We start from the raw sequence: 57671 nt of genomic DNA on the forward strand, positions 1-57671 counted from the left end.
GATCCTACTGAGGCAATACCAGCCTTCTTAATTTTAGCATTCATCCCTTTAACATATAGTATTATTGACGGAATTGCATTTGGTTTTATTGCTTATCCATTAGTTAAAATGGCAGCAGGTAAGAAAACTGAAATCACACCATATATGGTGGCAATTTCAGCATTATTCTTTGTGCGTTTTGCATTAAACTTTATTTCATAAAAAAAAGCGCTGATTCTTCTACTGAGAACCAGCGCTTTTTTTCTTGTTTTTTGAAACTTAGATTAAAAAAACATTAATCAAAAAATTTATTTAATCGTTTATAGAAGAAATAGCCAACAACGGTACCAATTATTAATCCAATCACGTAAATAATCGTGTTATTTCCATTTGCAATGGTAGATGTTAATAAAGCGATTAATGTCGCTGCAAGGTATACAAATAAGACATTTACGAATATACCAAATTTTTTATATACGAATAATTTGCCATTATTGACATTCGCAAACCTGTTATAACATAATAAACCGATTATTAAAAATGCAACGATATAAAGGATAATAATCGTTAAATTTCCGTAGTCTAAAGTTGGATATTGAACGATTTTTTCATTAAAATCTTTTGAAATTGATAGGGGGCCTGTTAGGTATGGAATAGACCAACTAGTTATTGTTTTTTCGAAGCTATTGACAGGCAATTTATAGTTAAAGATGCCATTTAAATTTGAATAGATACTAAAATAGATAATACTAGGTGAGAAAATCGTAAAAATAGTGAAAAGTGTTTGAGAAAAATAATGACCTGTAATTGTTCCAATCGATAGACCAATTGTAAAAAAAGCAACCGTAAATAGGAATATGACAGAAAAAATTGTTACAAATGATGAAGCATCAATATACTTGTGAAGATTAGTATTGTAATGGATTAGTAGAGTTAAAATAATTAATCCAACAGTCGCCATAAAAATATGAGCAATTCCAAACATCCATTTTGATAGATAAAGTTGTCTTGGTGAGTATGGAAGCGAAAATTGAAAATCAATTCCTCCTGTATTTCGTCCAATTCCTATTAATAAGATACTTAATATTAATACAATGATCGGTGAAATAAATGCTAGCATACTAAAGTCAGATATATAAAGGTAAGGATTACTCGGGTTTGTTAGTAATGCTCGATTTAATTCATCAGTATTATTGTAATAGCTAAATGGAAGAATAATCAGATAGACAAGATATAATAAAATAAGTGCAAGCCTAGATTGTTTAGAATTTATTAGCCACAATGCTTTACTAAACATATAAGTCCCCTCCATCGTTTATGAAAAATAAATCCTCTAATGTCAATGGAAGTTCTTCTAAAAGAAGCGGATTTTCATTTTCCATTCGTTTTATATATTCGTTCTTATTTCCATTAATAATGATGATGGCTACTTTGCCGGTTTTTGAGAAAACAGAAATAGACGGGTCATCTTCAAATATTTTAGGTAAGCCATTTTCAAATGCTACTTGTAATTTATAAAATTGACTCGTACTTTCTTCCATTGTAGAGATTGAATTAATTCTTCCATCCTTAATAAATAAATATTGATCAATTATTTTTTCGAGCTCAGCAAGATGATGTGATGAGATAATAACTCCGACTGAGTTTGTGCTTGCATATTCAATTATTAATTGCAAAACAGTCCGTTTAACGACTGGATCTAAACCGTTAGTTGGTTCGTCTAAAATGACATATTTTGCATTTGTGGAAAAGGTTAATAATAAATAGATAAGTGTTTTCATCCCTTTTGAGTATTTACGTAGAGATGTATTAGGTAATTTATATTTATTTAATGCTTTTAGAAATTTGTGTTTATTGAAGTTTGGATATGAATTTTCATAGATCGTTATTAGTTCTTTCACACTATATTGATTAATGAAATTTGTAGAATCACTCATATATGCAATTTGTCTTCTAGTAATAGGTGATTCGTTTATCTCTTCATCGTCAATTCGTATTGAGCCTTCGTCTGGAGATAGAATGCCAACAATCGTTCTTAAAAGAGTCGTTTTACCAGCTCCATTTCTACCGATTAAGCCTGTGATTTTACCTCTTTCTATTTGAAAGTTTAGATTTTTTAACACTTCATGTTCATCGAGTTTTTTACTTAAATGATGGATTTTCAACAAACTATTCAGCCCCTTTATTAGAATAAAACTCTTTTACCCAATTAATTATTTCTTCCTCTTTGACGCCATCTGTTAAACAATCAATTAATAAATTAGAAAGTTTATTTTTATATTTTAAAAGGGTATCTGCTGAAACAGTCTCTTTTGTTAAACCAATTACAAATGTTCCTTTACCCCTTATCGTTTCGATGACTCCAGTGCGCTCTAGTTCTTGATAGGCTCTACTTACAGTATTTGGATTGATCACCAATGTAGTTGCTAATTCACGTACGGAAGGAAGTTTATCTCCATTTACCAAAATCTTTCTTAGCATTTGTTCTTTTGTTTGTAGAACAATTTGCTCCCAAAGGGGTAAATGGCTTCTTGGGTCTAAAATAATAATCAAGAGATCACCACCTCAAATGTTTTCTTAAGTGTATGGAGTGTGTTAAGTGTATGAGTATAATTAATACACTTTACTTATATCATATGTTCTCATGTATGTAAATAGTTCCATTCTTTCTAATATTTTCTTCTGTGCTTGATTAAACTACTTATATTTGGAAAAAATATGTATGAAAAGAATGGAGGGTTATAGATGAAAAGGGTATTACTAACTCTTTTAAGTAGTGTTATGATCTTTTCTTTATCACTACCTAAAGTAAATGCAAGAGAGACACAAAATAATGATGTAAGTTTGGCAAAGAATGCATTATCTTCCGTAATTATTGAACAAGATACTGGGAAAATCTTATATGAAAAAGATGCTAGAAAAGAGCTTCCACCAGCAAGTATGACTAAGATCATGACAATGCTTATTATTATGGAAGAAATCAATAAAGGAAAACTCAGGTTAGATGATAAAGTAATGACAAGTGAACATGCTGCGTCAATGGGCGGATCACAAATCTTTTTAGAACCTGGCGAAGAGATGACAGTAAAAGAAATGCTAAAAGGGATTGCAATCGCATCAGGAAATGATGCATCCGTCGCAATGGCAGAGAAAATTGCAGGTACAGAAGAAGCATTTGTCGCTTTAATGAATAAAAAAGTAAAACAGTTAGGATTAAAAAATACACATTTTGAAAATCCAACTGGGCTACCTGCACCTGGTCATTATTCATCGGCGTATGATATGGCAATCATGGGAAGAGAGCTTTTAAAATATCCATTAATCACAAAGTTTACTGGTACTTATGAAGATTACTTGAGAAAAGATACTGAAAAACAATTTTGGTTAGTTAATACGAATAAACTAGTTCGTTTTTATCCAGGAGCGGATGGATTGAAAACTGGATTTACTGCAGAAGCAAAATATTGTTTAACAGCTACTGCTAAGAAGAACAACATGCGAGTAGTTAGCGTGATTATGGGTGCACCAACTTCTAAAGAAAGAAATGCACAAATGACAAATTTACTTGATTATGCATTTAATCAATATCAAGTAAAGCAATTAATTAAACAAGGTGAGAATATCGAAAGGCTTAGTATTAGCAAAGGTAAGTCTAAAGGTGTAAATGTTATCACAAAAAGCCCAGTTTCAGTTGTATTGAAGAAGGGTGAAGCGATGAATAAAATTACGAAAGATATTAAGCTGAACAAAAATATTCAAGCACCAATTAAAAAAGGGCAAGTTGTCGGAGTTTTAGTATTAAAACAAGGTAGTAAAGTTTTATCTAAAACAGACTTGGTTGCTAATAAATCGGTAAGTAAAGCTAATTGGTACGATCTATTTAAGCGTACTGTTGGAGGATTCAACTGATTTTTTCCGACTAATTTCGAGTATTACTAAAAGATTTGGCGTTTTACCACTAGTTTTGTCATGCATGAAGGAATTCGGTTTAGTTTTAACGAAACTCTCAATAACCGTCAAATAAGGAGGTTATTGTAGTGAGTCTTAATATTGAACTTGAAGTGAAAAATGCAATCCTTTGTGTAAGACTTGCAGGGGAACTAGATCATCACACTGCTGAGGATTTACGTTTACAAGTAAATGAGGTATTAGAGTCACGGACTATCAAACATATTTTATTAAATCTTGAGCATTTAACATTTATGGATAGTTCTGGTTTAGGTGTCATTTTAGGTAGATATAAAGTTATTCGAAATAAAGGTGGAGAAATGGTTGTATGTTCAATTTCTCCATCAATTAAACGGTTATTTGATATGTCTGGTTTATTTAAGATTGTTCATTTAGCTGATGATGAGTCAAATGGACTTAATGTATTGGGGGTGGCATAATGCGAAATGAAATGAACCTTCAATTTTCCGCATTAAGTCAAAATGAATCATTTGCTCGTGTAACGGTAGCTGCATTTATTACCCAACTAGATCCTACATTAGATGAATTAACTGAAATTAAAACTGTAGTATCTGAGGCTGTTACAAATGCGATTATTCATGGTTATGAAAATAATCCTGAAGGTATCGTATTCATTTCAGTTCTACTTGAAGATCAGACAGTAACTTTAACAATTCGAGATGAAGGGATTGGTATTGCTGATTTAGATGAAGCAATGCAACCTTTATATACTTCAAAACCAGATTTAGAAAGATCCGGCATGGGATTTACGATAATGGAGAATTTCATGGATCAATGTGAAGTTGTGTCCACTATCAATGTTGGTACAACGATTACGGTTAAAAAGTACTTATCAAATAGCAATGTTTTAAGTAATTAAGGAGAATCGCCTATGGACGTAGAAGTCAAGCAAGATCAACCCCGTGCGCAGTTAAAGGATCATGAATTAAAAGAGTTAATTAAGCGTAGTCAGGCTGGAGATCAATTGGCTAGAGACAGCATCGTCGGGCACAACATGAGACTGGTATGGTCAGTTGTTCAGCGCTTTATTAACCGTGGATATGAACCAGATGATTTATTTCAGATTGGTTGTATCGGATTATTGAAATCGGTAGATAAATTTGATCTATCTTATGATGTGCGATTTTCTACATATGCTGTTCCGATGATTATCGGAGAAATCCAACGATTTATTCGAGACGACGGAACAGTTAAAGTGAGTCGTTCATTAAAGGAAACGAATAATAAGATTCGAAAAGCAAAAGAAGAATTAAGTAAAACGCTTGGAAGAATGCCTACAATTAACGAGATTGCTGCTCATATGGAAATTACACCAGAGGATGTTGTACTTGCACAAGAAGCTAGTAGAGCACCTTCATCAATTCATGAAACGGTGTATGAAAATGATGGTGATCCTATTACATTGTTAGATCAAATTGCTGATAACCATGAAACAAATTGGTTTGAGAAATTTGCATTAAAAGAAGCGATAAAACAACTAGATGATCGAGAGCGATTAATTGTCTATTTAAGATATTATAAAGATCAAACTCAATCAGAAGTTGCTGAACGATTAGGAATTTCTCAAGTGCAAGTTTCAAGACTAGAGAAAAAAATTCTCCAACAAATGAAAGACAAAATTAAATAAAATCCCTAAACTATTTAAGCTGAAGAATCGTAGTTAATACAATACGATTTTTCAGCTTTTTTATTTTGTCTTTATTTTTGAATTTTTACTGTAAGCTCCGGTTTCAAATAGAAGAAACATCTTCAAGTTCCACTATCAGATGCTTTATTTCGAAGGGGCTGATGCCTAACTTTTCCTATTTTTACATACTGAACTACTCAGATTAATCTTCATGGACTTATATTTTTGGGAAGTTTTCACATACTAGTTGTAATTGAATTCATAAAGCTTTGAAACTGAGGGGAAATTATGAATAAGGTGTTATATATTAAATTACTTAATCGAATCGTTGTACAAGTAGGTAAACGTGTACATCTAGGAGAGATTGCACGATTACAAGGGATTAATGTTGATTTAACCCAAATGAAAAATATCATTGTACATGAATCTAAAAAGGAGGATGGTACACATACAGTTATTGATATTCTAGATCTTTTACCATTAATTCAAGAAATTGAACCTGATATTTCGTTTGAACTCGTTGGAGTGACAATGTGCATTATAGAACTTAAAAATGAAGTTTCAAAGGATCGTTTTTTTCTTTTTTGTTTCGTTTGGATCTTGTTATTTACAGGTTCTTCATTAGCAATAATTTATTTCCATGAAGATGTTAGCATGCAGCAGGTTCAACAACGAATTTACTATATGATTACAGGAGAACATAATCATAAACCATTATTGTTTCAAGTACCATATTCTTTTGGACTAGGAATTGGGATGATTTTATTTTTTAATCAATGGTTTAAGACTAGATTAAACGAAGAACCGAGTCCTCTTGAAGTAGAAATGTTTCAGTATCAACGCTCAATGGATGAATACGTGTTAGTAAATGAAAATAAGAAGCCAAACAAAAGTGTAAATACTGATGATTAGACAATTGTTTATAGTGTTTGTAGGTTTTTCAGGAGGTATTGCTGTTGGTACTGGTTTTGTAGCATTTTTATCGGTTATTGGGATTATTCCGAGACTAACACAGTTAACAAAAACGATTAAAAAAATTCGCGCTTATGAGTTTGCAGTTATTTTAGGAGCAATTTTTGGTTGCTGGATTAGTTTGCGAAATACCGTATTTAATTTGCCGAATATATTTTCAGTTTTTATTGGGCTATTAGCAGGTATTTTTATTGGAATGTTAGCTGCAGCCTTAACCGAAGTTTTAAACGTTTTTCCAATCTTAGCAAAACGAATTGGCATTCAAAAGAAAATTGTGTACTTATTAATGGCAATCGCACTAGGAAAAGTTTTTGGGTCGTTATTTCATTGGATTTATTTTATAGAGTAAAGGATGGATGAAATGAGTGGGAAATTAAAAGCTAATTATAAAGAGAATATAAAACCATACCAACCGAAAAAGCCGGTATTAAAAAATTGTATTAAAGCGTTTTTAGTTGGGGGATTTATTTGCTTTTTAGGTGAGTGTATTACGAAAATCTATATTAACTATTTTAACTTTACTGAAAAAAATGTGGGTGATCCAACAGTAGCTACACTTGTTTTAATTTCTAGCTTACTTACAGGGTTAGGTATATATGACAAAATTGGACAATTTGCAGGTGCAGGATCTGCTGTTCCTGTAACAGGCTTTGCCAACTCTATGACGAGTGCTGCTATGGAACATAGAAGTGAAGGTCTAGTTCTAGGGGTTGCAACAAATATGTTTAAACTAGCGGGTTGTGTAATTGTTTACGGAGTTGTTTCGGCATATATCGTTGGAATGATTCGATACGCATTTAAAGTATTCTTTTAGGAGGTGAGTACATATGGCTTTAGTCGGTAAACAAACTTGGGAGTTTCAAAATGGTGTTTATGTCCAAGCATCTGGAACCGCTGTAGGACCAAGAGAAAACTTGGGACTGTTAGCTGGCAAATTTGATTATGCTTATGAAGATCTTCATTGTAATGAAGATAATTGGGAATTAGCAGAAAGAGCATTAATGAGAAATGCAATTTCGGTTGCACTTAAAAAAGCAAACAAAACCGTTGAAGATATCGATGTATTTTTAGCAGGTGATTTATTAAATCAAAATGTTACTGCGAACTTTATGGCAAGGGAATTGCAACTTCCTTTTTTATGTATGTTTGGAGCGTGCTCAACTTCAATGGAAACGGCTGCTCTTGGTGCACAGTTAATCGATAGTGGTTACGCAAAAATGGCGTTGGCAGCAACAAGTAGCCATAATGCTACTGCTGAAAGACAATATAGATATCCTACAGAATACGGTGGACAAAAACCAGATTCTGCAACTTTTACAGTAACTGGAGCAGGAAGTGTTCTCCTTTCAAATAAAAAAAGCAGAATAAAAGTAAAATGCGCCACAATTGGTACAGTTCAGGATTTAGGTTTGACAGATCCATTCGACATGGGTTCTGCGATGGCACCTGCAGCAGCCTATACAATCGTACAACACTTTAAGGACACAAATACAACACCTAATGATTATGATTTTATCGTAACTGGAGATCTTTCAGCTGTAGGCGCACCAATTTGTGAACAACTTGTTAGAGAAGAAGGATATGATATGGCAGGAAAATATAATGATTGTGGATTGCTAATCTATGATCGAGATAATCAAGAAGTTTTTGCTGGTGGAAGTGGATGTGCTTGTTCAGCGGTCGTAACATATGGTCATTTATTTCAAGAGTTAAATAAAGGTACTTATAAACGAATTTTAGTAGCGGCAACCGGCGCTCTTTTAAGCCCAACAATGATTCAACAGAAAGAGTCAATTCCAACTATTTCACATGCTGTCGTTTTCGAAAGCTGTTAGGAGGTGTTCAGATGGATTTTGTTAATGCTTTTATAGTAGGAGGTCTAATTTGTGTAGTTGGCCAGTTATTGTTTGATTTCACAAAATTAACACCAGGTCATGTGATGTGCATATTTGTAGTAATTGGGTCAATTTTAGATGGGTTTGGCATTTACGATAAGCTAATAAAATTTGCAGGTGCAGGTGCAACCGTTCCAATTACTAGTTTTGGCCATTCTTTATTACACGGGGCGATGGCAGAAGCAAATGACCACGGCTTCATTGGTATTGGAATGGGGATCTTTTCCCTAACTTCATCTGGAATTTCGGCAGCAATATTATTCTCATTTATAATTGCTCTTATTTTTAAGCCAAAAGGTTAACTTATGAAAAAGAAAAGGATCATTATCGTAACCGACGGAGATGTTTATGCACATCGGAGTATTGAGTATTTGGCAAAACAATTTGGCGGATGCACAATATCACAATCGCAAGGTAATCCCACTAAGTTCTCTGGAAAGAGAATGGTTGAAATCATAATGCAAGCACAAAAAGAACCAGTATTTGTATTGTTTGATGACAGTGGCTTTATGGGAGAAGGTCCTGGAGAAAAGGCTTTAAAATATGTAGCAAGTGATAAACATATAGAAGTTATTGCTGCACTAGCAGTAGCATCAAATACACATCATCAAGAATGGACAAAAGTCGATGTAAGTATTGATAACGAAGGAAATTTAACTGAATACGGTGTCGATAAGTATGGAGTACCTGATATTGAAATAGGAAGAATAAATGGAGACACTGTTTATAATTTGGATCAACTAAACATCCCTTTCATTTTAGGAATTGGAGATATTGGAAAAATGGGTGGAAGAGATGATATTGAAATCGGTTCACCCATTACAAGAAAAGCAATTGAATATATCCTCGAGAGGAGTGAACTCCACTGACTACGAAAAAAGAGCCGACAAAACTTACAAATAAACTAGTTACAAATGCACATACAATAAGTGATCGAATCGGTTATGGAGTAAGTTTTGATGTTGGAAAACGTGTGATTTTTGTAAATAAAGTTGAAGTTAATCTATATTATGTTAACGGATTAACGGATACAAGTTTTATTCAAAGGTTCTTAGATGACTTAATTGGGCTTGAAAAAGTCGAGAAAAATAAATCAATGTTTAAAAATATTGAGGATACGATTGTCCATCAATCAGTAGAGATTGTATTAACATTTGAAGATGTTATAAAGAAAGTATTATCTGGTTTAATTGTAGTATTAGTTGATGGAGAAGATAAAGGACTTGCAGTCGATGTAAGGAGTTATCCTGGGCGTGGTCCAACAGAACCAGACACCGAGCGAGTAGTACGTGGATCACGAGATGGTTTTACTGAGAATATTATTAATAATACAGGCCTAATTAGAAGACGTATTCGTGATGAAAATTTAAGAAATGAAATTCTTCAGGTAGGTGAAAGTTCTAAGACAGACGTTTGTTTGTCCTATATAGAAGGTTTAGCACACGCGGAACTTGTTAAAGAAGTTCGGGATCGAATTACAGGTATTCACGTTGATGGTCTTACAATGACAGATAAGAAATTAGAGGAATTTATATTAAAACAAGGATATAATCCATTTCCTTTAGTTAGATATTCGGAAAGACCTGACGTTGTGGCAAACCACATTCTTGAAGGACATGTATGTATTATAGTGGATACATCTCCGAGCGTAATCATTACGCCTGCAACGTATTATCACCATATGCAACATGCAGAAGAATTCAGACAAACTCCTTCAGTCGGAACATTCCTTCGATGGGTTCGTTATATGGGAATTTTTATGTCAGTCTTTTTATTACCATTTTGGTTACTATTATGTAATTATCCAGAGGTATTACCAAAATCATTAAGTTATATTGGTCCAAAAGAAACAAGTAATATTCCGATTTATTTACAACTAATTATTGCTGATATGGGGATTGAATTCCTGAGAATGGCAAGTATACATACACCAAATGCAGTTTCCACTTCGATGGGGATTATTGCAGCAGTATTGATTGGACAAGTCGCAATTGATGTAGGCCTTTTCCAACCGGAAGTAGTATTATATACGGCTGTGTCAATGATTGGATCCTATGCTACGCCTAGTTATGAGCTAGCACTTGCAAATAAATTAGCCAAATTTTTTATATTAATTTTAACTGCAATATTAGGTGTTAAAGGCTTTATGATTGGCTCGACATTATTTATACTGTTTTTAGCAAGCCTCAATACTTTAAATACACCTTATTTTTGGCCATTTATCCCATTTGATGGCAGAGCCTTCTGGCATTTAATTATCCGTACAAAAGCTAGTGAAAGTCAACATAAAAAAGGTGGAAAAACAATCGGTGATGCTACCATTTAATCTGGTAGGTTAAGGAAAGATTCGTAATGCTGATGAAATAAAAGAGGGGGGCTGTCTTAGGAGTCAAATTAACTGACAAATAGACGCCCTAAAAAAATGTACTAGCGCTGGGGAGGTATCTCAACAGCGCTTTTCATTTGTAGTAGATAAAATCGAACTTTATTATAGAAATTAGCCAAATTTTGATCAATTTTTTTTGGAAATAGAAAAGAATTAAGCTATCCATTTAAAAGGAGCTGATATTGTACAATTTTTAACTTGTACTACCTGTACTGGTATGGGTAAGCTTTTTTTTATATGCTATATTTCATCGTTTATTTGCACAGACGGACCCCATATTTGAAGCTTTTGCTTATGCGAGGCTTAGCTCGTTTTTTTCTTAGTTGACAACTCTCTTTTTAAAAGAAACAAACCCGGTTACTTTTTTTAGTAACCGGGTTTGTTTCTTTCTTATTTAAAGAATGAAAGAATCGCATCAAATAATGCGGAGAAGAAATCTTTAAGTTTTTGAATAAAAGATTGACCTTCTTCAGAATTTAAGTATTCTGAGATTTTATTTTTAGCTTTTGTTAATTGGTTTCCTACTTGATCCCAATTAATATTTAAATCTTTCATTTTTTCAAATAAAGACATCAAACTAGCCTTTTGATCAGCAGTTAATGTAATACCAAGATCCTTTGCTAATCGATCAATTAAAGATTTTAATTCATCGGTTGACATGTTTGGATTTTTAGCAAGCTCTTCCTTCACTTTAGTGACAAGTTGTACAGCTTTTTCATTACCTACAGAATCACCAAGTTCGGCCGTTTTAACCATTTCTTCATTTGCTACTTTTTTAACATCATCAGGTATAACTTCACCTGAACTTAGCTCATATGCCTTCATAATCCCAGTTAAAGCAGCAGTACCGGATACTTCAAATGGTGCAGTAATTACAATATTTGCATCCTTTAATCCAGCAGTGATTAAAGCATTTGTATACATTGAGTTAGTAACCCATGAAATATTATTTGATTGAACGACGATGCCTGTATTTTTTTCACCGATTGTAATCATAGCAGATGAAAGAGCTCGAGTACCGATTTGAGCACTAGGTACAGTACCATCTAAATATTTATGCTCCTCTTGATTCGAAACAGTCACAATTCTAGCATCAGATGGTGCACCCATTTCAGCTAATAATGCTTTCTTTTGCGTTTCAGATAAATTTTGTCCAAGAGTAACAATCGTTTCACCAGGAACAGAATCAGCAAATACCGATAAAGGCATAGCTATTAATCCCATTGAGATGGTGAACGCTAATAACTTTCGTTTCAACAAAGAGACACTCCCTTTACACTAATCCAAATTTTACATCTTACAACACTATTATAGTACTTTTAGAAAACTTGTCATTACTTTTTGTTTTTTGTATGATAATATCAGCGTTACTAGTTTATTCAGTAATGAAAAATATAGGACAATTAAGTCTTATGAAATTGTACATACATAAGGAGGATTTTTATTATGAAAAAAGCAAGTATAACGTTTGAAAATGGTGAACAAATCTTAATCGAATTATTCCCAGAGCATGCACCAGGTACAGTTGAAAACTTTGAAAAATTAATCCGTGAAGGTTTCTACAATGGATTAACATTCCACCGTGTAATTCCTGGATTTGTATCTCAAGGTGGAGATCCAAACGGTAATGGAACAGGTGGCCCAGGATACAAAATTAAATGTGAAACTGTTGGTAATCCATTAAAACATAAAGCTGGAGCTTTATCAATGGCACATGCTGGAAAAGATACTGGTGGTAGCCAATTCTTTATCGTTCACGAGCCACAACCACATTTAGATGGAGTTCATACAGTTTTCGGTCAAGTAATCGAAGGTATGGATACAGTTTTAAGAATGCGTAATGGCGATGTTATGCAAGAAGTTAAGGTTTGGGACGAAGAATAGTCAAACCAAGACGAGGTTATTCTAAAACGACTTCAACTGAATAAAACCACAAGGAAAGAAATTTTCCTTGTGGTTTTTTATCATGTTCTTTGTTGATTAAACGATGAAATTATTTGATAACAGTCGGACTATATATTGAAGGTTAAATTTAGAAGATTTAATTTTGGTTTTTTTTATTGAAATATGTTTAGTTTTAATTGTTTCACATTCTATTTCATGTAATTTCTTCTATATTCTTGTTTCTTATAATCTATTTCCACATGATTCATATTCTTAATTGCAGTTTTCTTAGTTTTTATTGCAGATATGACTTTTTTAATTGCAGATTTGTCAAATTTAATTGTAGTATTAGCTTTTTTTACTGCAATTGCCCAGATTTAATTGCACTTTTTGCTAAATTTAATTGCACTTACTGGTCTCACCTTGATCTTACAATTAAAAACGCTGTTGATAATAATTCTGATTGTAATAGGAATTTTGATAATAATTTTGATTCTGCTGATTTGCAAATTCATGCTGGTTTTGAACTTGTCGATTACAGTTTTTTGGTGGTCCTATAAATATAGAAGGTTGTAAATTTGCTGTTGCATTTTTCCATTGGTTTTCATCAAGACAGTAAGTATGTGAGACGATATTTGAAGGTGTAAATTTCATTAAATCAGAGAATAAAATTACGTCAGGGGAAGGTGCATTAAATATTGCTAATAAACGAGTGTTGTCAACAGTTGCAATTTCATAATGCCACCAGCCTTGTGGTACGTTTGCAACTTGACCAGGAGTAATTGGGAAATTTAATAGTTGCTTTGTATAAGGATTCAAAATCGATACAACTGCAGCGCCAGAAATACAATATACTAATTCTGATGAATTTTGGTGATAATGTGGCTCTACAACATTATTCACACTTAAATATATATCCAATAATGACAAATTATCCAAAGTATTCAAATCATTAACACTTAATTGATTGATAAAGTTTTGACTATCCTTCACAAATGCATGATTTTTATTTAAATCATAAGTAAATTGAATACTTGGCGATGTATAATCTAAATCCAGCCTCATAATGATCACCCTTTTATATAACTCTAATTAAAGTTTACTGTAATCAAATTTATCTAATTGGTGACAAAAGCCTATGAGGTTGGATGGGCAGGAAGAATACATGACTAGTACGCTAAATTATTTTAAATTCTCTCCTATACCATATATCCCGTTTTTCCTTCTATCTGGTTTTCTGACTTGACAGAAAAATGTGAGAATTATATATTTGAAATATTGATATATTTGGAACGAATTTTTATATTTATCGTACTATAGAGGGATAATCAATCATATATTATGTATTGGTTTAGAAGCTAATTAGAGTTTTAATAATTTTTAAGAGGGGTTAACATGTTAATTAGGTATAAGAAAACATATGAGAAAATTGCAATGGGCCTGCTTTCGTTTATGCCGAATGAAAAGAATGTGAAGAGCTTAGTAAATACGATTAAAGATTATGAAACTAAAGATGATAATCATTTGTTCCTTTGGAAATTAGACGATATTGTTGGGATTATTGGAATACAACTACTACCAGATAAGGTTATTATGATTAAACATTTAAGTGTAAACCCTTCATTTCGAAATCAAGGTATTGCAACTTCACTTTACGATGCTATTAGATCTCAGTATACAGACTATACAATCGTAACAACGCAAGAAGTAGCTTCATTTATTGAACATTGTCATGTTAGTTTGAAAGTATTATAGAAAAAGGTGCTCAATTTTTTTGAGCACTTTTTTTGCGCTGTTGAAAAAAGTGCTTAATCATGGACCAGTCATGAGTAAGTACGAACCAACAAATTGCTATTTTTCTTAATTTCGAAACACTGAAAAAGGTGCCCAATTTTTTGCCACCTTTTCCTTTAACTCTAAATTTTTCTTCGTAATTCTAATTGCTTTAATCTTTCCGAAATGACATCTGTTCGATCTCTTGTAGAATGTTTATTAATTAAATCTTCCGTGAAAGACGAGTAATATTCTTTTTGATTTTGATATCTTTTAATCAATTCTTGGTCATTTATTGGGAGATCGAAAGGGTGAAATTCCGTTTCGTTTTGAAGATTTAGCTGTAAATCTGATATGATTTGTTGAAAGCGAAATTGATCAATTCCAGCCATTTCCAATAAATTAGAATCATTTGAAAAGGTAATGACGTGTCGAAATAATTTTTTAGCACCAGTAAAGTTTCTTCTTCTATAATGATATAACACTACCGATAATCTTATTAAACCTAACCAGACTTTTTTATATTGATGATTTAATTCAAGTTTCCATTGTTCCTCAAGAATTTCATGACATTCAAAAAAATCTTGATCAAAATGGAAATGGCATAAATACTTTATGTATCGCTCGTTTTTATTGTAATGGACCAAGTTTTTCACCTCTTTATTACTAAAATTTTATCAGAAATGGAGTTATTTAAAAAGAAGAAAGCCTAGAGCAATGTCTAGACTTTCACGTTTTGTTTATTCACGGGGTTAAATTAACAGACGAAAGCACATCCAACGATGATTAATAAAATAAATAATACTACGATTAAAGCAAAGCCTCTGCCGTGGCCGAAACCGCCGAACTCTGGAGAAACAGCACCTCTACTCATGAAATAACCTCCTTACCAAAAAATAATTCTTCTTGCACTGATATCTTATGAAAAATTTTAGAAAATGGTATAGGCGTAAAACTAAAAATTTAGGAACAAAGTAACTTCATCGATTAAAAAACCTTTTCTGTTATATAGTTTTATGAAATAATACTTTATACTGTTATTGAGTATATTTTTATTTTAAAGTAAGTTGGTGAGTAGTTTGTGAAGCAATATGAAGTTAAAATTGATGCATTTGAAGGGCCATTAGATTTATTACTTCATTTAATTCAACGATTTGAAATTGATATTTATGATATACCTGTATCTGAAATAACAGATCAATATGTTTCATATATTCATACAATGAAAGAATTAGAATTGGATATAGCAAGTGAATATTTAGTGATGGCAGCTGAATTACTTGCGATGAAAAGTAAAAGTATTTTACCTAATCATGAAGAACAAGCTGATTGGGATGCAATACTTGAAGAAGACCCTAGAGAAGAATTAATGAATCGATTAATTATATATAAGCAATTTAAAGAAGCGGCGATTTTATTTCAGGAAAAAGAATCTGAACGTGCGATGATTTTTACCCGAAATCCAGTTGATTTGTCCGAATATGGACCTAGACCAGAAGATATTGTCATGCCGACTGATGTTACGATTTACGATATGTTTGGTGCACTTCAAAAGCTATTTAAACGTAAAAAGCTACAAGAACCACTTCAAACTAAAATAGTTCGTGAAGAAATATCGATCGAAAAAAGAATGGATGAAATAATTACCTTCTTAAAAAGTATAAAAAAGAGAACTAATTTCATCAGTTTATTTCCATATAATGATAAAGAAAGTATTGTAGTTACTTTTTTAGCGATTTTGGAGTTAATGAAAACAAAAGACATTGTAGTAGAACAGGAACAAAACTTTTCAGAAATTTTTCTTACATCACGGGAGGTTTTTGAAGATAAGCAAGCTGAGGTGTACTTGTAATGGAACAGGAAAAAAATTTAGTAGGAGTTCTAGAAGGACTTTTATTTGTAGCTGGCGATGAAGGAATATCGATTGTCGAGCTATCTGAGACTTTAGAATTAAGTCAAACCGATGTTCTAGAATTAATTGAGAGTCTAAAAAAAGAATATGAAAATCCTAATAGAGGATTACAAATTAGAATTTTAGCTAACAGATATAAACTTACTTCAAAAAGGGAACATGGTGAGTTTTTCAAAAAATTAGTTGAAAGTCCATCGAACTCTTCGTTGTCACAAGCAGCTTTAGAAACTTTAGCGATTGTTGCATATCAACAACCAATTACGAGGACAGAAATTGAAGATATTCGTGGAGTTAAGACTGAAAAACCAATTCAAACTCTTGTCTCGAAATATTTAATTAAAGAAGTTGGACGGGCTGAAGGTACTGGACGTGCAATTTTATACGGTACTACTTCTGAGTTTTTAGATTATTTTGGTCTAAAAAACATTAAAGAATTACCTCCACTACCACAAGATTTAAAAATGGAAGAGGTTGAAGAAGAAGCAGATTTATTTTTTAGCAAATTTGAAAAACAAGATTAGTTAAAAAATTCTGCAAATCTGTTGTCATCCTATGTTAAACTAATACTATGGAAATCTTGGAGGGTGAAAGAATTGTTAATTTATAATTGTCATGGGTATGAATTAGTAAAGGCTCAACCAAATACTTCGGAAGATTTTTTTAATCGATCTGAAGTTGAATATGAATATAATGGTCAAAAAATTGTAACTTCTGTCTTGTATGTTCGCTTTTTTGAAGAACAACTATCTGAAGTAAGTGATTTAAAAACAACTAGATTATATGAAAATGGCGATCAATCAGTAGATTTTCGTGATATAGTAGCACTTGCGCTAATTATTAAAAATCCTGATTATCGAGGAAGAAAGCGAATATATATTAATGAATTAGATCAATTTGTAAAAGAGCTACAAGGTGTTGATTTTGATAAATTGGTAGGATATGCGAGAAGTATTAAACAAAATTCAAATAAAATAGAAATATCGATTTAAATTAACGGAGGGAAAAAAATGTCGAATAAGATGGTAGAGCATCAATTAAAAATTGTTGGTAATCAATTAGGGATTGTTGGTCTAGAGTGTAATTTGTTTTTAAATAAGAATTCTTTACCGTCATTTCAACATGAAAACCAAGCAGTGGATCCTAACTACTTAGAAAAAATACTTTCTTCATTACGTAGAATTACAGTATATTGTGAGGATGCTAAAGAAGTTTGTGAGAAAATTTTAAGTGGACAGTTCCATAAAGCAACAGCTGAAGATACTTTACATAAAATTTATCACAGATGTATCGCAGAATTCTTCTCTCCTAAAAACGATGCATGGTATGAAAATAGTCGTGCAGCATACACTGGTAATCAAGCGATTACATTCTATAAAGCTGTGCCAGGAACTGTCCAAGACCTATTTTCATCATTAGAAAAAGTTTTTCAACAAATGCGAGAAGAACTTGAGTATTATGAAACAGATTATTCAACAAAACTTATGCAACAATACAAACAGTAATTAGAAAAATTGTTAAATGTAAATAGTAATGTTAAGAGAAAAAGACTAGAAATTTTCTAGTCTTTTCATTTTGTACAAAACTCAAAAAAATTGGATATATATAGTAATTTTTATATAAGATACGTTACAATACAATAGAAATTTCTTTGTAAGAGAAGAGGACCTGAAATGAAACAAATGTATTCAATTGGACAAAGGACAATCAAAACAGCAATCGGAAGTGGTATATCCTTATTAATAGCAGAAGCTCTACATTTACAAAATTACAGTACTGCTGCCGTCGTTACACTTTTAAGTATTCAAAATACAAAACGCAGATCATTTATAGTAGCAATTCAAAGATTTGTTGCATCAGTTATTGCCATGTTAATTGGATGGATGATGTTTGAATTTTTAAGCTATACGCCATTAACAGTTGTCATTTATTTTCTTTTAACGATACCCTTATTAGTCACATTGAAGTTACAAGAGGGAATCATTCCAAGCTCAGTGATTGTTTTGCAAATCTATGTGAGTAACAATAAATCAATATCTTTCTTATTTAATCAAGTTGAAATTTTAGCAGTTGGGATCTTAATTGCTTTAATAATGAATACATATATGCCGAGTATTGAGAAGAAGATGGTCGAATCTCAAAAGAAAATCGAGCAAAATTTTAAAATGTTACTTCTTGGTATTGCTTTAAAAATGAAGGGTAAGGACGAAGATTCACAAAATGATTTAATTTATGAAACAAAAATACTTTTACAAACGGCGAAAACATTAGCTTATAGGCAAGTTGAAAATAGTTTTATAAAATCAAACTTATATTATATTAATTATTTTGAAATGAGAGAACGTCAATTTGAAATCATATCGAATCAAATCATCCCTTTATTAAAGAAGGTTGCATTAAATTATCCACATTCAAAAATTATTGCAGAATTTTTTGAGGACACAGGTGTTTACTTAAAAGAAAAATCTACGGGGATTGAATTATTAGGGGAATTCAGTCATATGATGAATGACTTTAGAAAGATGCCATTACCTGAATCAAGAGATGAGTTTGAGACTAGGGCTAGTTTAATGATGATTGTTTATGAATTGGAAAAAGTGATTTCATTAAAAATGGAGTTTTACTCAGAAAATCAGACCGTTTTAGAGAAGCTAAACTAATCATTTTATATAAGAACATGCGGAATTAACATCTTAATTTACGTGATTTCCATTAATCGTGTGAAACACGTGAATACCGGTAATAGCTATAAATTTAATATCATACAATGGAAAGTAGAAGAGAAATTTATTTTCTCTGATGGAGGTGTATGATGTTAAATCAATCTGAACTCGTCACTTACTTTCAGGAGGTAGAAATCTGGTGTGCGAATGTATTACAGTTGCTGTCTGAAAGATTTGACCATATTCAAGAAAAAGAATTATTAGAATATAAAGTAAAACTATTGTTAAACAGAATGGGAACAAAAGGTCATTATGTAGATCAAAATTCCTTTTTAGATGAAATTAGTATGGATGTGGATGATATACAGGAACGATTAATTTCAATTTTAAATGAAGAGGAATATGATGATAGTTATGCGTATCGGGTAATAGAAGTCGAAGAGAGAGTAGGGATTGGTAAACATGAGCTTCCACCTTTACCATATCCATATAATGCACTCGAGCCATATATATCAAAAGAAATCATGATGCTGCATCATGATAAGCACCATAAAAGTTATGTAGATGGCTTAAATAAAGCTGAGATTGAATTAGAAAAGGCAAGAAAAAATAAGGAATACGATTTATTAAAGCATTGGGAAAGAGAGCTTGCATTTCATGGGTCGGGTCATTACTTGCATACTATATTTTGGAATAATTTAAGTAAATCAGGTGGAGGGCAACCTCATGGAGTTCTTTTAAAACAAATTGAAGATGACTTCGGAAGTTATGAAGACTTTAAAGAGCATTTTACACAAGCTGCTAAAAAAGTGGAAGGTGTCGGTTGGGCGATTTTAGTTTGGGTTCCAAGATCGAATCGGTTGGAAATTCTTCAAACTGAAAAACATCAATTCTTTACTCAATGGGATACAATTCCATTGCTAGTTTTGGATGTTTGGGAGCACGCTTATTATTTACAGTATAAATTTGATAAAGACTCATACATTACAAACTTTTGGAACATAGTTAATTGGCCGGATGTAGATTATCGATATGGTTATGCTAGTCAATTAAAATGGCAACCCTTTTATTAATTGGCGAAAAATAGTAAGTGCTGGAATTGCTCAGGTTGTATATCTGAACAAGTTCAGCACTTTTTTTCTTAAAAAAAGTCATTTTTTTATAATGTAATTCGTAAACTTGTACTAATTAGGACTAACTGTGGAGTTGATGCGAAAGATGAAAAAATGGCTAGTAGTAGGAATCATTGGCTTATTTTTAATCGGAATTATTATTCCGACGAATAATGTTGAAGCATTTGGAGGAGTTAGTGCTAGAAATGCAGTTTTGATGGATCAAAAAACTGGACGAATCTTATATGGTAAAGCAATGCATGACTCTGAAAGAATCGCCAGCATTACAAAAATAATGACTGCAATTCTTGCTGTAGAGTCCGGTAAAATGCAAAACACGATAACAATTAGTTCAAGAGCAGTACAAACAGAAGGTTCATCCATTTATTTAAAACCTGGACAAAAAATTAAGCTGGAAGATTTAGTTTATGGTTTAATGCTTAGGTCAGGGAATGATGCAGCTAATGCAATCGCCGAGGCTGTAGGGGGTAGCATCGAAGGTTTTGTTTATATGATGAACGAGAAAGCAAAAGAAATCGGTATGAGTAATACATATTTTAGCAATCCATCAGGACTTGATCAGCAAGGAAAAGAGCATTACTCATCTGCTTATGATATGGCGCTATTAACAAGATACGCTATGGAAAATCCTAAATATGCAAAAATTGCAGGTACAAAAGTACACCGTGCCCCAAATACGGCAGAATCTTGGGATTATGTTTGGAAGAATAAAAACAAGTTGCTTACTTTTATGTACAAGTATAGTACTGGAGGAAAAACTGGATTTACTAAAAAAGCAAGAAGAACACTTGTTTCAACTGCTTCAAAAAATGGAATGGATTTAATTGTTGTAACACTAAATGATGGGCAAGATTGGCAAGATCATATGTCACTATTCGAATATGGTTTCAGTAACTATCCTTTAACGAAAGTATTAAGTAAAGGTGGAATTAAGGAGGTCACAAATAAAAAATATAAAGGACATGTTTATATGAAAAATGACTTCTCTTATCCATTAGATAAAAAAGAGCGAGATCAAGTAAGAATCACAATTGAAATGCAAAAGCCGACCAAGAAAAAAATCGCTAATGATGCAATTGTTGGTAAAGCGATTATTGAACTAGAAGGTGAACAAATTGGATTTAGAAATATTTTTTATAGTGATAGCAAGGTCAAAGTATTTACGAAAGAAATAATCCAAAATGGAAAACAGGTTCTCTTAAACTTAATGGGAGAGCACTCCGATGGTTAATATTATTTGGGTTGCTCTTACAATAATTGGTTTTATTTTTGCGATGATTAATGGCACCATGGATGAAGTGAATAAAGCAGTATTTGACGGAGGAAAGCAAGCAATTACCATTATTATTGGACTAGTTAGTGTTCTTGTTTTTTGGTTAGGATTAATGCGAATAGCAGAAGAATCAGGGTTATTAAAAATTCTTTCGAAATTATTTCAACCATTTCTATCATTCTTGTTTCCGAGAATTCCTAAAGACCATCCAGCACTTGGTTATATTATGTCAAATATGGTGGCCAATTTATTCGGTTTAGGAAATGCTGCAACTCCATTAGGTATAAAGGCGATGGAACAACTAAAAGTATTAAATAGAAATAGTATTGAAGCAAGTGATGACATGATTACATTTTTAACTTTAAATACAAGTGCAATCACTTTAATTCCTACAACTGTCATAGGAGTTAGAATGTCTTATCATTCTTCAAATCCTACTGAAATAGTAGGTGTTACAATACTTGCACAGGTCGTTTCATTTATTGGGGGACTCGCAGTAAATAGTTTTTTTGCAAGTAGGCGAAATCGAAGGGGGAGAAAATAAATGGGATATATGAATACGATATCACTTTATATCATTCCATTTATTATCGCTGTCATATTAATACATGGAACTTGGAAAAAGGTGCCGACGTATGAATCTTTTGTAGAAGGTGGAAAAGAGGGTGTAACAATTGCAGTGCAATTAATTCCATTTTTAGTAGGTATGCTAGTATCCATCTCGATCTTTAGAGCATCAGGTGCTCTAGAGTTTTGTGTAGAACTAATGCGTCCGTTATTAAGTTCACTAGGTATTCCTGCAGAAGTTTTTCCGCTGGCAATTATTCGACCTATTTCTGGTTCGGCTGCTTTAGGTATTACTTCGGATTTAATTAAAACATATGGACCAGATTCATTTATCGGAAGGCTAGCTTCAACTATGCAAGGTAGTACAGATACAACACTATATGTTTTAACGGTGTATTTTGGAGCGGTAGGTATTCGTAAAATGGGTGATGCATTAAAAGTAGGCTTAATTGCTGATGCAATCAGTATTATTTTTTCAATTATTTTTGTAACGATGTTCTTTTCTTAACTCAACCGATACGATTAAAAAAGTACTTTTATTTTAGGATAAAAGTACTTTTTTATTGCGCATTTAAAATTAATATCTTATAATACCAATAAGAATAGTTGGTATTAAGACAACGTTCAATTTTACCCATGTTGCATATAATGGATTGGAAGAAACTAACCTTTTTGTGACATAAAGGAGCTTGAAATTATGAAAGTTGTAAAGTCAGTACACGAGCTGATCGGATCAACACCATTGCTTGAAATTACAACATTCCCTTTACCAAAAGGAACAAAACTATTTGCAAAGCTAGAATTCTGTAACCCAGGTGGAAGTGTAAAAGATCGACTTGGAATGGAATTAATCGAAAGTGCACTTAATGAAGGGAAATTAGAAAAAGGTGGTACAGTAATTGAACCAACCGCTGGAAATACAGGAATTGGTTTAGCACTAGCAGCTATAAAATATGGCGTAAATGTGATATTTGTTGTTCCTGAAAAATTCAGTATAGAAAAACAAACGTTGATGAAAGCACTTGGAGCAAAAATTGTGAACACACCTACAGAAGATGGAATGACAGGTGCAATAAAAAAAGCGAATGAGCTCTCAAAAGAAATACCGAATTCATTTGTACCTTCACAATTTAGTAATGAAGCAAATCCAAGAACCTATTACAAAACATTAGGTCCAGAGTTAGTTGACCAACTCGATGGAAAAATAGATGTATTTGTTGCTGGAGCTGGTAGTGGAGGAACATTTACTGGAACAGCTCAGTATTTAAAAGATAAATTACAAAATGTAAAAACAGTTATTGTTGAACCAGAAGGATCAATATTAAATGGCGGCAAGCCAGGTTCACATGATACAGAAGGAATTGGAATGGAATTCATTCCTGCCTTTGTAGATACAAACTTATTTGATGATATTTATACAGTACTTGATTCAGACGCATTTCGTTTAGTAAAAGAACTAGCAACGAAAGAAGGACTTTTAGTTGGAAGTTCCTCAGGAGCTGCGTTATATGCAAGTTTATTAGAAGCAAAAAAAGCAAAACCAGGGAGTACAATCGTAACGATTTTCCCAGATAGTAGTGAAAGATACTTAAGTAAAAACATATATAGTGAGGGATAAAATATGAAGAAAAAGACGGCGTTAATACACGGGGGAATTAGTAGAGATGAAACAACTGGTGCGGTTAGTGTTCCAATTTATCAAACTAGTACGTATAAACAAGATGCTGTTGGCAAACATAGGGGATTTGAATATTCCAGAACAGGCAATCCGACACGACATGCTCTTGAAGAGTTAATGAAAGATATTGAGCACGGTGTTGCAGGGTTTGCATTTGCATCTGGAATGGCAGCTATTCATACTGTGTTTAGTTTATTCAAGACTGGTGACCATATCGTAGTGGGCGATGATGTTTATGGTGGTACTTACCGATTACTTACAAGAGTGTTATCAAATTTAGGTATAACAGCTACATTTGTTGATACAAGTAATATTACTTCAGTTGAAAATGTTATTTCACCAAATACAAAAGCAATTTTTATTGAGTCACCTAGTAATCCATTATTAAAAATTACTGATATTAAAGCAATTGCAAAACTTGCTAATGAATATGACTTATTAACGATTGTTGATAATACTTTTGCTACTCCATACTGGCAACAACCTCTTACAATAGGTGCTGATATTGTTGTTCATAGTGGAACTAAGTACCTTGGAGGACATAGTGACGTAGTAGCTGGGATTGTTGTAACGAATAAAGAAGAGTTAGCTGAAGATTTAGCGTTTTATCAAAACTCGATTGGTGGGGTTTTAGGACCAAACGATAGTTGGTTATTACAACGTGGTATTAAAACACTTGGAATTAGAATGGAAGAGCATGAAAGAAATACGCATGAAATTGTGACGTTCTTATCGAATCATCCAAATGTAAATAAAGTTTTCTATCCTGGATTATCGACACATCCAAATCATGAATTAGCAAAACAACAAAGCAGTGGATTTGGTGGCATGTTATCTTTTGAATTAAAAGAAGGTTTAGATCCAGAAGAATTTGTAAGTAAATTAAAGTGGTTTACATTAGCTGAAAGTTTAGGAGCAGTTGAAAGTCTTGTAGGTATCCCTTCAAAAATGACGCATGCTTCGATCCCAAGGGAAAAACGAATTGCATCCGGAATTTCTGATGAATTAATTCGATTATCAGTTGGTCTAGAAGATTTAGAAGATTTAATCGAAGACCTAGAACAAGCATTAATATTTCAAACATCAAAGGTGAGATAAATGGGTAGAGAGTTTTTAGATGTATTTACTGGTTGGGCAGAAAGTTACGATTCTTTTGTTCAAGGCCATGACCCAGAATATAAAGAAGCATTTCGACGTTATGATGAAATACTTAACGAAATTGTTAATAGAAGTGGAAACAGCGTCCTTGAATTTGGAATCGGTACAGGGAATTTAACAAAGTTACTTCTTAATAAAGGAAAAACTGTATTTCCAATCGAACCATCTCCTGAGATGAGAATTATTGCCTCAAAGAAATTAGGAGAGAATATTACGATTCACGACGGAGATCTAATTGATTTTCCAAAACCACAGGCCGAGATAGATACAATTGTAAGTTCATACGTTTTTCATCATTTAACTGATCAAGAAAAATATGAAGCTATTAAAATATATAGCTCATTATTGAACTCAAATGGAAAAATCGTATTTGCAGATACAATGTTTTTAACTGAAAACGAATATAAGAATGAAATTACAAAAGCAGAAAATGCAAATTATATCAATTTAAGAGATGATTTAATTAGAGAATATTATCCATTAATTCCAGTTGTTCGTTCACATTTTGAAAAAAATGGATTTGATGTGAAATTCGAACAATATAATGATTTTGTATGGATCGTTGAAGCTACAAAAAAATAGAGAGAAAGTAATTTAGGAGGAAATAAAATATGCCATCAGTTGAAAGTTTTGAATTAGATCACACAAAAGTTGTTGCTCCTTACGTTAGACACTGTGGAACTCATGCAGTTGGTACAGATGGAGTTGTTACAAAATATGATATTCGTTTTTGCCAACCAAATAAGCAAGCACTGAAGCCAGATACAATTCACACTTTAGAACATTTATTAGCTTTAAACGTTCGTGAAGCAGTACCAGCTGGTGACCCTTTTAAAATTATTGATTTATCACCAATGGGATGCCAAACAGGATTTTATTTAATAATCGCTGGTACACCTTCTATTTCAGAAGTAATCACATTATTACGTAAAACAGCTGAACTTGGACTACAAGTTGAAGAAGTACCTGCTGCAAATGAGCTTCAATGCGGCCAAGCAAAACTTCACGACCTTGAAGGCGCAAAAAAATGGTTAAAATATTGGAGCGAGCAAACAGACGAAACGTTGGAAAGCGTATTTGCTTAATATTGAAAAACGTCATCTTAAATGGATGACGTTTTTTTATATTAGACTGTTGGAAAAAAGATCATGCTAGAGTGCAAATAAAATAGGTGAAACTGCAATTAAAAAGGTCAAAACTGCAAAAAAAATTAAGTGAGTGCAAATAAAAAAGCTAAAACTGCAATTAAAAATGGCAGATCTGCAAATAAAAAAGTCGAAACTGCAAATAAAATTAAACTGCAAAAAAGACCACGGATCATTCATAAATTAGAGCGAACATCACAAGAATCTCGAAGACTAATTGTAAAATGGATTGAGAAATGAACAAATCAAAATAATATCATTTAAAAAAGATAAACAAGAATCTCACCCCAAGGTAAGTGGGCATCATGTAGTGGAAATCAACCTCATGCAGGCTCCTTAATTCGTTTTTCAACAGAATGAAAAAAACGTCATCCTAATTTTGATGGCGTTTTTGATTAACTAATTTATGGCCTTTTTAATTAATGTTGCTAATGATTACTAGATATAACTTAAAATTTAAATCAACAAAATGTTAAAAAACTTAATTGATCACAAGAAGTAATTTTTCTTTTGGAACGGTGAATTTAATTTCTCCAATATTTTCTTCAATATCTTCAATTGTTGGAATATCATCAAAGCTTTGAATTGAAATGGCATCATCTAAGCATAATAAAATATAAGGGAAATTAGTTTCTGTAGAGTCATAGATTAATTTGTATGCCTTTGAAGGTTTATCGGAAGTGAAAAATACATCGCCTAATTTAAACGAACCAACTGAATTATATTTTACTGCTGGATTAAAAGAATAATTCATATAGTAAGCTCCTTTTTCATTTTACTTATTATATTATTGACGGGTTCTTAATAGATTAAACAGCAAACTAGTAATTTGCTTGTATTGTAATAGATAGTTTGTTTTTTTGAGTTACCATTGTGACTTCACCAATCCAATCTTCAATATCTCCTAGGGTTGGCATAATGTCATAATTTTGGACTAGTCTAGCATCGGTTAATGAGACAAGAACATACGGGAAATCGTCTTCATTTTCCTCAAATACAAGCATATAGACTGTTTCATTCTTTTTAGTAATAAGGACACTACCTGGCGTAATAATTTTAGACCGGTCGAAAGCTGAGGAGTGTTTTAAAGTTAAATTCATATCTATTACCTCATTTCTGCAAATCTAGTAAATTATATGATAGATTTTTAAAAATATGATATTGAGAGAAGGAATAAGGAACAAGGGATTAAGGGGAAAAATGACGATGGGGCACTACTTGAAAAATGGAATCAAGGTTTAGATTTGGTGTTTAACTCACTTTATTCACAAAAAACCTTGTAGCTGGCACTTGTTTTCAATTGTATAAATCTGTATGATGGTTGAAGAGGTGAAATGATCGAATGGAAAGATTACAGAAAGTTATTGCTAGAGCGGGAATTGCTTCTCGTCGTAAAGCAGAAGAGTTAATTAAAGAAGGAAAAGTGAAAGTAAATGGTCAGGTTGTTACTGAGTTAGGTGTAAAAGTAAGTGGTAACGATCGTGTTGAAGTGGAAGAGATTCCGATTGATAAAGAAGAACCAGTTTACTTCCTTTTATATAAACCATCAGGTGTAATTTCAAGTGTTTCAGATGATAAAGGTAGAAAAGTTGTAACAGACTTTTTTCCAATGATTAAACAACGTATTTATCCAATTGGTAGATTGGATTTTGATACATCGGGTATCATTCTATTAACAAATGATGGAGAATTTTCAAATCTACTTCAACATCCAAAATATGAAATAGATAAAGAATATATCGCAAAAGTAAAAGGTATTCCAACTAAAGAGCAGTTACGTAAATTAGAAAGAGGAATTGTACTTGAGGATGGGAAAACGGCTCCAGCTCAAATTAAAATGATTTCACTTGATAAAAGCAAAAATACTGCAATTATAAGACTGATCATTCATGAAGGGAGAAACCGTCAAGTCAAGAGAATGCTTGAAGCGATTGGTACTCCAGTTATGAAGTTAAAACGTGAACGATATGCGTTTTTAGATTTGAGCGGATTAACTCCTGGTGATGCAAGAGAACTATCACCTCATGAAGTGAAAAAACTAAGAGCAATGGCTACAGCAAAGCCACGCTAATTATAAGTCAGACTGTTGATCACTACTTTCTTACTTAGTTACCTAACCTATTTAAAGTACTTATTTATAATCCGGTTAACATTTTTAGAAAATGGTTTTAATACAGTCTGATATCCTATTTTTTTCACTACGACTCGGTAAATACCGAGTTTTTTCTTTGCTATAAACATTTAATATTTCAGGATAAAAGATTGAAAATTTAGTCTTTTTTGAAACGTATCAAATTTCTATTCAAGAATAGGAAATAATGATATTCTATCATATGGGAGGAACTGTATATATGAAGAAAAATAGAACGTTAATTCGAACGATTATCCTATTAGTTTTGGTTTGTGCAATTGGTTATACTTTTTACATAAATTTCTTTAAGAAAGATGAAGTTATTACTAAAGGAAGTAAAGCACCAAACTTTGCTATGACGGAGCTGAATACTGGTAAAAAATATACTCTTTCAGGTGAAAAGGGAAAAGGCGTAATTGTTAATTTTTGGGGTACTTGGTGTGAGCCATGTAAGCGAGAAATGCCTTTTATGAATGAAATCTATTCGAAATATAAGGGAAAAGGTATCGAGTTACTTGCAATGAACGCAGATGAATCTAAATTTTCAGTAGAAAGATTTGTAAGCGATTATAAACTTAATTTTCCAGTCGGAATAGATAAAGATCAAGAGGTTTTAAATACATATGGTGTTAACCCTTTACCAACTACGTTTTTTGTAAGTCCGGATGGGACAATAAAGAGAATCGTAACTGGTCAAATGACACCAAATTCTTTTGAAAGTTATATTAAAGAAATATTGCCAAAATGATGAGTGTACATTAGTAAGGGGAAATAAAATGGAGACTTTTAAATGTGAATGTGGTCATCTTAATCATGTAGGTACTGTAATATGTGAGTCATGTGGTAAACCTCAAGATGAAAAAGCAACCGACATACTTGATATGCGCTATGAAGGGACTGCTAGAAGATCAATCGTTAATAATCAAACTTATATAGATAAAATATGGACGTTTTTTTCATCTGTAAAAGTAGCTGTTGTAATCATTCTAATTACGCTAGTAGCAGCAGCATTAGGTACTATTTTTCCGCAAAGAGATCTACTACCGCCTACTGCGAATCCTGCAACATATTATCAAGATGAATATGGAATCTTTGGTAAAATATACGATGCAATTGGTTTGGATAATACGTTTAACTCTTGGTGGTTCATGTTACTTGTTGCATCGATTGGGATATCACTAGTAATTTGTAGTTTAGATCGAATTTTACCACTCTATAAAGCTCTAAACAAACAAACTGTTACTAGACATCCAAACTTTTTAAAAAGACAAAAAATGTTTGGAATTAGTAGAGTTGATCATATTCCAGACGAAATAGAAAAAGCTAAAGTTAATTTACGTAAAAGAGGTTATAAAATACGTGAAGAAAACGGCAATATCTTAGCAGAAAAAGGTCGTTTCTCTCGTTGGGGTCCATATGTAAACCATATAGGGTTAATTATCTTCCTTATTGGGGTAATGATGAGATATGTACCAGGAATGTATATGGATAAGGCTCTATGGGTTCAAGAAGGCGAATTAAAACCTGTCGTTGGTACAAACCAAAACTATTATATTAAATTAAATGATTTCCATATGGAAACGTATGATAAAGATAAAGAAGGTAAAGTTTATAAAAAAGCGATTGAGCGCTTTGGAAATGATAAAATACCAAAAAACTATCAAGCCGATGTTACATTGTATAAACGCGAAGGAAATTTAATACCAGGAGAAGATCCAAAACTTAAAAAAGTAAAAGATTATAGTATTAAAGTTAATGAACCTCTAAAATTCCAAAACTTCGCTCTATATCAAGTAGATTATCGAATTGGTGAATTTAGTGCATTTTTATTTACATTACAAAATAAACAAACAGGTGAAAAATTAGGGCCTATAACAGTAGATTTACAAAATCCAAAAGAAGTATATGACTTAAAAAATGGATATAAAGTAGAACTTAAAAATTATTTTCCAGATTTCTATTTTAACTCTGATGGTCAACCTGATACAAAAACAAGAAAACCAAACAATCCAGCGTTTGTATTTAAAATGACTACTCCAAAAACACCAAAAGGTGAAGTAGCATTTGTTGCGATCAAACAAAATATTGAACCAAATGGTGAAAACAAATATAAAATGTCATTTGCAGGTATTGAAACTAAAGATTCAACAGGTTTAACAGTTCGTAAAGATTTAACTCTTTGGTTACTAGGACTTGGAGGAGCAATCTTTATGATTGGTGTAATTCAAGGTATGTATTGGTATCACCGACGCATTTGGATTCAGAATCAAGATGGGGAAGTTTGGGTTGCGGCATTTACAAATAAAAACTATTATGGTTTAAAGATGGAATTAAAGAAAGTGTTTGGAGACACAAAAATAGAATTGCCGGTCGATCAACAAGCTAATGAATAGTGTTTAACTAGGGGGAAAATATGTACGAGCTAAGTAGTAATTTTTTATTTATCGCGTTTATTTGTTATATAGTAGCTACTTTCTTTTTTGGCGGCTCGATGAAAACAAATGATAATGGTCCTAATAGATGGGGTACAATTGGTATTACGATTACATTAATAGGATTCTTATCGCAAATTACTTATTTTATTTTAAGATGGATTGCTGCTGGACATGCACCTGTAAGTAATCTATTTGAATTTATTACATTCTTTGGAATGATGTTAATTTTTGCGTTTATCATGATTTATTTTATGTATCGCTTAAATATAATTGGATTATTCGCATTACCGTTGTCAATTATCATCATTGCTTATGCATCAGTATTTCCACATGAAATCAAACCATTAGTTCCATCTTTAAAAAGCTATTGGTTACATATCCATGTAACGACTGCAGCTTTAGGGGAAGCTATTTTAGCGATTAGCTTTATTACAGGATTAATTTATTTAATTAAAAATATCGATCAAAAAGTATCAACAAAGAAAACATTTTGGCTAGAAGCAGTTTTATATTTCTTAGTAACGGTAGTTGGTTTCGTCGTTATTTCAACAGCATTTACTGCATCTGGATACGAAGCTAAATATAATTGGGTTAATAAAGATAAAGTACAAGAAGAAATGGTCTATAATCTTCCATCACTTGTTGGTCCACATAAAGGTGAATTGACTACAAAAGATAAATTTGAAGCACTTGCAGAAATGCCTGCTATGGTTAATGCTAAAAAATTGAACACTGTAATTTGGTCAATTTTTGCTGGAGCAGCATTATATGCAATCATCCGTTTAATTTTAAGAAAACGAATTGGCGCATTTTTACAGCCTTTTGTACAAAAAGTCGATAGTGAATTATTAGACGAAATCGGATACCGTGCTGTAGCGATTGGTTTTCCAGTATTTACACTTGGTGGACTAATCTTTGCTATGATTTGGGCTCAAATTGCTTGGACAAAGTTCTGGAGCTGGGACCCAAAGGAAGATTGGGCATTAATAACATGGTTATTCTATGCAGTGTTTCTACATCTTCGTTTCAAACGAAATTGGCAAGGTGAAAAATCTGCTTGGTTAGCTGTACTAGGATTTGCAATTATTATGTTTAACTTAATCGCTGTTAACTTAATCATTGCAGGCTTACACTCTTATGCGTAATTAATAAAAAGCCCTGTAAAGGAATAAAACTTCCTTTACAGGGCTTTTTTTCTAATTTATATTTTTACGTTCATATGTATTTAAATTTGGCTCCCTAGAAATGGTACTCTTGCTTTCTAGTTTTTTTTCACTATTTTATGGAAATAATAAATTCTAAGAATTATGTAAAAATGTTCACAAATTATACTAGAATATCCAATTTTTATTATGTAAAATTATGAAGAGGGGGTCGAAATTATGGATCAAAATATAAAAATACTAATAGCAGATGATGAAGATCGTATTAGACGATTATTAAAAATGTATTTGGAACGTGATGGATATAGTATTGATGAAGCTGAAAATGGTGAGGATGCTTTAAATTTAGCATTGAAGAATGAATATTCTTTAATCGTATTAGATTTGATGATGCCTAAAATTGATGGAATTGAAGTTTGTAGGGAATTACGAAAAACAAAAACAACGCCTGTGATCATGTTAACGGCAAAAGGTGAAGAAACAAACCGAGTTCAAGGTTTTGAAGTAGGTACAGATGATTATATCGTAAAACCATTTAGTCCGCGTGAAGTAGTTCTTCGAGTAAAAGCTCTATTAAGGCGCTCTTCACCAGTACCAGTATTTACTTCAGACAATACTTCAGCGAAGGATATCGTTGTGTTTCCACATTTAACGATTGATAATGACGCTCATAAAGTAATTGTTGAAGGAGAAGAAATCAGTTTAACACCAAAAGAATATGAACTACTGTTGTTTTTAGCTAAGGCACCTGACAAAGTATTTGATCGTGAAACATTATTGAAATCAGTTTGGCAATATGATTTTTTCGGAGATTTACGTACCGTAGATACACATGTAAAACGTCTGCGGGAAAAACTAAGTAAAAGCTCTGAGGATGCTGCGAAAATGATCGTTACCGTTTGGGGTGTAGGTTATAAATTTGAAGTAGGTCAGGAGTAATGATCGTAAGAAGTTTAGTTGGAAAGCTTTGGCTGACAATTATCTTACTAGTCTCTCTTGTATTATCATTCTTGACATTTGTCTTAATAGGATTTTTTGAAAAATTTTACATTGACCTTCAAGTACAAAATATGAAAGATGATGCCACGAAAATTGCACAATTAATAGAAAATGGTCAACCACTCTCAAATATTGAGTATTTGTCAAATAATATTGTTAGTAGATATTCAAGAGTAATCATTTCTATTGACGGTCAAGAGCCATGGTATTCAAATAATACATATGGCATACAGGAGCTACCTTTTAAAGAAATAAAAAATGATGAAATCTTAAATAAAACGTTAACTGAAAATAAAGAGGTCAGTAAAAGACTTGTTTACGGTGAAAATAGTGAGAGAGAAAAATTAGTAGTGGGTGTTCCGTTAAATACAAACTCAAAAAATGGAGCTGTATTTATATACCAAACATTACAACCTGTAAAAGTGATGATTCACCAAACGACTAATTTTGTCTTGCTTGCGGCATCGATTGGAATCGTATTAACAACATTTTTCTCATTCTTTCTTTCCTCTAAAATTACAGCACCACTTAGAAAGATGAAAGAAGTTGTAAGTAGTATGACTTCAGGGAATTTTAATGTGAAAGTACCAATCCATTCGAGTGATGAAATTGGAGAACTTGCTTATTCATTTAACAAGATGAGTAAACAATTAAATTTTAATATGAATGAATTAAAACAAGAAAAGGAGAAAGTTTCTAATATTATTACAAGTATGGTAGATGGTGTAATTTCGATTGATAAAGAAGGTCAAATCGTGACATCAAATCCACCAGCTGAGCGCTTTTTGAAAATGCTTAATGATGATCAGTTAGAAGAACCCTCTTCTCTTGTTTTAACGAAGGAACTATTAGATTTATTTGTATTAGTAGTCGAAAGTGAGAAAAAGCAATTTATTGAATTAAATTTCGATCAAGGCAATTGGCAAGTTTTAATGTCGCCTCTTTATAATCAAACAAATATAAGAGGCGTTGTAGCGGTGATTCGAGATGTTACAGAGCAAAGACGTTTAGAAAAGATGAGAAAAGATTTTATAGCGCATGTTTCTCATGAGTTACGTACGCCTATTTCTTTATTACAAGGTTATAGCGAAGCGATTGTAGATGGTGTAGCAGAATCCAAAGAAGAAATGCAAGAATTGTCACAAATCATTTATGATGAGTCACTTAGAATGGGTCGATTAGTAAATGATTTGTTAGATCTAGCAAGAATGGAGAACGGTTTTACTGAATTAAATAGAGAGTTCGTTCCTCTAGTACAATTTGTAGATCGAATTTTACGCAAGTTTAAAGGGTTAGCAAAGGAAAAGAATATTAAACTATTTGGTGAAATCGACAACGTTCCACATTTAAATATCTACATAGATGAGGATCGAATGGAACAGGTTTTTACAAATTTAATTGATAATGCAATAAGACATACGAATGAAAATGGAAGAATAATTGTTTCAGTAAATCAAAATGAAAGATCAACTACATTTAATTTTATTGATTCAGGTGCAGGTATTTCAAATGAAGATTTACCATTTGTATTTGAACGTTTTTATAAAGCGGATAAAGCTCGTACAAGAGGTAGAAGTGGAACGGGTTTAGGTTTATCAATCGTTAAAAATATTGTTACAGCACATGGTGGATCCATCCAAGTCTATAGTGAAGAAGGACAGGGAACGACATTTAAAGTTAAAATACCGCATAATTTACGAATGAACGAAAAAGATGTAGAGTAATCTTGTTTCATATAAAACATATTACCATAATGTTTAGAGACAAAATTTCTGCAAAACACACAAAAAACAAATAGATGGTTAGTAAAATAATAAACATATAAATAAAATAATTGAATTCTTACCCGATTTATCTTACGATTGAATTAATGAAATATTGATGAGTTTAGTGCAAGTATTGCTTAAAAGGGAATCTGGTATAATCCAGAACTGTCCCCGCAACTGTAATGTGGACGAAACGAATATCCACTGTTCGAAAGAATGGGAAGGTCGGAGTAGGTTGAAACAAAGTCAGTAGACCTGCTAAATTCATCCTTGTTCAATTCTTCGGGGAGTAAGAATTTGAAGCAGCAGTTGCAAGATTTCTTGTATATATATGTTGTTTCAGCCCCGTTCAAAATGAATGGGGTTTTTTTATGCTTTCCAATTATATTAGGAGGATTTAAATGAAGAAGTTTTTATCAAGTTTAATCATTATGTTATTGTGTTTAGGTTTATTTGGTTGTAATAATGATACGACGCAAAAAAAATCGAATGTAAGTAAGAGTGAACAAGCAACTTTTCCAATGACTGTGAAAGATGCAACGAACAAAGAAATTAGTTTTAAAGAGGCACCTAAAAAAATAGTATCACTAATTCCTAGTAATACGGAAATCTTGTTTTCGATTGGAGAGGGCAAGGATGTTATAGGGGTAACGGATTTTGACAATTATCCAAAAGAAGTAAAAACAATTGAAAAAGTCGGCGGAAATAATGCCGATATGACGTATAATGTTGAAAAAATTATTTCATTAAAACCTGATTTAGTTTTAGCACATGAATCAAGTTTAGGGATTTCTGCTGACGGTTTAGAACAATTAAAACAAGCTGGAATTAATGTTTTTGTCGTAAAAAATGCTGCAACTATTAATGATGTTTATGATACAATTCTACAAGTTGGTGAAATAACGGGAAAAACTGAGCAGTCTAAAAAAGTTATAAGTGGCATGAAAACGAAATTAGATGAAATTAGTAAAAAAACAGCAAAAGCATCTACAAATCCAAAGGTTTGGCTTGAAATATCAGGACCACCGGAAATATATACTGCAGGTAAAGGTACTTTCCTAGATGAAATGATTTCGATTATTCATGCTAAAAACATAGCGGAAAACGAAAAGGGATGGGTACAGTATAGTGAGGAATCAGCGATCAAAGCGAATCCTGATGTGATTTTAACAACTTATGGAGATTTCGCTCCAAACTTAGAAAAAACTGTAATGGCTAGAAAAAACTGGCAAACAGTAAATGCAATTAAAAATAAACGTGTATATGATATAAATGCAGATACAACATCTAGACCAGGTCCAAGACTTGCAGAGGGAGTCGAAGCAATTGCAAAGGCGGTATACCCAGAGCTTTTTAAATAATACATATTTAATCTTTTTAATTCCAGTTATCATATTAATTTTTTTATTTATTTTAGGGGTTTCGATCGGGTCTACATCGATTCCCTTTTCTTCTATTATTTCTAGCTTTTCAGATGCTCTATTTAAAACTGATTATGTCCCAGCAGATATACAAACAATTGTTATGAATATACGAGTGCCAAGAGTAATGTTAGCTGCCTTAGTCGGTGCATGTCTTTCATTAGCAGGTGTAGCGTTTCAAGGAATACTTAAAAATCCATTAGCTGACCCTTTTACATTAGGTGTCTCTTCAGGTGCCTCTGTAGGAGCGGTGGTTGTTTTGTTTTTTCAAATAAGCTTACCCTTTGTAACTTATTTTACATTGCCAGTAGTTAGTATATTATTTGGATTTGGTACACTCATCTTGTTATTACTATTTGTTCGAAAACTAGACCGCTCTCTTAATGTAGAGACAATCATATTAGGTGGTATTATAATAAGTTCATTTTGTTCTGCATTATTATCATTATTTATAACTTTTTCAAATAATGAATTACGTGCAGTAATTGGATGGTTAATGGGTAATATTGGTGGGAGAGGCATTCAGTACTCTCTTAGTTTATTACCGTTTTTCATAATTTCTTTCTTAATTTTATTTAGTCAAAATAGGCAGCTAGATGCGATGACATTCGGTAGCACAAATGCAAAACATATCGGAATTGATGTGAAAAAATCCACTTATTTAATTTTGTTGACTGGAAGTATTTTATCTGGTGCAGCAGTAGCTGTTTCTGGAACAATTGGATTTGTAGGATTAGTTGTTCCCCATTTTACTAGAACACTTGTAGGACCATTACATAAAAAATTACTTCCTTTATCGATGATAAATGGCGCAATATTTTTAATCGGGTCTGACATATTATCGAGAGTTGTTTTAGCCCCAAGAGAGTTACCAATCGGGGTAATTACTTCATTAATTGGTGCTCCAATATTTGCTTTTATATTACTATCTTTGAAAAGAAATAGGGGAAAAGTATGATCAAATGTCAAGATATCTCATATTCATATGATGGAATTCATACTGATTTGGATGAACTGTCATATTCTATTAATCAAGGAGAATGGCTAGGAATTATAGGTCCAAATGGGAGTGGAAAGTCAACGTTTTTAAATATTCTTTGTGGACTTTTTAAGCCGTCTAAAGGAAATGTAATGTTGGATGGAGAATTTGTTTCTAGTATGTCTAATAAACAAATAGCAAAAAAGATTGCTGTTTTATCGCAACAAAATTCCTATACATATTCTTATGAGGTAAAAGAAACAGTTAAACTTGGACGTCTTGCTCATTCGTCTTCCTTTTTTCCTACTTGGTCCACAATCGATGAAACTGCGGTCAATAATGCAATGATGATGACAGGTACTAAGAAGATGGAAAAAAGCTTCATAAATGAAATTAGTGGTGGTGAGCGTCAAAGAGTATTTCTTGCTCAATGCTTTGCTCAGGAAACACCATATATTTTTTTAGACGAACCAAGTAACCATTTAGATTTAATGCATACAATTAAAATTTTAGACGTTTTAAAGGAATTACAAAAAAAAGAAAATAAAACGATTGTAACTGTTTTTCATGACTTAAATTTAGCAAGTCTTTACTGTGATCGATTATTAGGATTAAAGGACGGAAAAATTTATATCGAAGGAAAAACAGACGCAGTTTTAAGTGAAAATTTATTAAAAGGTTTATATGACACATCTTTTCAAATTTTAGATAATCCCGAAACAAATAAAAAGGTTATTATTTATAAAAGTAATGTATTGTAAATTAAAATTGAAAAAAGGAGAGGTTTTTCATGAAAATTTATACAAAAACTGGGGATAAAGGTCAGACTAGCTTAGTAGGTAAACGAGTAGATAAAGATGATTTAAGGGTAGAGTCTTACGGGACAATTGACGAAGTAAATACAATCGTTGGGTACGCAATGACATATTTAGATCATGAAGATACGAGAGATATATACAATGCACTTCAAAAGATCCAACATGAACTATTTGACTGTGGTGGAGATTTGGCAGTAGTAAAGGATAGCATCCCTTTTAAAACGACAGAGAAAATGGTTGAAGAGCTTGAAACATTAATAGATGAATATATGGAAGCAACTCCCCCATTACAGCGTTTTATTTTACCTGGTGGGTCAAAACCTGCTGCAATCATTCATCAAGCAAGAGCGGTAACGAGACGTGCAGAAAGAACGGTCGTAACATTAATGAAGCAAGAAAACATTCATCTTCCAGTATTTTTATATTTGAATCGATTATCTGATTATTTCTTTGCACTTGCAAGGGTAATCAACACCCGTTTAAATATTAAGGATGTTGAATACGAAAGAGGAGCTATCGTATTTCGAACTGATAAAAAATAAATAATAAAAATAGCGTTTGAATAGTTAAATTTTTCTAATCAATCGCTATTTTTTTTGTATAAATAATTTTTTTCAATCATAGAATGATTGAGTGTATGTTAGTAAAAGTATGTTTTTGGCGTTTACAAATTCGATTTGCTCAATACTTCTTAAGTAATATACATAAAAAAGAGTTAAAGATTTGAAATGATTTATGCGCATAGTCTAATTTTTTAATGAATTAACATTTCTCAGGTAGGAGGCAAATAATGTTTGATTTTCTTAGGAGATGTTTGTTGATAGTTGTGTTTGTTTTAACGATTGGCCTTTTATTTATCGGAGGGAATCGAGAGAAATTAAAGGATATAATATTAGATAAAAATTTTCATGAATTAAAAATAGTTTCAAATCCTTAGACATTTATTTGGCCTTATTAGTTTAATAATTAGTGTTAAAAAGACCGATTGTTTTTAGAACTTCTACTTTAAATGTAAATTACTAATAAATTTGGTAAAGTACATTTATATGTGAAGTTCTATTTTTTATTTTAAGGAGAAAGAAATGACTAATATATGGGATCCGGCGATTGTAATTGAAGAGGAATTAGCGAAAGAAATAATAAAGATACAATTCCCAGAAATAAAAATAAATGTAATAGAAAAAATTGGTGAAGGATTTGACAATACTGTTTTTTGTTTAAATGATGAAATTTTACTAAGATTTCCGCGAAGAGAAATAGCTGTAGCAATATTAAACGTTGAAAGAAAATTACTCCCAATTATAAATAATCATTTTGAATTGAAGACAACAGTACCAATACTAGATGGAAAACCATCTGAATTATTTCCTTGGCCATTTTTAGGATATAATTTTATTGTGGGAAAGCCTCCAATTTATTTAAATAGAACTGAGAGAATTTTAATGATTGAACCAATCGCAAATTTCTTGAAAAATTTGCATTCAATAAAATTCGATGAATTAAAGGGGATTAATTTACCGTATGATGAGTTGAAGAGATTAGATATAAACTTCCGTAAACCTCAGGCTAAAAAATATATACAACAAGCAATACAGAAGAAACTAATTGAAGATGAACAAAAAATTAAACAATATATTGGAAGCTTAGTTGAAATGAAAAGTGAGACACCCTTAGTTCTTGTTCATGGTGATTTACATTTTAAGAATATGATTGTTAATGAACAGAATCAACTTGTAGGAATTATTGATTGGGGTGATGCTCATATCGGAAATCGTGAATTAGATTTATCTATTATTTATAGTCTAATTCCGAACGATATGAGAGGTGCGTTTTTTAGTATTTATGGTAATGTTTCGGAAGCGTCAAAGAAACTAGCTCAGTTTAAAGCCGTCTATACAACAGTTGTTTTGTTGTTGTATGCGAACGATCAAAAGGATATTCCGTTAGTAAGATTTTGTCAAGAAAATCTAAATAATGCACTAAATGATTAGTTGGAGATTTTTATTTACAAACTGTATTTAATTTAGTAACATTAAACTGTAATTTAATAAACGATCTATCTTCGGGGCGGGGCGAAATTCCCCACCGGCGGTAATTAAGCATTGCTTATAAGCCCGCGAGCCTGAATTTTTGGGCAGGATCTAGTGCGATTCTAGAGCCGACAGTATAGTCTGGATGGGAGAAGATGGAGGTTCGCAAGTTCAAAAAATTTTTCTTTTTGAACGCTTATTTGGCGCGCTGAAAATTCTCCCCTATTTCAAAAAATAGGGGATTTTATTTTATTTGCATAATTTTATACTATTTTTTCATTTTTTTAATTTGGACTTATTATAATATGTGCAAATAATAACGCTTCTTAAGCGAACCTTTCATTTTTCTTGATATGATCGGGAAAAAGGAGAGAGGTATTATGCAACAACGCAACAAAGTAAATAAAATGGTAGTAGTAGCAATGCTTAGCAGTATTTCTTATCTTCTGATGATGCTGGATTTTCCACTTCCTGCATTCCCAGTATGGCTACAAATTGACTTTAGTGAGGTTCCGGCACTAATAGGAGCAATTGTTTTTGGTCCTGTAGCTGGAATTGGCGTAGAGTTAATAAAAAACATCCTTCACTACGTTATAAATGGTAGTATGACTGGCGTACCAATAGGGGAATTTGCTAATTTTAGTGCTGGAGTATTATACATTTTACCTGCGTCGTATTTCTTTAGAAAATATCGTTCAGTAAAAGGTTTAACTCTTGGATTAATCGTTGGTACTGTAGTAATGACGGGGATTTTAAGCCTATTAAATTATTTTGTGTTATTACCTGCATATGCACATTTCATGAATTTTAACCTACCAAATGAAGTAATTGTCACATCAATTATGCCATTTAATGCAATTAAAGGTCTGTTAATCATGATCTTATTCTTAGTTATCTACCCTAAATTAAAGGTTTGGTTAACTCAAAGAATGAATGTCCATAACGTATAAATAAATGAAAGTGTCTACTAAATTTTGGTAGACACTTTTTGTTTTTTAAAACACTATTTAAATTAATAAAGATATTAATTTCTAATGAAAAACGGTGTTAGATTTTGATCGTTATCTAAAAAAAGAGAACCATCTATCGAACGATAGATGGTTTATTTTTTAGTTTATTAGCTGAGAGGATAACAAAAGAAATTGTTGTTCATTCCTCTCATCTAGTGCTTTGTCAATTTGACGAAGAAGAAGTGTGCGTGAAGTTTGAGCTATAAGCGATGAAAGAAACGCATCGATTTCTGCTTGCACCTCTTCGTTTGGTTCAAAATTAGTTGTCGAAAATGGATTGGTATCTAAAATCAAAGCGTACTTGATCGGCATCACATCAAATAACAACTCAAGATAAAACGCTGTATCCTTCCCGTGTAATCGAAGTTTATGGTAAATCGATTCCGGCGACATTTCGATCTTTTTACTATATTCGTAATACGAAACCTGAGGGTAAGAGTAGTTAGAGTAGTTATCCTTTCGAAAATTAATTACAATGCCATTCGGTGTACTCTTTGCATCATCTACAAACGAGATGTTTGTTAGTACTTCATCAACAGCAAGGAGATATTGTAAAATCAACTCGATGTCTTTTTTTACCTGATTTTTCTCTAAGAACTTGTTTAAAAATGTTTTTTTCTCGGTAATTGTCATCTGTTCCATGCTGTTCATCCTCTCTTGATGTTTTGTCTATTATAACAAGTTATTAGATTATTCTGAATATGTAAATAAAGGAAATAATTAAGAAGGAGTATTGATTATGTACGATGACCATTGTTTTAATAAAATAAAGAAGGATAGATCCAGATTTTTGTACAGTGAGTGACTTAGAAATTACCAGGAAGCCCAGAACAGTAGAAATAGGGATGTTTTAAAAGGGGATATCGTCAACTAAAGAGAAATAGTTCATCCTTTAGATCCTTCATTCGAAACAGAAGATAAAACTGGATGTTTCTATGGCTTATTTTTCTTTCTTATGAACTAATATAAGGGGAGACATGGAAAGCTCGTTTTAAATTTGAAAAAATAAAAAAAGCGACGAAATAACTTCGCCGCAGTTTTTACTATTCGAATTTTAAAGCGTCGCCATCGAATGATTCGTCAGCAACTTTGATTGAGTCTGTTGGGCATCCTTCAAATGCATCCATCATGTCATCAACTAAAACGTCTGGAATTTCAACGATTCCTTGGTTATCATCTAGAGTAACGTATGCGATCCCTTCATCATCATAGTCATAGATATCAGGTGCAGCTGCGCCACATGCGCCACATGCGATACAAGTGTCTTTATCAACGATTGTATATTTTGCCATTGTATTGACCTCCCAAATTATTCCCTGTTTTTGTTACAGATACTATTTTTGTAATGTACCTGTAAACATTTTAAAACGGTTTCCAAAACTTTTCAATATAATTGTACAAGGTTTTGAAAAAAACGAGAAATGATGAAATCTCAAATAAAATAAATAATGATTTTTATATCTTTAAAATGGTTTGGTTATTGATACATATGATAAGCTAGAAGAAATAAAAACTATTTAGAAAAAATGCACAAATATTTTTGTACTACTAATTATTATTCGAAAAAATATTCAAATATATTAATGGAATAATTTTATTTGAGAGGTTTATGATGTCTAAACTATCAATATTGGAAGAAATCATCCTTTTTTTACTTCATCGATATAATGGTGAACGAACGATCCAAGGTATAATGTATTTATTAAAAGGTAAACAAAGTGCTCAAATTATTCAAGATTCTCATTTTTATCATGTCACATCATTTTTCGGACTTTTTCATTTCCTTACTCATCAGAATATGCAAGAAATTATAAATGGGTTAGAGGTTAAAGGATTTATAAGTCAATCTGAAAATAAAAATATTTATTTGTTAAATAAAAATGGTCAAGATTATCTAGCAGAACAAAAATTACAGTTTATGGAATTTTCATATATAAACGGTCTAAGGTTTTCTAGTATTCAAAAGATATTTTGGAAAAGATTTTCATTGTTTTTTCAAACGGTGTCCAATCTGAATGTGAATTTAAAATATTTTAGGGCAGTTATTCAAGACCAAGATATACAAGAATGGGTAAAAAATGAGATTCTTAATTTTACTGGGAATAAAAACGAATTAGTTAATCAATTTTACAAAGAATTACATACAATTTTAGAAAATATAAGTGACGAAGACGCATTACTATTTGTGCAACGATTGTCTGGGGCAAACGCTTATGGCATGACTTTTGAACAAATTGCATCAGAACACAAAGTAAGTGTTGAAAAAATTTATCTTAAATCGATTAATACTTTGCATCATATGATCACTATTTTAGTTGAACCTAACAATAATTATCCTTTTTTAAGTAAATTTATTAAAGGAGATAAGAGTACTAATATTACGAATACCTCAATTGAAACGAAGCGATTATTTACTGAGGGTAAAACAATTCAAGAAATAGCTGCGATTCGTAATTTAAAGATTAGTACAATAGAGGATCATATTGTTGAGTGTGTATTAGGTGATAAATTATTTCCAATTAATCAATTTATTACAGCAAAACAATTTACTTTAATAAAAAATAAAATTATTGATCTAAATACAAGGAAATTAAAAATTATTAAAGAAGCTTTATTAAATGAGGTAACATATTTTCAAATTCGTATTACTCTTGCAAGAATGGGTGATTTACATGGACCTAAATAAAGTCCTATACGAAAAATTCGGTTATTCAAGTTTTCGAAATAACCAAAAAGAAATTATTAATGACTTGTTAAACTCAAAGGATGTTTTAGCAATGCTCCCTACAGGTGGGGGGAAGTCATTATTATATCAATTAACAGGGCTACTATTGCCAGGCGTTGTAGTAATCGTATCACCATTACTTTCTCTGATGGAGGATCAGGTAGAACAAATTAAAGCATTTGGGGATAAACGAGTCATTGCACTAAATAGCTTTAGAAGTTTTGAGCAAAAAAAGTATTTATTTAATAATATTAGCAGCTATAAGTTTATTTTTGTTTCGCCTGAAATGTTACAAAATCAATTTTTAATTCAAAAGCTTTCTGTGTCTAAGATCTCGTTATTTGTTGTTGATGAAGCACATTGTATATCACAGTGGGGGCATGATTTTAGACCAGAATATAAAACTTTAGGGGAAATAAAGCGGAAATTAAATAATCCGACGGTTTTAGCTTTAACCGCTACAGCTAGCAAAAATGTGCGGGAAGAAATAATCGAAACTTTACAGTTAAAACATGTTCAAAAATATATCAATTCTGTTAATAGAAAGAACATAGCAATTCAAGTTGAAAAAGTAGATTCTGAAATAGAAAAGCTCAAGTCTCTAACTGACCATCTTTCTAAATTAACAGGTCCAGGCATCGTCTATTGTGGTACAAGAGCTGCTTGTGAGAAAATTTCACATACCATAAGAGAAAAGTTAAATTGCAAAGTTGCTTATTATCATGGTGGAATGGAACATGAACAAAGAATTTTAATTCAACAACAATTTATACAAAATCAAATAGATATCATAGTTTGTACAAGTGCTTTTGGTATGGGGATTAATAAGCCAAATGTAAGGTTTGTGATTCATTATCAGTATCCGTCAAATATTGAGAATTATCTTCAAGAAATTGGACGTGCCGGCCGTGATGGTGAACCTAGTATTGCAATACTAATTGTATGTGAAGAAGATCATGAGTTACCACTAAGGCTAATTGATGACGAAATCCTTACTGTGAATCAAGTTGAGTCTTTTATAGCGTATTTAAAAAGATTGGAAGAAAATCTGATCAAATTGACTGAAACGCTTGTGTCTAATTGGAAATCAGTTTTTCAATTTAGTGAAATACAGTGGACAACGCTTTATTCTGAAATGGTTAAATTTAATGTAATCGATAATGAACACTTGTATTTAGAAAAAATAAATTATGGCTTATTAGAATCGATTAAAGAGTTAATTTCGGAGCGAAAAAAAGTAAAATATTTAAAACTCAAAGCGATGATTGATTTTCTATATTCATCCACTTGTTATCGCGAAAAATACCTTTTACTTTTTGATGAAATGTTAGTACAGAGACCAATAAATTGCTGTAACATTTGTGGTATTTCGTTTGATGAGTATTGTTCAAATGATCATGAGAAAAATGAACATACTAATGTACTTTCATGGGAACAAGAATTAAGAAATAAATTGGGGCTGTGAGGAATCTATATGGAAAGTGAATTAAACCGTCAAGAAATTCCTGTTAACTATTTGAAGAAAAGTGTATATGGTACGCAGTTAATCATTTTAGTGATCGCTATTTTATGTATTGCTTTTTTTATTGGTACAGAAAAATTTATAGATGATTTACATTTATTTAAAAGTTATAAAACATATTTATTTGGATTCGGTGCTGGATTTTCACTCGTCCTATTTAATATTTTATTAAATTATACGATTCCAGAGCGTTTGTTGGATGATGGTGGATTTAATAAAAGATTCTTTACGTCACTTTCAGTTCCTGAAATGACAATACTTTGTATTTTGATTGCATTATCTGAAGAATTATTTTTTAGAGGATTTATTCAAGCTAAATTTGGACTAATTATTGCATCAGTCGTTTTCGCTTTAGTTCATTTTCGCTATGTGAAAAAACCAATTTTACTAACGATCGTATTAATTGAAAGTTTTTTCTTAGGTTACTTATATTTGAAAACAAATAATATTGTTATAGTATTTATCGCACATTTTATCTTAGATTATGTTTTAGGAATGTATATGAAATTAAGTTTGGAAAGTGAAGACAAAGAATGAAAAATGAGCTTCAGACTAATAGTATAGCTGACTTGAGTCGAAAGAAAAAAAATAAGAAGTTAAAAAATAAGAAAGTAAATGATCAACCTAAAGCAGTTGATTTGTTAAATCTACCACCAAGAAGTGAGACAATGAAAATAAAAGAGGATCAACGAAGACCTTGGTGGAAAATTAAATATCCTTTAATCACTGCTTTAGTCATAATCTTTATCATGCTACCATTTGGAGTAGTTAAGTTTGTACATAGTAAATATGATAAAATTTTTACTGAAAAAGGAAGTTTAATCATTCCTTCAAATAAATTTGAAAAAGTTGAATTAGCTGCTACCGATAATTTAAAAAAACAAAAAAAGAATGAAACTCAGAAAAAAGCACCAATCAAAAAAGAGATAAAAAATGTAGAAAAGCCTCGAACAGATTCAAGTGAAACTGTTGGAGTGGAAGAGATTAATCACGAAGTCCAAAAAGGAGAAACATTATATACTATTTCAATGAAATATTATGGTAATCGTGATGGCGAAGAAATTATTCAAGATGCAAATCATTTAAATGGGATCGAAGTGACGCCAGGCCAGATATTAAAAATCCCATTAAATGTCGATGTGGATAAATAATGTTAAGCGGGGAATAGAAAATGAAATTTGAAATCTAAGCAAAATTAGCTTCAATTCAATTCATTAAAATCCTTATAAGGAAAATTGAAACGATTTAAGTTTATCTGAACTTAACATTGTTGAGAAATTAAGCTATTGCTTTAATTAGGAAGCAATTAAATCAAAAGTAAATTTAAGTCAAATTTAAAAACTTATGCCCATTGAGAATGGATATAAGTTTTTTTGTTGTTTAAAATTTTTCAATTTCTACTAGTTTTTGTATAATAAATAAAAGCACTTTGAACTGTAACAAAAAGAAATAGATAAAGTTGATTTTTGAGAATGAAGCAAAATCAGAGAAACAAGCTGACATTTGCTTTATTGATTGGTTAAGTTACAAGGGGGAAATTAAAATAAAATTATTATCATTGATCGGATTCGTAGTAATAGTAGCAATTATTCTATTGTTTAATCGAAAAAGTAAGTTAGAAATTACAAATAAAAAAATTAAAATAAAGCACTTAGATGATTCATTACAGTCAATTCAGCTTATATGGATTCCAAATATAGGCGATATTCCTTTTAAATTGAGTGAGATTGAAAAAATTTGCAATCATAATACATTAATTCTCTTAAGCGGCTATTCAAAAAAGAAATCAAAAAAATATAATGATGAAAACATCCGCTATTTATCTTCTATGGCTCCTGTCTATTTTTTGTGGAATGATCTTGACTATAGTGGCAACTATAGGGATCTAAATGCATTATTACTAGATTGTAAAGTTACAATTTTAGAAAATAAAAGTGCTTCATTTGAGACTGAAAATGGTACAAAGTTTTCAATTGTTGGTTTAGATGATGTAAAAACAAAAAGAGATCATTTAGACTTTGCACTTGAAGAGCGATATGAAGGCGATCTTAGTATTTTAACAAGCTATACTGAAGTCACGGATAGTAATAGTAATAATTTTGAAAGTATTCAAGTTTATCTGTTTGAAAGAAGTCAATTAAATGTAAATCGAAATCAGAAAACGGTATATTTGGAGCTATATAACAATAAAGGAATTCGAAAACAAAACACAATAACAGTTTTAAATTTTGAAGTTATGAAATAAGTGTTTCTTGTTTACATGCAGGAGGAAAGAAAATTGGCCCAAATAGGAAAGTACAATATTAAAGCAATTTCTAACATTGTTGGGATATTACCAGGCACATTAAGAGCTTGGGAAAGAAGATATAATATCATAAGTCCTGTACGAAATGATGCTGGCCATCGACTATATACAGAGGAACATGTTTATATATTAAAATGGCTCGTTCAAAAAGTTAATGAAGGATTTACTATTGGACAAGCAATTAATTTATATGAAGCAAAAGAGCATAAATCGTCTAATGACAGGTCGCTCACTGAAAATCTACAATCCGATGCGCTAGTAAATCGAATTGTTTCTTCATTATTATCTTTTGAAGAAAGTGAAGCCCACAATTATGTGAATGACGCTTTTAGTCTTTTTTCTGTAGATAAAGTATTATTTAAAATTATTTCTAAGGTTTTCATACTAATAGGTGATAAATGTCGTAATGGTGAAATTACAAGTGCCCATGAACATTTTGCAACATCTTTTTTGAGAACGAGATTAGGGATGATTTATCAAAATTTACCTAACAATAAACATTTGCCAAAGTTAATCGCTGTTTGTGGACCAGAAGAAAAGCACGAACTAGGTTTATTAATTTTTACGATCTATTTAAGAAGAATTGGTTTTCAAGTTATTTATTTAGGAGCATCAATTGATTCAAATGATGTTGAACAAGTAATAAATGAAGTGAATCCAGCTGGATTTATCATGACGTGTACTTTAAGAGAAAATTTAAAGAAAACAATTGATCTAGCCATCATAATCAAAAAAATTAAACCTGATATTATTATTGGAATTGGTGGACACGCAGTTTCAACTTGTGAGAGCCCAATTATGGATTCCATACAGGAATTTTATATTGGTAGTCAGCAATCGAACTGGGATGAATGGTTAAAGCAGAATTTTAATTATAAATGAATTTTGACTTTAGAATCACCAAAATTATATAAAAACATAAACTGTACTATGGTAAATGCAGCAAGGAGGCTAGTTCATGAGGTTGGAACGGTTGAACTACAATAAAATAAAAGTTTTTCTTACATCTGATGATTTATCTGAACGTGGTCTGACAAAAGAAGACTTATGGTACAATGCACCAAAAGTTCAACAGCTTTTTCAAGATATGATGCATGAAGCTAGCGTAGAACTAGGTTTCGAAGTAGATGGAAAAGTATCCGTTGAAGTTTTCTCTCTTCAAGCTCAAGGAATGGTTGTAATTGTAACAAAATCCGATGAAATTGAAGAAGAGGAAGATGAATTTCAAGACGATTTTATCTCGATGGAAGTAATCCTAGATGAAAGTGAACATATATTGTACGAGTTTTCTACTTTAGATGATCTAATCCTACTTTCTGAAAAATTGGTTTCATGTGATGCTTTAGGCGGGAGATTATTCTCTTTTGAAAATACGTTTTACTTAAAGTTCGAGGAGAATGAAATAGGAAGACTAGATCGTGAAACATTTTATGCGATTTTAGCTGAATATGGTAATCCTTCCACAAGAACAATTTACCGTATTATTGAATATGGTAAAGAACTTATCTCAGAAAATGCGATTGAACAACTGCATTTTTATTTCGTTAAAAATAAAGCCTCTCAGTAATTTATTACGAGAGGTTTTACTTTTGTAAATTTTTTATTAATATATTGTATTTCTACAGATTCTTTCCTTTTCAAATTTTGGAAATAGGAGTATAATGACCTTAGAAAACGCTTACATTAAACGAATATTATATTTTGTTTTCTATGTGTTTATAACTTTCAAAAAGGGATGGAAAGTTGTATACTAATTTCAGAATGAATGAATCTTTTCATAGTTCAAATTTCTAGGGGGTTTACAATGGTTGCCGAGAAATCTACAGAGAAAAATAGCAACACTGAAGAACAGTTAGATGTACTAGCGCCTACACAAGTAGTTATTAAAGAAGCGTTAGAAAAATTAGGATATTCAAATGAAATGTATGAACTTTTAAAAGAACCAGTTCGTATGATGACTGTAAAAATTCCAGTTCGCATGGATGATGGACAAGTGAAAATTTTCACTGGTTACAGAGCTCAACATAATGATGCAGTAGGACCAACTAAAGGTGGTATCCGTTTCCATCCAAATGTAACAGAAAATGAGGTAAAAGCCCTTTCAATCTGGATGAGCTTAAAATGTGGAATTGTAGATTTACCATATGGTGGAGGTAAAGGTGGTATCGTTTGTGATCCACGTGATATGTCATTCCGTGAGTTAGAAAGACTTAGCCGCGGTTATGTTCGTGCAATTAGCCAAATCGTAGGGCCAACTAAAGATATTCCAGCTCCAGACGTATTTACAAACTCACAAATTATGGCTTGGATGATGGATGAATATTCTAGAATAGATGAATTTAACTCGCCTGGTTTTATTACTGGTAAACCATTAGTATTAGGTGGATCTCACGGCCGTGAAACAGCTACTGCTAAAGGAGTAACGATTGTTATTCGTGAAGCAGCAAAACGTAGAGGTATTGACTTAGTAGGTGCACGAGTTGTTATCCAAGGATTTGGTAATGCAGGTAGCTTCTTAGCGAAATTTATGCATGATGCTGGCGCAAAAGTTATTGGTATTTCTGATGCTTATGGTGCACTTCATGATCCAAACGGCTTAGACATTGATTACTTATTAGATCGTAGAGATAGCTTTGGTACAATTACTAAACTATTTAATAATACAATTTCAAATAAAGAACTATTAGAATTAGATTGTGATATCTTAGTTCCTGCAGCGATCGAAAATCAAATTACAAAAGATAATGCTCATAATATTAAAGCAAATATTGTAGTTGAAGCTGCAAACGGACCAACAACACTTGAAGCTACTAAGATTTTAACGGAGCGCGATATTTTATTAGTTCCAGACGTATTAGCTAGTGCTGGTGGCGTAACTGTTTCTTACTTTGAATGGGTACAGAATAACCAAGGTTACTACTGGACTGAAGAAGAAGTAGAAGAACGATTAGAAAAAGTTATGGTACGTTCATTTAATAATATTTATGAAACAAGTGTAAATAGAAAAGTAAATATGCGATTAGCTGCTTATATGGTAGGTGCGCGTAAAATGGCTGAAGCTAGCCGATTTAGAGGTTGGGTATAAGATTATATTCGAGGTTAAAAACAAGGTGGAAATATCCATCTTGTTTTTTTTTGATTAGCTATTATTAGACAAATTGAATATTTTACGTAAAATAGAAATAGTAAATATAATTAAGACTCTAGTTTATTGGAGATGTTTCAAATGGAAAAAGTTGAAGTTCTGATCATTGGCGGAGGACCCTGTGGTATTGCAGCTTATCTAGCATTAAAAAATAAGGGGATATCTGCATTAATAATTGAAAAAGGAAATATAGTTCATACCCTCAGTCGTTTTCCAACGCATCAAACATTTTTTAGTACAAGTGAAAAATTAGAAGTGGGAAATATTCCATTTATAATTGAAGGTAGAAAACCAAAAAAACACCAAGCTCTAGCCTATTACCGTGACGTTGTTAAACGAAATAGAATAAAAATTAATGCGTTTGAAGAGGTAAAAACGGTTAGTAAGAAAAGTGATTTTATCATCGAATCAGTTACAATAAACGGTGAAGAAAAATGTTATGAAGCAAAAGCTGTTATTGTAGCAACTGGATATTATGACCAACCAAACTATTTATCAACACCAGGTGAACAGCTTAATAAAGTTTCACACTACTTTTTTGAAGGTCATAAACATTTTAATCAAAAGGTTGTCGTTATTGGTGGTAAAAACTCAAGTGTTGACGCAGCACTAGAACTAGAAAAGTGTGGAGCGGATGTAACTGTACTTTATAGAGGTAGTTCTTATTCACCAAGTATTAAACCATGGGTTCTACCAGAATTCGAAGCACTTGTTCGTTCTGAAACAATTAAAATGGAATTTAACGCAAATCTACTTGAAATAAAAGAATCATCAGTAGTATACGAAAAAGAAGGGCAAATAGTTGAAATTGAGAATGATTTTGTCTATGCCATGACAGGATACCATCCTGATCATACATTAATTAAAAGTATGGGCGTAAAAGTAGATGATATAACAGGAAGACCTTTATTTAATCCAGAAACGATGGAAACAAATATAGAAGGCATTTATATTGCAGGGGTAATTGCTGCAGGAAACAATGCAAACGAAATTTTTATAGAAAATGGTCGTTTTCATGGTGACTTAATAGTTTCCCACTTAGCAAGTAATAAATAATATTCTAATTGATTGAATTTATCTTTATTAAGTATACTACAAATTAATAAATAAAAGGCAAGTCTTTAAAATAATGGTTATATTAATGATAAATTTGGAAATTAGTTGACTAATGTCTTTTTAAACAAGATGAAGTTTTTTTTTTGTAATTTATCAACAAACTGAAACGTAACATTGTTCAATTGACTATTCTATTGTTTTTAAGATTATTATTTTTTTATATAGAACTTGATTGGAACGAAAGGGTGCCAGGCTCCTATGGGAGAAGCGGTAAGGCTTAGACCTTAGCAGGCTGCGCCGAGGAGGCTCAAGAATCTAGCCTCATGGAAAGCGAGCACCCTGTAGTGGAAATCAATATGACTCAACTTACTTATCAATGATCAATCACACAATTAATTGACTAATTCTTTTTTGAACAGAATGAAACGTAGCTATGCTACGTTTTTTTATTAAAGATTTTCAAGCCGTTTTCTGTTTACTTAAAGAATTTTATAATGTTATAATTTCTTGTGAAATGAGGTGCTAAAATGAAAAAAGTAGTATTAATAACAACAGGTGGAACGATTGCTAGTAAACCAAATGCAGAATCAGGTAAATTAGATTCTGGGGCATTGTCAGGTCAAGAAATTGCAGAAATGCTCAATTTACCAAAAGATATAAATGTTATTGTTGATTCTTTTTTCCAAGTTCCAAGTATGCACATAGGCTTCGAACATTGGATGTTGTTAAAGAATAAAATTGAAGAATACTATCAAGATGAAACAATCGATGGGGTTGTTGTTACACATGGAACTGATACATTAGAAGAAACGGCTTATTTTTTAGATTTAACAATTGACGATGAACGTCCAGTTGTTATTACTGGCTCTCAAAGATCACCAGGTGAATTAGGTACTGATGCTTTTATTAATTTAAGACATGCAATTTATACTGCTTCTGACGAATCTGCTCGAAACGTTGGTACAGTTGTTGTCTTTAATGAACGTATTTTTACCGCAAAATATGTAAAAAAAGAACATGCATCTAATATTCAAGGATTTAACGTATTTGGATTCGGATACTTAGGTATTATCGATAACGATAAAGTACATATCTATCAAAAACCGGTATTAAAGGATAAATACAAAATTACAAGTGAGTTACCTCAAGTGGATATAATTAAATGTTATATTGAAGCAAAAGGATATTTAATTAAAGCAGCTGTTGAAAATGGTGCTAAAGGTATTGTCCTTGAAGGTGTTGGAAGAGGACAAGTATCTCCACATATGACTGAAGAAATTGAAAAAGCTGTTAAAGACGGCATTAAAGTAGTCATCACAACAAGTTCCGAAGAAGGCGAAGTATATCCGACTTATGATTATTACGGAAGTGCCTATGATTTAGTAAATAAAGGTGTTATTTTAGGTAAAGATTATGATAGTAAAAAGGCAAGAATTAAATTAACTGTTATGTTAGCATCCGAAATAGATGATATTCTTGAAGGATTTTCTAAATAATTTTACTTGTTAATACATTTCTCAAAAACGTGCATAGCACGTTTTTTTGTTTAATACTGTTAAAAGATAGATGAATTAAAAATTAAATTCAAAATTGTGTATAAAATTAATTGAATCTAATCATACTGGTAATAAAAAAGGTATGATTTTAAATGAAAAGAATCGAACGAATACTATTTAAATTAATTATTATTCAATTATTTTGTTTAGTCATAAGTCAATACGTCTTATCATTCCCTAGTCTTTCTGTCTATTTAACGAAAATTGAATTGTATGAAGGCGTTACGCAAAAAGCTAAGGACGTAACGAGAGAAGTATATAATCATATTGGTAAATAGATGAATTCGTCGGAATCATATGGTAATATAAAATAAAGCAGGCTAGCCTGCTTTATTTTTATTTGTTTTTATTTTTTTAGGACATGATAAGATTAAAGGTTGCTATTGAAGTAGCACTTTTTTTATGTAGGAGGACTTATGAGTAAAAGAATTAGTATAGCGATAGATGGACCTGCAGCTGCTGGTAAAAGTACAGTTGCTAAGATTGTTGCAAAAAAATTAGGATATGTATATATAGACACTGGTGCAATGTACCGTGCTCTAACCTTTAAAGCGATCCAAAACAATATTGATGTAAATAACGAGATGGATTTAAGTAACTTACTATCAAATATAACGATTAAGTTAATCCCGGAAGAAGGGACTCAAAAAGTTTTCATTGATAATGTAGATGTTTCAGAGCCAATAAGAACACCAGAAGTAACTAGAAACGTATCATTTGTTGCAAAACATAGCTTAGTTCGTGAAAAAATGGTCGACTTACAACGTCAATATGCTGTAAATGGTGGGGTTGTAATGGATGGAAGAGATATTGGGACTCATGTATTAGTTGGTGCAGAAGTTAAGATATTCATGATTGCTTCTGTAGATGAACGAGCTCAAAGAAGACATATCGAAAATGTCAAAAACGGTTTTGAAAGTGATTTAGAGCAGTTGAAAATAGAAATAGCAACAAGAGACCGAATTGACTCGGAAAGAGAAGTTTCACCATTGAAAAAAGCTGATGATGCCATCTCATTAGATACTACTTCAAAAAACATTGATGATGTCGTAAATGAAATATTAACGATTGTCGAAGGGAAAATAAAAAATATTTAGAAGAATTAGTCATCAGATTTCTTGACTTTTCTGCTTATTTATTAGAAGGTAAAAGAGGATAATACATAATTGGTCTATCCATTTTTAAAACATAAGGAGGAATATGACATGGTTGAAAAAGTAATGCCAGAAGTTGGGGAAATTATCTCATGTGTAGTAGAACAAATTGAAGATAAGCAAGCAATCGTAGGTTTCGGTGGAAAAACAGATGGTATTCTTCCAATAAAAGAAATTTCAAACGTACATATTGAAAATGTAAGTGAAGCGCTAACTGTTGGACAAGAAATTGAATTAAAGGTTATTAAAGTAGAGGAAGATACAGTTGTTTTTTCTAAACGTGCCGTCGATTCTGTTAAATCTTGGGAACAATTAGAAGGGAAATTAGCTACTAAAGAAGTTTTTGAAGTAATCGTTACAGAGCAAGTAAATGGTGGACTAATTGCAGACGTAGGCGTTCGTGGATTTATTCCGGCTTCACTTGTTTCAAAAAAATTCGTTGAAGATTTAGGAAGCTATGTTGGTCAATCGCTTGAAGTAGTGATAGAAGAACTAGATCGTGAAAAAAATCGAGTAATCTTATCTCATAAAGCTGTTGAGCAATTAAATGAAATTGAAAATCGCCGTCAAGCATACTCTTCTATTAAAGTTGGGCAAATCGTTGAAGGTAAAGTAGAAAGAATAACAAATTTCGGTGCTTTTGTAAATATTGGTGGAGTTGATGGACTAGTCCATGTATCTCAAATGTCTCATAAACGAGTTACAAAACCTGAAGAGATTGTAGCTGTAGGAGATACTGTAAAAGTTCAAGTTCTTTCAATTGATACAGATACAAACCGTATTGCTTTATCAATGAAAGCAATTCAACCAGGACCATGGGATCAATTAAATCCAAGCATTAAAGCCGAGGCAGTTGTTGAGGGGACTGTAAAACGTCTTACAAACTTTGGTGCATTTGTAGAAGTTCAAAATGGAATTGAAGGATTAGTTCATGTTTCTCAAATTGCTGATAAACATATTAAAAACCCAAATGAAGTCCTAACAGTTGGTCAAGAAGTAAAAGTTAAAGTTTTAGATATTAATCCTATTGAAAAACGCTTATCATTAAGCATTAAAGAAGCTGGTGAAGCTGAACTTCAAGAGGATATTGCTAAATACGTACAACCAAGTGAAAGTGGTTTCCAATTAAGCGAACTTCTTGGTGATAAATTAAATAAATTTAAAAAATAATAAAAATCCTTCAGCCATTTGCTGAAGGATTTTTATTTTAGACCACTTTAGTTATGTTGATTTTCTGCTCTTGCTTCTTCAGGTGTGTCTAAACGTGTAGCACCTTTGTAATGAATGCTTTGATCTCGATCAGATTCAACTCTTCTAGATTGTTTTAGTTTCTTTTCTTGACGATCTTTTCCCACTCGTTTCACCTCCAAAAAAATCTCATTTATAGATTCGTTTTAAATGCAACTTCTTATACACTTTCTTTTCTAATTGATTATTTTTGAATATGAATTGTTCATACTAGTACTATTAGGAGGTTTTCGTGTGCAAGGTAGTTTATTTATCATTACTTCTTGGATTATTGTTTTATTTCTTTTGCTTTATCGGGATCGAACTAAAAAGAATTTCTTGTATTTATCTGGAGTGCTTATATTAATCAGCTGTTCAGCTTACACAATTGATCTTTTTTCAATTGAAATAAATTTTTCATATATCATTATAATTTTTATCATAAGCTACTTTATTAGTTTATTAATTTTAATTGAACAAATAGCTCATTTCTTTAAAGGCTTGATTATAGGTATGACATATAGTGTAGTTACACTGCTATCGATTTATGATCCTGCAAGCTTTTTTATTAATGAGATGATAATTAGTTCATTTTTAGTAATACTACTTACTTTCTTTTTAAGTAAATCCTATTATGACAAAATGCGTTATATAACAATTGGTCTAGTTCAAGGAGAAATTTTTAATTATATTACGTTTAAGTCGATTAATTTTAAATATATAATTGGAGATTTAAATTGGTTTGATACTTTATTTATGTCCATTTTAATATTGTCAGCAATTCAATTCATAGCAATTTACGTATCAAAAATAAGTCTCAAAAATAGAAAATTACTAAAAAGTTGAAGTGTATTGGTCTTTTCTTGTATTTTTTGTTAAAATAGATAAGTTATTTAAATAAATCAATTTTTAAAACTAAACTAAAACTCATTTAGATGATTTAAATGGTACATAGTTATGCTAGGAAGGATGAATTAAATGTCTAAACCGACAGTTGCAATAGTTGGACGACCAAATGTAGGGAAATCAACTATTTTTAATAGGATAGTGGGAGAAAGAATTTCAATTGTAGAAGATATACCAGGTGTTACTCGTGATCGTATTTACAGTTCAGGAGAGTGGTTAAATCAAGAATTTAGTCTAATCGATACAGGTGGAATTGACATTGGTGATGAGCCATTTTTAGAGCAAATTCGTCAACAAGCTGAAATCGCAATTGATGAAGCAGATGTTATTATTTTTCTAACAAATGGCCGTGAAGGTGTTACAGCAGCAGATGAAGAAGTTGCTAAAATCCTTTATAAAACAAAAAAACCGGTAGTATTAGCAGTTAATAAAGTCGATAATCCTGAAATGAGAAGCGATATTTACGACTTCTATGCATTAGGATTTGGAGAAGTATTTCCAATCTCAGGTTCACATGGTTTAGGACTAGGTGATTTACTTGATGAAGTTGTAAAACATTTCCCTGAAAAAGAAGATGAAAATTACGATGAAGAGACAATTAAATTTAGTTTAATTGGACGACCAAATGTAGGGAAGTCATCTTTAGTAAATGCATTATTAGGACAAGAACGTGTAATTGTAAGTAATGTTGCAGGGACTACACGTGATGCTGTCGATACACCTTATTCAAAAGATGGCCAAGACTATGTCATTATCGATACAGCTGGTATGAGAAAAAAAGGTAAAGTTTATGAAAGTACGGAAAAATACAGCGTATTACGTGCTTTACGTGCAATCGAGAGATCAGATGTCGTCTTAGTTGTATTAGACGGTGAAGAAGGTATTATTGAACAAGATAAAAAAATTGCTGGTTATGCACATCAAGCAGGTAGATCAGTTGTTATTGTTGTAAATAAATGGGATGCAGTAGAAAAAGATGAAAAAACGATGAATGAATTCATTGAAAACATTCGAGCACATTTCCAATTCTTAGACTACGCTCCAATTGTATTCCTATCAGCTAAAACAAAGAAAAGAACTCAAACTTTATTGCCAATGATTAATAAAGCTTGTGAAAGCCATAGTTTACGCGTTCCAACAAATGTACTAAATGATGTAATTATGGATGCAATTGCGATGAATCCAACGCCTACACATAATGGACAAAGATTAAGAGTGTATTATGCAACTCAAGTAGCAATTAAACCACCAACATTTGTTGTTTTTGTAAATGATCCTGAATTACTTCACTTTAGTTACGAGCGTTTCTTAG

Annotated in this window: 66 protein-coding genes and 2 riboswitches (2 of these 68 running past the window's edge); of the genes, 54 read left to right on the top strand and 12 right to left on the bottom strand. The window is 31.8% G+C overall.

Annotated elements, in window-relative coordinates:
• Window positions 1–201, top strand: partial view of an NCS2 family permease gene (locus EP747_RS04180; protein WP_129688658.1) — the end only. 1098 nt of this gene lie to the left of the window's left edge; only the last 201 of its 1299 coding nucleotides appear in the window; its start codon lies off the left edge, out of view; the stop codon is at window positions 199–201.
• A gap of 73 nt (window positions 202–274) precedes the next feature.
• Here the strand turns inward: EP747_RS04180 and EP747_RS04185 are convergent, their stop codons facing one another.
• Genes EP747_RS04185 through EP747_RS04195 form a run of 3 tightly spaced genes read right to left on the bottom strand, consistent with a single transcriptional unit; the run spans window position 275 to window position 2532 of the window.
• Complete coding sequence (locus tag EP747_RS04185; protein WP_165346830.1) at window positions 275–1276, bottom strand: ABC transporter permease subunit; 1002 nt, start codon at window positions 1274–1276, stop codon at window positions 275–277.
• Window positions 1269–2147, bottom strand: a complete 879-nt coding sequence (locus tag EP747_RS04190; RefSeq protein WP_165346832.1) for an ABC transporter ATP-binding protein — start codon at window positions 2145–2147, stop codon at window positions 1269–1271. The genes EP747_RS04185 and EP747_RS04190 overlap by 8 nt, the downstream gene beginning before the upstream one ends.
• A 1-nt stretch (window position 2148) precedes the next feature.
• On the bottom strand, window positions 2149–2532 hold the full coding sequence (locus EP747_RS04195; protein WP_129688661.1) for a GntR family transcriptional regulator: 384 nt from the start codon (window positions 2530–2532) through the stop codon (window positions 2149–2151).
• A gap of 192 nt (window positions 2533–2724) precedes the next feature.
• Here EP747_RS04195 and EP747_RS04200 point away from each other — a divergent pair, with 192 nt between their 5' ends.
• From EP747_RS04200 to EP747_RS04250, 11 genes are all read left to right on the top strand, one after another.
• A complete protein-coding gene (locus EP747_RS04200; protein ID WP_129688662.1) occupies window positions 2725–3888 on the top strand; it encodes a D-alanyl-D-alanine carboxypeptidase family protein in 1164 nt (387 codons plus the stop codon).
• A 128-nt stretch (window positions 3889–4016) separates the two neighbouring features.
• Window positions 4017–4367 carry an anti-sigma F factor antagonist gene (gene spoIIAA, locus EP747_RS04205; RefSeq protein WP_025672020.1) on the top strand — a complete coding sequence of 117 codons (351 nt, stop codon included), beginning with the start codon at window positions 4017–4019 and terminating at the stop codon, window positions 4365–4367.
• Window positions 4367–4807, top strand: a complete 441-nt coding sequence (spoIIAB, locus tag EP747_RS04210) for an anti-sigma F factor (RefSeq protein ID WP_025672021.1) — start codon at window positions 4367–4369, stop codon at window positions 4805–4807. The genes spoIIAA and spoIIAB overlap by 1 nt, the downstream gene beginning before the upstream one ends.
• 12 nt (window positions 4808–4819) lie before the next feature.
• Window positions 4820–5575, top strand: a complete 756-nt coding sequence (sigF, locus tag EP747_RS04215; protein ID WP_129688663.1) for an RNA polymerase sporulation sigma factor SigF — start codon at window positions 4820–4822, stop codon at window positions 5573–5575.
• A 288-nt stretch (window positions 5576–5863) separates the two neighbouring features.
• Window positions 5864–6487 (top strand): stage V sporulation protein AA, encoded by a 624-nt coding sequence (locus EP747_RS04220; RefSeq protein ID WP_129688664.1) that lies wholly within the window; start codon window positions 5864–5866, stop codon window positions 6485–6487.
• On the top strand, window positions 6480–6896 hold the full coding sequence (locus EP747_RS04225; protein WP_025672024.1) for a stage V sporulation protein AB: 417 nt from the start codon (window positions 6480–6482) through the stop codon (window positions 6894–6896). The genes EP747_RS04220 and EP747_RS04225 overlap by 8 nt, the downstream gene beginning before the upstream one ends.
• Before the next feature lie 12 nt (window positions 6897–6908).
• Window positions 6909–7361 (top strand): stage V sporulation protein AC, encoded by a 453-nt coding sequence (spoVAC, locus tag EP747_RS04230; protein ID WP_129688665.1) that lies wholly within the window; start codon window positions 6909–6911, stop codon window positions 7359–7361.
• A 13-nt stretch (window positions 7362–7374) separates the two neighbouring features.
• Window positions 7375–8382, top strand: a complete 1008-nt coding sequence (gene spoVAD / locus EP747_RS04235; protein ID WP_129688666.1) for a stage V sporulation protein AD — start codon at window positions 7375–7377, stop codon at window positions 8380–8382.
• Window positions 8383–8393: 11 nt separating this feature from the next.
• Window positions 8394–8744, top strand: a complete 351-nt coding sequence (gene spoVAE / locus EP747_RS04240; protein WP_056466865.1) for a stage V sporulation protein AE — start codon at window positions 8394–8396, stop codon at window positions 8742–8744.
• Between the two features lie 3 nt (window positions 8745–8747).
• On the top strand, window positions 8748–9311 hold the full coding sequence (locus EP747_RS04245) for a stage V sporulation protein AE (protein ID WP_088010741.1): 564 nt from the start codon (window positions 8748–8750) through the stop codon (window positions 9309–9311).
• A gap of 56 nt (window positions 9312–9367) precedes the next feature.
• The gene (locus EP747_RS04250; protein ID WP_419179270.1) at window positions 9368–10768 is read left to right on the top strand and encodes a spore germination protein; all 1401 of its coding nucleotides are present in this window, start codon (window positions 9368–9370) and stop codon (window positions 10766–10768) included.
• Window positions 10769–11218: 450 nt separating this feature from the next.
• Here EP747_RS04250 and EP747_RS04255 read toward each other — a convergent pair whose 3' ends face one another.
• Window positions 11219–12085 (bottom strand): DUF1002 domain-containing protein, encoded by an 867-nt coding sequence (locus EP747_RS04255; RefSeq protein WP_129688668.1) that lies wholly within the window; start codon window positions 12083–12085, stop codon window positions 11219–11221.
• 189 nt (window positions 12086–12274) lie between these two features.
• Between EP747_RS04255 and EP747_RS04260 the strand changes: the two genes are divergently transcribed.
• Window positions 12275–12712, top strand: coding sequence for a peptidylprolyl isomerase (locus EP747_RS04260; protein WP_069031815.1), 438 nt, complete (start codon window positions 12275–12277; stop codon window positions 12710–12712).
• Between the two features lie 435 nt (window positions 12713–13147).
• Here the strand turns inward: EP747_RS04260 and EP747_RS04265 are convergent, their stop codons facing one another.
• Complete coding sequence (locus EP747_RS04265) at window positions 13148–13777, bottom strand: cupin domain-containing protein (RefSeq protein ID WP_129688669.1); 630 nt, start codon at window positions 13775–13777, stop codon at window positions 13148–13150.
• Window positions 13778–14107: 330 nt separating this feature from the next.
• Between EP747_RS04265 and EP747_RS04270 the strand changes: the two genes are divergently transcribed.
• Complete coding sequence (locus tag EP747_RS04270; protein WP_025672354.1) at window positions 14108–14467, top strand: GNAT family N-acetyltransferase; 360 nt, start codon at window positions 14108–14110, stop codon at window positions 14465–14467.
• Between the two features lie 161 nt (window positions 14468–14628).
• On the opposite strand, the gene EP747_RS04275 is transcribed toward EP747_RS04270, so the two are convergent.
• Window positions 14629–15132, bottom strand: a complete 504-nt coding sequence (locus EP747_RS04275) for a DUF309 domain-containing protein (protein WP_165346836.1) — start codon at window positions 15130–15132, stop codon at window positions 14629–14631.
• A gap of 110 nt (window positions 15133–15242) precedes the next feature.
• Window positions 15243–15359 (bottom strand): YjcZ family sporulation protein, encoded by a 117-nt coding sequence (locus EP747_RS04280; protein ID WP_088010735.1) that lies wholly within the window; start codon window positions 15357–15359, stop codon window positions 15243–15245.
• 207 nt (window positions 15360–15566) lie between these two features.
• On the opposite strand from EP747_RS04280, the gene EP747_RS04285 reads away from it, so the two are divergent.
• From EP747_RS04285 to EP747_RS04345, 13 genes are all read left to right on the top strand, one after another.
• On the top strand, window positions 15567–16337 hold the full coding sequence (locus EP747_RS04285; protein WP_129688671.1) for a segregation/condensation protein A: 771 nt from the start codon (window positions 15567–15569) through the stop codon (window positions 16335–16337).
• A complete protein-coding gene (gene scpB, locus EP747_RS04290) occupies window positions 16337–16918 on the top strand; it encodes an SMC-Scp complex subunit ScpB (RefSeq protein ID WP_129688672.1) in 582 nt (193 codons plus the stop codon). Before EP747_RS04285 ends, scpB begins: the two co-directional genes overlap by 1 nt.
• 72 nt (window positions 16919–16990) lie before the next feature.
• The gene (locus EP747_RS04295) at window positions 16991–17386 is read left to right on the top strand and encodes a hypothetical protein (RefSeq protein ID WP_129688673.1); all 396 of its coding nucleotides are present in this window, start codon (window positions 16991–16993) and stop codon (window positions 17384–17386) included.
• Window positions 17387–17404: 18 nt separating this feature from the next.
• Entirely contained in the window at window positions 17405–17899 is a 495-nt protein-coding gene (locus EP747_RS04300) for a DUF3907 family protein (RefSeq protein ID WP_098860077.1), read from the top strand.
• A 168-nt stretch (window positions 17900–18067) separates the two neighbouring features.
• Window positions 18068–19054: an aromatic acid exporter family protein gene (locus EP747_RS04305; RefSeq protein WP_129688674.1), complete on the top strand. Its 987-nt coding sequence runs from the start codon at window positions 18068–18070 to the stop codon at window positions 19052–19054.
• Between the two features lie 152 nt (window positions 19055–19206).
• Window positions 19207–20130, top strand: coding sequence for a superoxide dismutase (locus EP747_RS04310; RefSeq protein WP_129688675.1), 924 nt, complete (start codon window positions 19207–19209; stop codon window positions 20128–20130).
• 136 nt (window positions 20131–20266) lie between these two features.
• Window positions 20267–21421 carry a D-alanyl-D-alanine carboxypeptidase family protein gene (locus EP747_RS04315; RefSeq protein ID WP_129688676.1) on the top strand — a complete coding sequence of 385 codons (1155 nt, stop codon included), beginning with the start codon at window positions 20267–20269 and terminating at the stop codon, window positions 21419–21421.
• A complete protein-coding gene (locus EP747_RS04320; protein ID WP_129688677.1) occupies window positions 21414–22007 on the top strand; it encodes a nucleoside recognition domain-containing protein in 594 nt (197 codons plus the stop codon). Before EP747_RS04315 ends, EP747_RS04320 begins: the two co-directional genes overlap by 8 nt.
• Window positions 22008–22538 (top strand): spore maturation protein, encoded by a 531-nt coding sequence (locus EP747_RS04325; protein WP_056466828.1) that lies wholly within the window; start codon window positions 22008–22010, stop codon window positions 22536–22538.
• A gap of 189 nt (window positions 22539–22727) precedes the next feature.
• Window positions 22728–23648 (top strand): PLP-dependent cysteine synthase family protein, encoded by a 921-nt coding sequence (locus tag EP747_RS04330; RefSeq protein WP_129688678.1) that lies wholly within the window; start codon window positions 22728–22730, stop codon window positions 23646–23648.
• A gap of 3 nt (window positions 23649–23651) precedes the next feature.
• Window positions 23652–24806: a bifunctional cystathionine gamma-lyase/homocysteine desulfhydrase gene (locus EP747_RS04335; protein WP_129688679.1), complete on the top strand. Its 1155-nt coding sequence runs from the start codon at window positions 23652–23654 to the stop codon at window positions 24804–24806.
• On the top strand, window positions 24807–25448 hold the full coding sequence (locus EP747_RS04340; protein WP_129688680.1) for a class I SAM-dependent DNA methyltransferase: 642 nt from the start codon (window positions 24807–24809) through the stop codon (window positions 25446–25448).
• Window positions 25449–25477: 29 nt separating this feature from the next.
• The gene (locus EP747_RS04345; RefSeq protein WP_129688681.1) at window positions 25478–25951 is read left to right on the top strand and encodes an S-ribosylhomocysteine lyase; all 474 of its coding nucleotides are present in this window, start codon (window positions 25478–25480) and stop codon (window positions 25949–25951) included.
• 541 nt (window positions 25952–26492) lie between these two features.
• Here the strand turns inward: EP747_RS04345 and EP747_RS04350 are convergent.
• Both EP747_RS04350 and EP747_RS04355 read right to left on the bottom strand, forming a co-directional pair.
• The gene (locus EP747_RS04350) at window positions 26493–26765 is read right to left on the bottom strand and encodes a hypothetical protein (protein ID WP_088010721.1); all 273 of its coding nucleotides are present in this window, start codon (window positions 26763–26765) and stop codon (window positions 26493–26495) included.
• A gap of 67 nt (window positions 26766–26832) precedes the next feature.
• On the bottom strand, window positions 26833–27111 hold the full coding sequence (locus tag EP747_RS04355; protein ID WP_129688682.1) for a hypothetical protein: 279 nt from the start codon (window positions 27109–27111) through the stop codon (window positions 26833–26835).
• A 242-nt stretch (window positions 27112–27353) separates the two neighbouring features.
• On the opposite strand from EP747_RS04355, the gene rluB reads away from it, so the two are divergent.
• From rluB to EP747_RS04415, 12 genes are all read left to right on the top strand, one after another.
• Window positions 27354–28082 (top strand): 23S rRNA pseudouridine(2605) synthase RluB, encoded by a 729-nt coding sequence (gene rluB / locus EP747_RS04360; RefSeq protein ID WP_129688683.1) that lies wholly within the window; start codon window positions 27354–27356, stop codon window positions 28080–28082.
• Between the two features lie 280 nt (window positions 28083–28362).
• A complete protein-coding gene (gene resA / locus EP747_RS04365; protein WP_129688684.1) occupies window positions 28363–28890 on the top strand; it encodes a thiol-disulfide oxidoreductase ResA in 528 nt (175 codons plus the stop codon).
• A gap of 28 nt (window positions 28891–28918) precedes the next feature.
• The gene (gene resB / locus EP747_RS04370) at window positions 28919–30535 is read left to right on the top strand and encodes a cytochrome c biogenesis protein ResB (RefSeq protein ID WP_129688685.1); all 1617 of its coding nucleotides are present in this window, start codon (window positions 28919–28921) and stop codon (window positions 30533–30535) included.
• Between the two features lie 20 nt (window positions 30536–30555).
• Window positions 30556–31722 (top strand): c-type cytochrome biogenesis protein CcsB, encoded by a 1167-nt coding sequence (gene ccsB / locus EP747_RS04375; protein ID WP_129688686.1) that lies wholly within the window; start codon window positions 30556–30558, stop codon window positions 31720–31722.
• Window positions 31723–31959: 237 nt separating this feature from the next.
• A complete protein-coding gene (locus EP747_RS04380) occupies window positions 31960–32679 on the top strand; it encodes a response regulator transcription factor (protein ID WP_129688687.1) in 720 nt (239 codons plus the stop codon).
• The gene (locus EP747_RS04385) at window positions 32679–34463 is read left to right on the top strand and encodes an ATP-binding protein (RefSeq protein ID WP_129688688.1); all 1785 of its coding nucleotides are present in this window, start codon (window positions 32679–32681) and stop codon (window positions 34461–34463) included. Before EP747_RS04380 ends, EP747_RS04385 begins: the two co-directional genes overlap by 1 nt.
• A 147-nt stretch (window positions 34464–34610) precedes the next feature.
• A riboswitch (cobalamin riboswitch) is annotated at window positions 34611–34783 on the top strand.
• 123 nt (window positions 34784–34906) lie between these two features.
• Window positions 34907–35866 carry an ABC transporter substrate-binding protein gene (locus EP747_RS04390; protein ID WP_129688689.1) on the top strand — a complete coding sequence of 320 codons (960 nt, stop codon included), beginning with the start codon at window positions 34907–34909 and terminating at the stop codon, window positions 35864–35866.
• On the top strand, window positions 35832–36884 hold the full coding sequence (locus EP747_RS04395; protein ID WP_129688690.1) for a FecCD family ABC transporter permease: 1053 nt from the start codon (window positions 35832–35834) through the stop codon (window positions 36882–36884). Before EP747_RS04390 ends, EP747_RS04395 begins: the two co-directional genes overlap by 35 nt.
• On the top strand, window positions 36881–37666 hold the full coding sequence (locus tag EP747_RS04400; RefSeq protein ID WP_129688691.1) for an ABC transporter ATP-binding protein: 786 nt from the start codon (window positions 36881–36883) through the stop codon (window positions 37664–37666). Before EP747_RS04395 ends, EP747_RS04400 begins: the two co-directional genes overlap by 4 nt.
• 29 nt (window positions 37667–37695) lie before the next feature.
• Window positions 37696–38265: a cob(I)yrinic acid a,c-diamide adenosyltransferase gene (locus EP747_RS04405; protein ID WP_129688692.1), complete on the top strand. Its 570-nt coding sequence runs from the start codon at window positions 37696–37698 to the stop codon at window positions 38263–38265.
• Between the two features lie 540 nt (window positions 38266–38805).
• The gene (locus tag EP747_RS04410; protein ID WP_129688693.1) at window positions 38806–39714 is read left to right on the top strand and encodes a phosphotransferase; all 909 of its coding nucleotides are present in this window, start codon (window positions 38806–38808) and stop codon (window positions 39712–39714) included.
• Between the two features lie 63 nt (window positions 39715–39777).
• A riboswitch (FMN riboswitch) is annotated at window positions 39778–39914 on the top strand.
• Between the two features lie 219 nt (window positions 39915–40133).
• A complete protein-coding gene (locus EP747_RS04415) occupies window positions 40134–40703 on the top strand; it encodes an ECF transporter S component (protein ID WP_088010708.1) in 570 nt (189 codons plus the stop codon).
• A gap of 159 nt (window positions 40704–40862) precedes the next feature.
• Here the strand turns inward: EP747_RS04415 and EP747_RS04420 are convergent, their stop codons facing one another.
• Together EP747_RS04420 and EP747_RS04425 are read right to left on the bottom strand one after the other, a co-directional pair.
• A complete protein-coding gene (locus EP747_RS04420; RefSeq protein WP_165346838.1) occupies window positions 40863–41405 on the bottom strand; it encodes a YpiB family protein in 543 nt (180 codons plus the stop codon).
• Between the two features lie 401 nt (window positions 41406–41806).
• Window positions 41807–42055 (bottom strand): ferredoxin, encoded by a 249-nt coding sequence (locus tag EP747_RS04425; protein WP_056466764.1) that lies wholly within the window; start codon window positions 42053–42055, stop codon window positions 41807–41809.
• A 320-nt stretch (window positions 42056–42375) separates the two neighbouring features.
• On the opposite strand from EP747_RS04425, the gene EP747_RS04430 reads away from it, so the two are divergent.
• The 13 genes from EP747_RS04430 (at window position 42376) to rpsA (ending at window position 55396) form a co-directional block, all read left to right on the top strand.
• The gene (locus tag EP747_RS04430) at window positions 42376–43449 is read left to right on the top strand and encodes a helix-turn-helix domain-containing protein (protein WP_165346840.1); all 1074 of its coding nucleotides are present in this window, start codon (window positions 42376–42378) and stop codon (window positions 43447–43449) included.
• The gene (locus tag EP747_RS04435; RefSeq protein ID WP_129688695.1) at window positions 43436–44953 is read left to right on the top strand and encodes a RecQ family ATP-dependent DNA helicase; all 1518 of its coding nucleotides are present in this window, start codon (window positions 43436–43438) and stop codon (window positions 44951–44953) included. Before EP747_RS04430 ends, EP747_RS04435 begins: the two co-directional genes overlap by 14 nt.
• 9 nt (window positions 44954–44962) lie before the next feature.
• Window positions 44963–45547, top strand: coding sequence for a CPBP family intramembrane glutamic endopeptidase (locus tag EP747_RS04440; RefSeq protein WP_129688696.1), 585 nt, complete (start codon window positions 44963–44965; stop codon window positions 45545–45547).
• Window positions 45544–46161, top strand: a complete 618-nt coding sequence (locus tag EP747_RS04445; protein ID WP_129688697.1) for a LysM peptidoglycan-binding domain-containing protein — start codon at window positions 45544–45546, stop codon at window positions 46159–46161. The genes EP747_RS04440 and EP747_RS04445 overlap by 4 nt, the downstream gene beginning before the upstream one ends.
• A 308-nt stretch (window positions 46162–46469) precedes the next feature.
• Complete coding sequence (locus tag EP747_RS04450) at window positions 46470–47255, top strand: hypothetical protein (protein ID WP_129688698.1); 786 nt, start codon at window positions 46470–46472, stop codon at window positions 47253–47255.
• A gap of 33 nt (window positions 47256–47288) precedes the next feature.
• Window positions 47289–48197, top strand: coding sequence for a MerR family transcriptional regulator (locus EP747_RS04455; protein ID WP_091021083.1), 909 nt, complete (start codon window positions 47289–47291; stop codon window positions 48195–48197).
• Between the two features lie 76 nt (window positions 48198–48273).
• Entirely contained in the window at window positions 48274–48882 is a 609-nt protein-coding gene (locus EP747_RS04460; protein ID WP_025672362.1) for a genetic competence negative regulator, read from the top strand.
• A gap of 237 nt (window positions 48883–49119) precedes the next feature.
• Window positions 49120–50400, top strand: a complete 1281-nt coding sequence (locus EP747_RS04465; RefSeq protein WP_129688699.1) for a Glu/Leu/Phe/Val family dehydrogenase — start codon at window positions 49120–49122, stop codon at window positions 50398–50400.
• A gap of 141 nt (window positions 50401–50541) precedes the next feature.
• On the top strand, window positions 50542–51516 hold the full coding sequence (locus tag EP747_RS04470) for a YpdA family putative bacillithiol disulfide reductase (protein WP_129688700.1): 975 nt from the start codon (window positions 50542–50544) through the stop codon (window positions 51514–51516).
• A 527-nt stretch (window positions 51517–52043) separates the two neighbouring features.
• Window positions 52044–53012: an asparaginase gene (locus EP747_RS04475; RefSeq protein ID WP_129688701.1), complete on the top strand. Its 969-nt coding sequence runs from the start codon at window positions 52044–52046 to the stop codon at window positions 53010–53012.
• A gap of 152 nt (window positions 53013–53164) precedes the next feature.
• Window positions 53165–53350 carry a DUF5359 family protein gene (locus EP747_RS04480; protein WP_069031855.1) on the top strand — a complete coding sequence of 62 codons (186 nt, stop codon included), beginning with the start codon at window positions 53165–53167 and terminating at the stop codon, window positions 53348–53350.
• A 138-nt stretch (window positions 53351–53488) separates the two neighbouring features.
• On the top strand, window positions 53489–54169 hold the full coding sequence (cmk, locus tag EP747_RS04485; RefSeq protein WP_129688702.1) for a (d)CMP kinase: 681 nt from the start codon (window positions 53489–53491) through the stop codon (window positions 54167–54169).
• Between the two features lie 108 nt (window positions 54170–54277).
• Window positions 54278–55396, top strand: a complete 1119-nt coding sequence (gene rpsA, locus EP747_RS04490) for a 30S ribosomal protein S1 (protein WP_129688703.1) — start codon at window positions 54278–54280, stop codon at window positions 55394–55396.
• 47 nt (window positions 55397–55443) lie between these two features.
• Here the strand turns inward: rpsA and EP747_RS04495 are convergent, their stop codons facing one another.
• Window positions 55444–55581, bottom strand: a complete 138-nt coding sequence (locus EP747_RS04495; RefSeq protein ID WP_082459340.1) for a YpzI family protein — start codon at window positions 55579–55581, stop codon at window positions 55444–55446.
• Window positions 55582–55708: 127 nt separating this feature from the next.
• Here EP747_RS04495 and EP747_RS04500 point away from each other — a divergent pair, with 127 nt between their 5' ends.
• Both EP747_RS04500 and der read left to right on the top strand, forming a co-directional pair.
• On the top strand, window positions 55709–56299 hold the full coding sequence (locus tag EP747_RS04500; protein ID WP_129688704.1) for a hypothetical protein: 591 nt from the start codon (window positions 55709–55711) through the stop codon (window positions 56297–56299).
• Window positions 56300–56431: 132 nt separating this feature from the next.
• Window positions 56432–57671, top strand: the 5' portion of a protein-coding gene (der, locus tag EP747_RS04505; RefSeq protein ID WP_129688705.1) for a ribosome biogenesis GTPase Der. 71 nt of this gene lie beyond the right edge of the window; only the first 1240 of its 1311 coding nucleotides appear in the window; it begins with the start codon at window positions 56432–56434; its stop codon lies beyond the right edge, outside the window.

Origin of the sequence: Gottfriedia acidiceleris (assembly GCF_004138285.1) — a bacterium.
Taxonomy (GTDB): Bacteria; Bacillota; Bacilli; order Bacillales; family Bacillaceae_G; genus Gottfriedia; species Gottfriedia acidiceleris_A.

Coding starts and splice junctions, on each gene's coding strand:
- EP747_RS04470 (WP_129688700.1), top strand. CDS start 50,542: ATGGAAAAAGTTGAAGTTCTGATCATTGGCGGAGGACCCTGTGGTATT.
- sigF (WP_129688663.1), top strand. CDS start 4,820: ATGGACGTAGAAGTCAAGCAAGATCAACCCCGTGCGCAGTTAAAGGAT.
- EP747_RS04335 (WP_129688679.1), top strand. CDS start 23,652: ATGAAGAAAAAGACGGCGTTAATACACGGGGGAATTAGTAGAGATGAA.
- scpB (WP_129688672.1), top strand. CDS start 16,337: ATGGAACAGGAAAAAAATTTAGTAGGAGTTCTAGAAGGACTTTTATTT.
- EP747_RS04380 (WP_129688687.1), top strand. CDS start 31,960: ATGGATCAAAATATAAAAATACTAATAGCAGATGATGAAGATCGTATT.
- EP747_RS04225 (WP_025672024.1), top strand. CDS start 6,480: ATGATTAGACAATTGTTTATAGTGTTTGTAGGTTTTTCAGGAGGTATT.
- spoVAC (WP_129688665.1), top strand. CDS start 6,909: ATGAGTGGGAAATTAAAAGCTAATTATAAAGAGAATATAAAACCATAC.
- EP747_RS04270 (WP_025672354.1), top strand. CDS start 14,108: ATGTTAATTAGGTATAAGAAAACATATGAGAAAATTGCAATGGGCCTG.
- EP747_RS04280 (WP_088010735.1), bottom strand. CDS start 15,359: ATGAGTAGAGGTGCTGTTTCTCCAGAGTTCGGCGGTTTCGGCCACGGC.
- EP747_RS04350 (WP_088010721.1), bottom strand. CDS start 26,765: ATGAATTATTCTTTTAATCCAGCAGTAAAATATAATTCAGTTGGTTCG.
- EP747_RS04345 (WP_129688681.1), top strand. CDS start 25,478: ATGCCATCAGTTGAAAGTTTTGAATTAGATCACACAAAAGTTGTTGCT.
- EP747_RS04445 (WP_129688697.1), top strand. CDS start 45,544: ATGAAAAATGAGCTTCAGACTAATAGTATAGCTGACTTGAGTCGAAAG.
- EP747_RS04435 (WP_129688695.1), top strand. CDS start 43,436: ATGGACCTAAATAAAGTCCTATACGAAAAATTCGGTTATTCAAGTTTT.
- rluB (WP_129688683.1), top strand. CDS start 27,354: ATGGAAAGATTACAGAAAGTTATTGCTAGAGCGGGAATTGCTTCTCGT.
- EP747_RS04430 (WP_165346840.1), top strand. CDS start 42,376: ATGTCTAAACTATCAATATTGGAAGAAATCATCCTTTTTTTACTTCAT.
- EP747_RS04300 (WP_098860077.1), top strand. CDS start 17,405: ATGTCGAATAAGATGGTAGAGCATCAATTAAAAATTGTTGGTAATCAA.
- spoVAE (WP_056466865.1), top strand. CDS start 8,394: ATGGATTTTGTTAATGCTTTTATAGTAGGAGGTCTAATTTGTGTAGTT.
- EP747_RS04310 (WP_129688675.1), top strand. CDS start 19,207: ATGTTAAATCAATCTGAACTCGTCACTTACTTTCAGGAGGTAGAAATC.
- EP747_RS04390 (WP_129688689.1), top strand. CDS start 34,907: ATGAAGAAGTTTTTATCAAGTTTAATCATTATGTTATTGTGTTTAGGT.
- EP747_RS04265 (WP_129688669.1), bottom strand. CDS start 13,777: ATGAGGCTGGATTTAGATTATACATCGCCAAGTATTCAATTTACTTAT.
- EP747_RS04440 (WP_129688696.1), top strand. CDS start 44,963: ATGGAAAGTGAATTAAACCGTCAAGAAATTCCTGTTAACTATTTGAAG.
- EP747_RS04185 (WP_165346830.1), bottom strand. CDS start 1,276: ATGTTTAGTAAAGCATTGTGGCTAATAAATTCTAAACAATCTAGGCTT.
- EP747_RS04405 (WP_129688692.1), top strand. CDS start 37,696: ATGAAAATTTATACAAAAACTGGGGATAAAGGTCAGACTAGCTTAGTA.
- spoVAD (WP_129688666.1), top strand. CDS start 7,375: ATGGCTTTAGTCGGTAAACAAACTTGGGAGTTTCAAAATGGTGTTTAT.
- EP747_RS04420 (WP_165346838.1), bottom strand. CDS start 41,405: ATGGAACAGATGACAATTACCGAGAAAAAAACATTTTTAAACAAGTTC.
- EP747_RS04425 (WP_056466764.1), bottom strand. CDS start 42,055: ATGGCAAAATATACAATCGTTGATAAAGACACTTGTATCGCATGTGGC.
- resA (WP_129688684.1), top strand. CDS start 28,363: ATGAAGAAAAATAGAACGTTAATTCGAACGATTATCCTATTAGTTTTG.
- EP747_RS04325 (WP_056466828.1), top strand. CDS start 22,008: ATGGGATATATGAATACGATATCACTTTATATCATTCCATTTATTATC.
- EP747_RS04305 (WP_129688674.1), top strand. CDS start 18,068: ATGAAACAAATGTATTCAATTGGACAAAGGACAATCAAAACAGCAATC.
- EP747_RS04260 (WP_069031815.1), top strand. CDS start 12,275: ATGAAAAAAGCAAGTATAACGTTTGAAAATGGTGAACAAATCTTAATC.
- EP747_RS04465 (WP_129688699.1), top strand. CDS start 49,120: ATGGTTGCCGAGAAATCTACAGAGAAAAATAGCAACACTGAAGAACAG.
- EP747_RS04400 (WP_129688691.1), top strand. CDS start 36,881: ATGATCAAATGTCAAGATATCTCATATTCATATGATGGAATTCATACT.
- EP747_RS04460 (WP_025672362.1), top strand. CDS start 48,274: ATGAGGTTGGAACGGTTGAACTACAATAAAATAAAAGTTTTTCTTACA.
- spoIIAB (WP_025672021.1), top strand. CDS start 4,367: ATGCGAAATGAAATGAACCTTCAATTTTCCGCATTAAGTCAAAATGAA.
- ccsB (WP_129688686.1), top strand. CDS start 30,556: ATGTACGAGCTAAGTAGTAATTTTTTATTTATCGCGTTTATTTGTTAT.
- EP747_RS04385 (WP_129688688.1), top strand. CDS start 32,679: ATGATCGTAAGAAGTTTAGTTGGAAAGCTTTGGCTGACAATTATCTTA.
- cmk (WP_129688702.1), top strand. CDS start 53,489: ATGAGTAAAAGAATTAGTATAGCGATAGATGGACCTGCAGCTGCTGGT.
- resB (WP_129688685.1), top strand. CDS start 28,919: ATGGAGACTTTTAAATGTGAATGTGGTCATCTTAATCATGTAGGTACT.
- EP747_RS04340 (WP_129688680.1), top strand. CDS start 24,807: ATGGGTAGAGAGTTTTTAGATGTATTTACTGGTTGGGCAGAAAGTTAC.
- EP747_RS04330 (WP_129688678.1), top strand. CDS start 22,728: ATGAAAGTTGTAAAGTCAGTACACGAGCTGATCGGATCAACACCATTG.
- EP747_RS04320 (WP_129688677.1), top strand. CDS start 21,414: ATGGTTAATATTATTTGGGTTGCTCTTACAATAATTGGTTTTATTTTT.
- EP747_RS04415 (WP_088010708.1), top strand. CDS start 40,134: ATGCAACAACGCAACAAAGTAAATAAAATGGTAGTAGTAGCAATGCTT.
- EP747_RS04480 (WP_069031855.1), top strand. CDS start 53,165: ATGAAAAGAATCGAACGAATACTATTTAAATTAATTATTATTCAATTA.
- EP747_RS04410 (WP_129688693.1), top strand. CDS start 38,806: ATGACTAATATATGGGATCCGGCGATTGTAATTGAAGAGGAATTAGCG.
- EP747_RS04220 (WP_129688664.1), top strand. CDS start 5,864: ATGAATAAGGTGTTATATATTAAATTACTTAATCGAATCGTTGTACAA.
- rpsA (WP_129688703.1), top strand. CDS start 54,278: ATGGTTGAAAAAGTAATGCCAGAAGTTGGGGAAATTATCTCATGTGTA.
- EP747_RS04200 (WP_129688662.1), top strand. CDS start 2,725: ATGAAAAGGGTATTACTAACTCTTTTAAGTAGTGTTATGATCTTTTCT.
- EP747_RS04475 (WP_129688701.1), top strand. CDS start 52,044: ATGAAAAAAGTAGTATTAATAACAACAGGTGGAACGATTGCTAGTAAA.
- EP747_RS04355 (WP_129688682.1), bottom strand. CDS start 27,111: ATGAATTTAACTTTAAAACACTCCTCAGCTTTCGACCGGTCTAAAATT.
- EP747_RS04315 (WP_129688676.1), top strand. CDS start 20,267: ATGCGAAAGATGAAAAAATGGCTAGTAGTAGGAATCATTGGCTTATTT.
- EP747_RS04245 (WP_088010741.1), top strand. CDS start 8,748: ATGAAAAAGAAAAGGATCATTATCGTAACCGACGGAGATGTTTATGCA.